The following is a 57,671-nucleotide window of genomic DNA, read 5'->3' as shown; positions in this document are numbered from 1 at the left end:
CAGGCACTGAAGTATCACCATATGACCGCTTTGCAGGCAGGTGAGTTTGCACGCCTGGCCAAAGCTGAGAAGCTGGTGCTGATCCATTTTGCCAAACGCTATGCCGGTAAGTACGACATGCTGGTTGATGAAGCGCGTGAACATTTTGCCAAGGTGACGGCTCAGATCCTTTGATCCAATCCGCAGCTTCTTGCGTATCGTAGGCATTCGAATTTTCCTGAAGGCAGGCTATGACCGAGTTGAATCCAGCATCTGATGACCTTGAACTCACGAATCACGCTCCGGAAGAGTTGCCAGAGGATTCTCCGTCGGGTCGCTTACCTCTCATGGAGGCAGCGACGGCATTAGCAATGCTCAAAGAGGGAAAACCACTCGCTGATGTGCGGATTGAAAAGCTGACGTTACAGGGCGAGTTTACGGCTCCGATCATCTTCAAAAATGTGGTTCTCGATCGACTGACAATCAAGAAGGCCATATTTCATGAGGTTGTGGAGTTTGCCAAGTGCACGATCTATCGCGCCCGCTGCGAGAAAAAATCGACGTTTGAGAAGTCGTTTTGCATGCACCTCTGCAAGCTGAAAGGCTGCATTTTCAGCGGGTTGACAATTCAAGGGTTGGCACGCTTTGATCTCAGCCAGTTTTTTGGCAAAGGCGATTTTAAGTACTGTGTGTTCCAGAAGGATGCGAAGTTCTGGGAAGTGACTTGTGATGGGTGGTTTGGATTTCAACATTGCGAGTTTCACGGATTAGCCGATCTGCGCAGTATGTCGATTGGGCAGGGGCTCACCTTTAATCATTGTCTCTTCCAGCAGGATGCGCTGTTTCGCGGGATCAGCATTGAGAAGAAGCTCGATTTTGACGTGTCGCACTTTGACGGGATGATTGACCTCTCGAAAGCCAAACTGCGCGACTTTGTATATCTCGAAACGATCTCGCAGGGTGTGCGGCAACAATTTGCTTTTGCCAATGCAGTGGTTGATCGGATGCTGATCAAGCCAAAGCAGATTGAGGGTCGCCTGGCATCGGAGAATAGTGGCAATCATGAACTGGCGATGCGTGAATATGGCTTGTTGAAAGCGATCTTTCAGACGTTGCATCGATTTGATGAGGAGGACTGGGCCTACTATCGATTCAAGGTCAATCAAAGGAAGAGTAAACCACGCTCATGGCTCAGGCCCTGGACGAAGCTGGCACAGATTTGTGATCTGGTATTTCTCGACTGGGGCTGCGGTTATGGGACCAATCCTGGCAGAGCCGTCGTTTCGGCACTGCTGGCGATGCTGTTCTTCGCAATTCTTTATGCGATTGGCTATCAGCACTTCGAGATTGACAGCCCACCCATTGCCGATCTCCCTGCCGATGGAATCATCAATCGCGTCGTCTACTCATTAATGACAACCGTGAGTGTATTTACTTCTGGCTTTGGCGGAGATCAGTTCAATACCGCACATGGCTGGGTGTTGATACCGCTCAATATAGAAGCATTGCTAGGGACTTTACTCTGGGGCTTATTTGTGGTGGCCTTCAGTCGTAAAGTGATTCGATAACCTGAATAGCGAGCCTTTCCGTCGAAGGCTCTCTATTTTTTTCGATCAGGCGGGGGTTGAGTCTTCGAACCCCCAGCAATTTTCGGCATGAACTGGGGGTTCGCGAAGACGCTCAATTCCAACCACCCCATACCAGGGAGTGGAGTTGAATTTTGGAAACCGAATTAGTTCTCTTGATCGGCCGATTCGAAGGTTCGCCCGGTCACTTTGAGGAAGACTTCTTCCAGTGTGGGGCGGACGAGACCGATAGCGCGGAGTTCCGGGCCTAAGGTTGAGGCAAGTTCTTCAACAAGACCAGGTGAGACAGTTCCTTCGAGCCGGAAAGAAGAGCCCATGCGGAGGGCGTTGCGGCCTGTTTTCTGAAGTAAGATTTCGGCAAACGTCTCAGGATTACGAGGAGTCATCGAAAGTGCATCCTGCCCGACAGATTGTGTGAGTTCATCGGGAGAGCCTTCGGCTACTTTCTGCCCCTGATCGAAGATCACAACGTGGTCGGCGAGTTCCGCTTCTTCCATCAGATGCGTGCTGACGAGGATGGAGATCCCGGATTGACGCAGCCGGGCGAGTTCCTGCCACAGTTCACGCCGGCTACCCGGATCGAGCCCGACACTGGGTTCATCGAGGAGGAGCAGGCGGGGATGGTGGAGCAGTGCTTTGGCCAGTTCGACACGACGTTTCCAGCCGCCGGAAAGTGTTTCGACCGTTTTGGGGAGCCAGTCTTTTAATCCCAGTGGGGTGCTGCATTCGAGAATGCGCTGTTGCAACTCGGTGGAGCTGAGGCCGTAAAGCTTGCCTTGATGCCAGAGGTTTTCTTCGACGGTCAATCGAGTATCGAGGCTGGGGGATTGGAAGGTGACGCCGAAGAGCCGCCTGGCTCTCTGTGGTGAGCGGGCGAGATCGACGCCGAAGATCTCGCCAGTTCCCTGTTGCCAGGGGAGGAGTGTGGCCAGCAGCCTGAAGAGTGTCGATTTGCCACTCCCATTGGGCCCGAGCAGTGCACAGATCTGGCCTTCGTCCACGCGAAAAGAAACGTCCTTCAGTGCCGGAGGAGTTTCTTTCCGCGAGGGGTAATGGAAGGAGACATGCTCGACACAGATGGCGGCTGGAAGGCTCGTTGGCGATGCACCCATAAATTCAGACTTTATCGAGGCGATGGCTTTGAGTTCATTTTTGGGAGAACTCATTCGGCGGGAAGTTCGAGAAGTTCGACAGTTTTGAACTCCACGGGATGGCTTTCGGATTGTAGTGAGATGGTGCCAGAAGAAAGGAGTTTTTCGCCGCCACGGGCTTTGATGAGTTCTTTGGCGTGGGCATCGCGCTCATCGAGCTGGGGTTCGGTGTATTCGAGGACCGTCTTGCCATTGACGACGTGGCGCATGAGCTTGCTGCCACGAACTTCGATTTCGGCAGTGACCCATTGATCGCCATCGTAGGTATCGGATGACGACGTGGTGCAGTGAGGTGTGAAGAGTTTGCCGTTCATCACCACGTTCGTGCCAGGAGTGCAGAGATTGGCGGTGGTGCGTTTGCCTTTACCCAATCCGCCGAGGAACTGAACTTCGATGGAAGCGGGGAAATCCTGATCTTTGCCGATCGTTTTGGGGTCTTCGCCATGGAGCATGGCACCGCTGTTGCGGGTCGCCCAGCCGGGACCACCTTTGCACTGATCTCCCACAAAGCGATAGACGATGCGCAGGCGGTAATTCGAGTAGGGCTTTTCGTAGAAGAGGTGGCCGAACTTCTCGCCGAACTCGGGGTATTTTGCGGGGTCGTAAACGACTTTGAGGAGTCCGTCTTCGACGCGGAAGGTGTTGCCGTAGTTCTCGCCGAGTTCGTGGTAGCGGATCTTGGGTGTCCAGCCGGTGAGATCTTTGCCGTTGAAGAGCTGGATCCACTTTTCTTCGCCCGGTGTGCTGCTGGCCGGCGGTGTGGATTCCTGTGCGAAGAGGCTCAATGAGCACGAGAGGCACAGTGCGATGGAAGTTGCCAATTTGATGATGGTAGACAGCATGGTGTGGCTTCTGCAGGAGGAGAAGGATGGTTTGTATGGGTTTGGGAGTGGATAGGTTCAGGCATGCTTGCCCAAAGCTGCAAGCATGGCACGAAGTACGCATTGCACTTAACGGATTACTGGGCGGTTTCTTTCAGCGTTTTGACACACGTCGTGATGAGGTCGCGTGGGGAGATGCCTTCGGCCTGGCCATCGTAGTTGAGGAGGACACGATGTTGCAGGACTTCCTGAGCGAATGAGCGGATATCGTCCAGGGCGACATAAGGTCTGCCATCGGCCAGAGCTTTCACTCGGGCGGCTCGAATCAGCCCTTGAGCAGCACGCGGGCTGGCACCCCATTGCACAAACTGTTTGACCTCGGCAGGGGCATCCTCAGTTTGTGGGTGAGTACTGAGAACCAGCCGGCACGCGTAATCGCGGATGATGTCAGTGACGACGACCTTATCGAGGAGTTGCCGCAACTCGAGAATGCGATCGCCAGTGAGCAATTGAGGAACTTCAACGGGCCGTTTAAGGATCGTGCGGCTGACAACTTCGTTCAGCTCGGCTCGATTCAGAAACGGAACGACGACTTTGAAGAGGAAGCGGTCAAGCTGTGCTTCGGGGAGTGGGTAAGTCCCTTCCTGTTCGACGGGGTTCTGCGTGGCCAATACGAAGAAGGGCTGCTGAAGTTTATGGATCACTCCGCCCGTGGTAACAGAGCCTTCCTGCATCGTTTCGAGGAGAGCCGACTGTGTTTTGGGTGAAGCGCGGTTGATTTCGTCAGCGAGGAGCAGTTGGGTGAAAATCGGCCCCTTACGGAATTCGAAGCGATAGCGGCCCGCTTCATCGGTGGACATGATGTTGGTGCCGATGATGTCTGCGGGCATGAGATCCGGGGTGAACTGAATGCGGCGGAACTCGAGGTGGAGCACGCGGGAAAGCGCTTTGACGAGTTCGGTCTTACCGAGACCTGGCACCCCTTCGAGCAGGACGTTGCCACCGGCGAAGATGGCGACCAGGACGGACTCGATGGCGATCTTCTGGCCGACGATCACTTCACTGATGGCAGTGCGGGCTTTTTGAAACTCTTCGGCAAATCGCGCGGCTTCATCGCGTAAGCCCTCGACCTGAGATTCCATACATTTTCCCCGAATTGGCTTTTCCCACATCCTATGAATCGCAACGTGAAATCATGCATCGAAGATGGCGTAAACTGGCTTGCCCAAAGCTGCAAGCTTGGCACACAGAGCACTTTTCCAAATTGGATTGCTGATCAGACCGTATTCAACGGCACATATGAGGTTGCCAGAGTTGGGCAAGGAAGTCGAGTCGGCACCTGCTGAAAAGATCTTTTCCGGAGCAAAACGATAGAGAGCATGGCAGGTCGAATCTGGCAGGGGTTAATGAAAACGTCTCGACCAACTGTGAATTGGTCGAGACGTGATGGATCGTCAATGGTTGGAGTCGCCGGATGAATTACAGCCCGCTGGTTGTGGCGGGAACACCTGCTGGTGCAGGAATCGAGGCAGCCGGATTTGTGGCTGGTGCGGCTGGAGCGGAAATGATTGTTCCCGTGGCCTTGAACTGAATCACATTGGGGCGACCTGGGAGCGAGATGGTAAAGGTTTCGTTGAGTGGGCCAGCCAGATCGGGCACCTTGAGAGTCATCGGAAGCACGTGGACTGGCGCTGTGGTCGTGGGGAGCTTGACCTGGAAGGCCCCATCAACAGTTTCGCATTCAATCTTTTCGATGGCGAAAGGCTTCTTGGAGCGAATGACCACCTGCAGGGCTTTGGTGGTTCCTGGAACCAGATTGCCCAGTGTGAGAAGAGATGGAGTGATGACAAACTCAGCTTCCACTCGACCATTGAAGGGGACTGGGACGGCGGGTGTGCCGACATCGTTGGTGGTGAGGGAAATGATACCACCAAAATCACCGACGGGAGCATCGGGTGAGACCTTGGCAATCAACTGATAGTTAACAGCACCACCGCTGCGGCTGGTTTCGACGACAGTGGCGGTGACAAGTGGATTGGAGGAGTTGATGCCGGTAATTGTCCAGTCGGGACGACCTGCATAAGCGACGTTGACAGTTGATTCCTTGCCGGCGCCGACATCGAAGCCGCCGAAGTTGATCGCACCGGGAGTGAGCACCACATCTGTGCGGATATAAACGCGAAGTGGGATTTGAACTTCGACCGTGCCGATGTTGGCAATTGAGAAGGTCACGAAGACGTTCGAGGTCTTTTCACGCATGAACTTATAGGTGTCCATGGCGATTTCGACGTAACCTTCCTCGCCACTTTTCAGCAGGTTGGTGCTGAGCTTGGCCTTGGAGCAGCCGCAACTGGTGCGGGTGCCGAGGAGTTGTACGTCTTCTTTGTAGATATTGCGGATTTTGAGACGATAGACGGTGTCTGCTCCGCGGGCCACAGTGCCGAAATCGATGTTCTGCCGCTCGAGCATTTTGTTGGCCCAGTTCAATTCCTGAGCCATCAGTTGGGTGGAGCAAACTGTCAGGAGGCCAATGGCCAGACAGGTGGCATGAAACAGGCGAGACACTTGACGAAACATGTTAGCGATCATCCCTTTGATCCTGGCAAAGCCCCTGGAACTGACCAATCGACTGATCATCGACCCGTCTGAACTTGGTCCTCGTCGGAAGAATTGCTCTCATGAGCAATCGGCTCCGGCATTGAACAAACAATTCAATGTGCCCGTTCCCTGGGCATTACCACCATCTATTCAACCAGATCGGACGAACCGAACAAGACTAATGCGCCTCTGGCAAGGCGGTTTTGTCCGATTCGATGTCGCCCTTTGCGTTGCTGGAAGAGTCTGCCGGGAGAGAAGTTGCCGTCGCTGACGGGCTTTCAGCTCTCGAAACGACACGTCCAGTGAATCGATGGATGCTCCGCAGTTGTCATCTGTGAGGCTCTCAAAACACCGGCTCACAGGCAACAACTTGCTCACTTGAATCGACTTAACGCGAGCGCGAAGTTAGTTGACAAGGTACAAAATGTCAACATGGCCGAAAGAGTGCCGTCACGCCAGAAACAGGCCAGAAAGACGCCTCAAATTACCATCGCTCCCTAAATTGCCCACAAGGATGCATTTGACCTGGGGAATGTGGTGATTCGTGACCGGGAGGCATCAAAGCCGGTCGATCCGTGCCATCTGCACAAGGCGATATTCTGGCTGTAACATCATTCATGACAATGAGTTAGTGATTCTCATCGGGGTTTTGCGATAATGAACACTCGGGTTTTTCCTTCGTCGTTCGGCCTGAGGGGCATTCTCGACCTAAACTGAAGCTGGAAGCCTGCAATTTGTGTCTTGTGCTCGATTCTGCGGTTCGTGTTCTGGCGAGAGGCTCGATCGGTTTCGACTCTCGTTCTGGAGCAGGGATCAGCGGAGAGCATGGATCAGAGTTCCAGGCGGACAATCCCGTTCAGGTCAAGGATTTTTGCGAGATGGCGGTTCAAAGTCTGAAATCCAATGTGCTCTTCACATGGCTGGCCCATCTGGCAGCATTGGTGACCGGCTTTTTCCTGATGCCGTACGTCATGCATGTGCTGGGTGATGCCTCGTATGGGCAGTGGGTGTTCATCAATTCGTTCGTGGCGTATGGCGGCCTGTTGTACATGGGAATGGGTGAGACCATTTGCCGGTATGTGGCCAAGTATCACAGTGAAGGAAACACCAAAGGCCTTAATGAAGTTGTCACGATTGTGGCCTCGGTTTATTCGCTGGGTGCAGCGTTTGCATTTCTGCTGTCAGTCGGGATTGCTCTCCTGTTGCCCTGGATGAGCCCGTGGAAGGGACAGGAGTTGCTGGAGATTCAGCTCGTTGTCGTGATTCTCGGGCTGAATCTGGCGATGTCTCTCCTGGGGAGCATTTTTGGCGGTGTGCTGATGGGTGTCCGCCGGTTTGATCTCGAACGCACGGTCGGGATTGTATTCGATCTGGTGCGCGTCGCGCTGATATTCGTGTTTCTGCATCGTGAATGGGGGCTGCTGACAATGGCCCTGATCTACATGATCATTACGATTCTCGAAAACAGTGCCTTCATGTATCTCTCGTGGAAAGCCCTCCCGGAGCTACAGATTCGATTATCGCACTGGAAATATTCGGTACTTAAAGAATGTACGTCGTTCAGTTCGATGGCACTACTTAACAATTTTGCCCAGAGCCTCATCTATGCGACGGATAGTATTGTCATTGGCTTCCTGATGGGGGCCGAGGCCATTGTGCCTTACTATATCGCTTTGCGACTGGTGCAGTTCATCCGTCAGCCAATTGAAAAGGTGGCCTTTATCTGTATGCCCACCGCAGGGGCCATGCAGAGTTCGGCAGATCGCGGAAAGCTCCACAAACTCTTTTTGCAGGCGATCGGGATTACGTTTCTGCTGGCCGCCGGGATCAATCTGGGGGCGTACTTCTTTGGTGGCGACCTGATTACGTTGTGGGTCGGTGCCGGCTATGAAGAATCTCATCGACTGCTGGTGATTCTGCTCGCAGCGACTGTGGTGACGTTGCCCTGCAATCTGTTGCGATCGTTCCTGCTGGCTCAGGGGACAATTCGATTCCCGGCAATGATCTATTTTGCCGAAGCGATTGCCAATCTGGTGATCAGTCTGGGGCTGGGTTTCATGCTGGGGCGTGTGGGTGTGGCCATTGGGACGCTGGTACCGGCTGTGATTCTCGAGGCGGGAGTTCTGTTGCCGTTTGGCTTGTCGATTCTCGGGATCAGCGGTTGGCGACTTATGAACGACGCCATTCGCCCTCAACTGGTACCACTGGCAGCACTGGCGGGATATTGCCTGCTGATCAGCCCGCAGCCATGGGCTCATGGCAGTTGGCTGGCGCTGGTGGGTGTGAGTGCCGGTGGTGGTGCGGTGCTGGGTGTGGCCTGGCTGCTGGTCCACAATCCACCGGGGAACTGGTGGCCCGGCTTGATGCGACGGCAGGAAGCATAAAGTTTCTACGCCAGGGTGACCCGACGAGCTTGTGGCCGGGTCGTTGTACAAAGTACGACGACAAGAAGCCGCGCCATGCGCGTCCCCTACCTTTCGCTGTGATCTCGCCTTTGGGTTGCACGACGCTGTTTGACTCGCCTTTGGGTGGTACGACCCTTGAGGCTCTGCGAAAGGGCGTGGCTCTTGCCAGCGTGGTTGAGGTCAGAGGTCTTCATCGGCTCCCGGCTCTTCAGCGCAGCCAGCATGCTGCACAGATCCTCCACTGGGCTTCTATCTCTGATACGCTTCATCCCAAAAGTGCTCAGTGGGCAAGATTTCATCATTTCCTTGCGACAGCCTGCGCTTTACAAATGGATGAGAACAACCAATCAAAGCTGCAAAGGGTGCACGCAGTCCTCGGCATGCACCAGAATTTCCTCCCTAATTCTACTTAAAAATCGAGTTGGTGCATTCGCATGCACCCTACCAAACACCCGTGAGGCCATCATGCTTTCCCGTCGCACGTTTCTCCAGAGTTCGATTGTCGCTGGTGGTTCACTGGTGGCGGGTGCTCCGCTGGTGCTCCCCGCACGGCTGTTTGGTGCTCAGCCACCGAGTGAGCGGGTGCGGGTCGGTTTCATTGGCACAGGCAATCAGGGAATGGGGCTGCTCAAGCGGTTTCTGGCCGCCGAACTGGGTGAAGTCGTCGCCGTCTGCGATGTCAACGAAGGGAGCTTCGGCTACAAGGAGCCGGACCACTTCTACGGCCGCCTCCCCGCGAAGCAACTGGTCGAGGCCGATTCCACGAAGCGCGTCAAGAGTGGCGTGGTGCCGACCTGCGAGGCTTATGCCGACTTCCGCAAGCTGCTCGACCGGCAGGATATCGACGCGGTGGTGATTGTGGTGCCAGATCATTGGCATCGGATCATCAGTGTGCTGGCCCTTGAAGCGGGGAAGGATGTTTATTGCGAGAAGCCGTTGACATTCTCGGTGGCAGACGGTCGGCCATTGATCGACGCTGTCCGCAAGCACAAAAAAGTCTTCCAGACCGGGAGCCATGAACGCTCGAACCCGGTCAGCCAGTTCGTCTGCGAAGCGGCCAGAAGCGGGAAAATCGGCACGCTGCAGAAGATCGTCACCAAGGTGGGCTACAACAACAAGGTGGGGCCAGGGCCCGGCTGGCAACCCATGCCCGTCCCGGCGACATTCGACTATCGCACGTGGCTCGGCCCCGCGCCGGAGGCCGCTTACCACGTCGACCGCTGCCTCTACCGCTTCCGCTTTCACTACGATTACTCGGGCGGGCAGATCACGAACTTCGGGGCCCATTGCAACGATATGGCTCATTGGGGGATGGGCCTGGATGTCGCCGGGCCGACAGAGATCGAGTGCCTCGATGCCAAGTTCCTCCCCGCAGGAAGCCTGTTCAATACCGCGACCGAGACCCGCTTCCGCTGCAAATACGCTAACGGTGTGGAACTCATCTGTGAAAGCGGCCCCGAAATGGTGCAGACTCGCTTCGAAGGAACCACCGGCTGGCTGCAGACCGGCTACAAGGGAACCACCGCCTCCGATCCCGCGCTTTTGAAAGATTGCCCGCCGGCCGCCAAAGGGACCAGCGACCCGCACTCGGCCCATCTGGCGAACTTCGTGGAGTGCGTGAAGACGAGGAAAGAGCCGCGGGCACCCGTCGAGGTGGGGAACTCGTCAGCCGTCCTCTGCCACATCGCCAACGCGATGATCCGCCTCTTCCCGGAAACCGGTTCCGTGGTGGCCAAGTGGGACGCCCAGAACGAAAAATTCATCGACAACGACGACGCGAACCGGATGCTGATCCGCGAGGAGCGGAATCCGTGGGGTTAACATACGGCATTTAGTTTTATGTAGGGTGCATGGAGTCTTCGAAATGCACCAAGTCAATCTATCAAGCCATGCCGGTACATGGGTAGCCACATCGCGTCGCTGAATTGTCTAGGGGAGAGGTCGTTCAATGGTTTTTGAGCTCTGGGAGTACGAGAACGGACACACCTTCCTGGAACGTCATCCAGATGCCGAGGTGCATCAGCGTCGACTCTCCGAGCTGGTCGAACGGAATGCACAGCATGTCTGGACAGTTGAGGCGGCTTCATACAATGAAGCGATGCAATTGTTATATGACCGGAAACAATGGGGACATTATAGAACGATTGAAGAGGAACTGGGTGAGACCAGGTAAGTCAAATTCCCAACGGCCCCGAAATCATCTCGATGGCAATTCAGCCTTGAGCAGGTACAGCGCATGGAGTCTTTGGAATCCACCAGCGATACAGTAGATAATCCAATTGGTGTATTGGCATGCACCCTACGTAAGATTTGACCTCCTCCAAGGTCTGTGGAGTTCGCATTATGCGGGAGGATTTTCCATGGCGGGTGGTGTGTCGATTCGCACTGATGCTCCCTGTGATCGGGCTGGCGGTGGTGCTTGCTTCGCCTCTTTACATCAGTACGAAATGGGTGGGACATGCTGATCTGAGAGTGCGGTTTGCCGTGGTCGATGCGGCGACGGCTCAGCCGATTCCTGGAGCCAAGGTTCATATCCAGGCGGAGCGGGGTGGGCTCTGCGCCGAGTGTGCGGCTCGTGAATTCACACTGACGACAGAAAGTAACGGCCACGCCGAGGAACTCGTTACACAGTGTCTCACGTTCGACTCTCGCAGCTTTTGGGAGAACACCTGGTTCATTCATCTGCCGTGGTGGCAGTTCCGCATCTCCGCCGACGGGTATGAGCCGGGGGCATCAACCAACCTCGACCAGCCCCAATATTTGCAACTGGCGGAACGCGGCTACCCCACCGCGCATCTCACGGTGCCGGTTAAATTGCAGCGAATCGAAGAGTGAAGTGATGAAGTTCCTGTGATCGGTGTCTCGTGGCAGCATTATGTAGGGTGCATGAGGTCCTCGGAATGTTCCAGCGATACAGTACATAATCCAATTGGTGCATTGGCATGCACTCTGCTTTGGAAATGATCTGGGTGGTTTGGTTTTGTTGCGTGATTGTAAAGGGGTCTTGATGGATCAATTTCAAGCCTTGTTGGAGTGTGAAGGGAACTGGACGGGATCGAATCGAATTCAAACAACTCCCACGGACACGATTCAGGAATCGATCTCCCGCTTGGCTGTGACGCCCATTTTGAACAGGACATTCCTGCGTATTGATCAAGAATGGAGTTGGGAAGGACAACCGCAGTCGGGATCGTTTCTCATTGGCTATTCACAGGAGTCAAAACAGGCCAGCGTGCATTGGATTGACAGTTGGCATAATGGCGTACGAGTCATGCCGCTGGTGGGTGGATTCGAGAATACGGGCGAAGGGAAGTGCATGTTGGTCGTGAATGGCACATTTCCTGTCGAACCAGGTGTGGATTGGGGATGGCGGATCACATTTCAGTTTTATGGCGAGCAACTCAAGATCGATATGGTCTGCCTGCCGCCCGAAGGATTTCCTGAAGTGGGCTGGGTATGGTCTGAGTTTAAACGCATTTGAATCGCTCACCAGATTTTTCTCCTGCGGCAGAGTCGCTCCAGTTGAAATTCAGATTTCTACTGGGGTGGCCCAAGGGGAGAGGGGCACTGGCAATATCCCAATTCTTGGAGAATCCCGGCGGACTTTCTCAGAAACCTGCATGACACTTCTTACACAGCCCCTGTGCCTTTGGCACTCATCTAACCCGCAGACGGCTAATCGCGGCACGCTTCCAATTGGTGCATTGGCATGCACCCTACGTTTGAACATATTGCAGGTGGTAGGCTAAAGATGGTCGGCAGAGTATTATATAGTTCACATTGAGTCCTCGGAATGCACCAGCTATACAGTAGACGGTCCAGTCGGTGCATTGGCATGCACCCTACTTTTCAAGAGGTTGCTGGTCGTAAGCGGAAGGTGGTCCGCAGAGAGGACCCAGCGGCTACGGCGACTACTACCACTCTGCTCATGAATTCTTGTCGGTTGTGCCCGGCTCAGTTTTGGGGATCACCTTGCAGGTGAGCTTGACCGGTTTACGGGCGTGGCCTTTGGCATCGAAATAGAACGTCATTTCATTCTCGGCCCGGTCGTCAATCGCTTTCCGCTCTCGCAACGAGTTCAGCGAAGGGGCACCAAACCACAGCGTCACCTTGAGCTCGCCATAGGGAGGGATCACAGCCGGCAGATCCTCCGCATGGAAGCAACCCAGGCCGCACGCCTCGTCGGCTCCCACGCAGCGGATGGGCTGTGACGTGGTGTTTCTGATCGTCAAGACAGGCTGCACCTCCGTCCCTTCGACAACTTCTCCCAGATCCAGCACCGACTGGATCACGACAGGTGGCGTCGTCGGCCAGAACAGACAGATCGCTACAGCCGTGTCAATCCCCGCCAGACACAACAGCAGAGTCCCGAACTTCATTTGAGAGAGCCAGAGCATCTTCATTCCTCGACGAGTAAAGGACAGAAACACCACTCACTCGATACCCACTTCACCACCCGCCCGGGTACTCCATGCCGTCAGCACACCGCGATCTGTCGAAACAGAAACTCCACGCACCGATCCATCGGCAAATGCCATATGGACCACTCCACCATGCCAGCTCCACCAGAACAATCGATCTGAGATCGTCTCCTGCCGCTCACGCAACCCACCGGGGTATAACTGATCGTCGATTGTTCCCGGCAGGACAGTATCGCCAAGACCAAACGGGCACCTTTGCTCGACACCGGCTCCACCCCATTTTCCCCATTGCTGCACAATACCCCGCTCGCCCAAAAGAAGAGTCTGGCTGGTGCCGTCGGTCACATCCCGCAAACGGCAATTGCTGTTCTCATAGAGCAATCCGCTTTGGATTGGTGCCTTCCCCGCCTCGCGATCATACTCGGCACATTGCCAGGCATAATTTTTCGAAGTCGCCATATTGGTGCCGGAAACTCCGAGGTAGTTATTGCTACCCCACGGCCCTTCATAATAAGGCCGATCCCAATAGACCGGCTGCCCGGCTGCGGGATCAGAAGCACACTGCAGGATCTTCAGTTGCTGGCTGGTGAGCGGGCGATGGTCGTGCTGGCAATCGAGATCAAAATTGAACTGCGCATACATCACCCCCTGATCGATATCGGGGAGGATCATCACGATCCACGGAAAGTGCTTCGTGAAGCGGAGGGCTCCGCGGCCGGGAATATCCCGCGGCGGCCTGACATCATCAATCTGTGTTCCCGGAGGCAGCACCTGGTGCCGCTCCTGATAGGTATGGAGAGCCAGTGCCAACTGCTTGAGATTTGACCGGCAGGATGTTCGCCGGGCCGCTTCCCGCGCCATCTGCACGGCAGGAAGCAAAAGTGCTATCAGTAACGCAATGACGAAGATCACGACCAGCAGTTCGATGAGTGTGAAACCGGCTCGCACCGAGTCGCCTCGCTGTTGGTCCCACGCCTTAAGAATTTTCATACGAGTCTCTCCCGCCGACGTTTAAACCACCACAACCACACCATGCCAATCAACACACCGGTAATGACACTGCCGTAGATCCCATAGACCCACCACGATGTCGGCGGTGGTAGAGGGTCGATCTCCAGTATTTCGGGGCGGATCCCGTAAGGTTCTGGCCTGAAGTCGGATTCCCGCACCTGGCCGAACTCGACCCGGTCGATAAAGTATTCGTAGCTATGGTGTGGTTCCCCATTAAGCTTATCACGCTCCTTGCTGCTCCAATTCTGGGTAACAACCTGGGTGGGGAACAAATCACGACCAAACCCCGCCCGGTACTCGTTGACGATCCTGATTCGATGCCAGGAAGGGGCCGCCTCTTTTCCGGGAACCTTTTGGCTACCCGTCACTATGTAATCTGATTCGACCACGCGATAGTTGTGGGCGGGGTCAAGGTTGGCCGTGGCCTCGACCACATCCGATACGTGCCGCTCCTTTCGCACATCTGTCAGTTCGCTATGTGTTGAAAAGGACATACGCACCAATCCCGAAGAAAGCTTCTCGAAGGTAACCGGGCCGACGGTGAACTTATCGACTGTCCAGCCGAAGGCATTGGTGTTCCTGGGAGGTTGAGCGAACAGACCGCTCGATTCGACGTGGCACATCGTCGTTGAAGACCAGACATGTTCGGACATTGTCCAGCTCATTCGCCGATGCCACATCTCCAGCTTCTCGCCATCGATCGACAGCGTGGTGCGACGCAAGCGATCCAGCACCCGCACTCCGTCGACTTCTTTGTAGAGCCGACGGAGTCCGAACTCAAATTGTGGTGTCACGATCCGCACTGAGAACGGATCCTTCATCAGTTTCACTTCGTCGACCACATCGGCTGTCGTCGTCAGTTCGGGCACCTCAAACGTGTGAAACTTGAAGCTCCCATCGAGGTGCCAGATCTTCGTGATCTCAGTGAACGGCGGCTTCCACCCCGGCCGTGCCTGCCTTAACCAGACCATGCTGTTAGCCCGCTGTCGGCGAATCCGTTCATGCCCTGCGACAACCCGCGCCTGCCAATTCACTCCTTCTTCCGCAAAGAGCGATGGCGACTCTTCCCTGGTGGTTATGAAGATCATAGCCACCAGAAAAAGCACGAGTCGTCGAGATCGACAGAGATTGTCGCGTCGACTTAAGAACATGAGGGCTTTTTCCTAATAGAGACCTTGTCGTTCCATTACGCGCCACGTAGCGACTCCTTACGCCATCGACTCCCGACGACGTTTGCCCCACCACACGAGCCCCAGGAGTGCATTGACCCCCAGGAGCCCACAGATCCAGGGCCACCACCAGGCGGCCGTTGGAGGTAAGGGATCCTGCTCAATAAGCGAAGCGGGCACTCCGTACGGCTCCCCGCGAAAGTCGGCCGGTGTGACAGTGCCAAACTCCACCTTGTCGATGAGGTATTCAGTTTCTTGTGGCTTCGACTTAAATAATGCATCTCTGGTAGGCGACTCAAACAAACGCGTGACGACTCGTTTTGGTACAACGTCACCACCAAATCCTTCGACATAGTCCAGTTCCTGTTCCCAAGCTGACCAATATCCACCGCTCTTCTGGACACCAGACACCCCAGAGCTGGTCATTTCGACTCGTGCTTTGAGGATTCGAAAGCGATTCGCCGTATCGAGATCTACGATGGCGTCGACCCACTTAAGGGTCGAATCACCTTTGGGCAGCGCCATATCAAACTCGGCATTAAAGGTCATGCGAAGCACATTCTCAGGCCTTTCCTCGAATTTGACGGAGTTCAAATCGATCCGTTTGATTTTGATTACAGAATGCCTTGAGTCTGGAGGATCAATTAAGATCGAACGCAAAGGGCAGTCCATAATCGCTGTGGCGGACCAGATTCCGAGGTTTAATTCCGAAAGCACCATCCGATGCCAATAGTCGAGATCCTTCTCTTGTAATGATGTACGTAAGACCTTCATCTGGTCGGCCTTGTTCTGGCCCTCGGTCAAACAAAATTCATACTCGGGAGTGACACACCAGACACTTCCTGGCCGAGTCTGAAGCGAGGACTCATCCACCTTGATCTCATGATCTGCCTTATCAGACAGCTTGATGCGGTGATACTTGAAGTTATCACGCATAAACCACCACGAGTACGCCTTCACCCGAGGCTCTTTTCCGTACGATTTCAGTTGCCGGGCCACTACGCGCATGTTGGAGCGAACTTTAGCAATTTGATCATGACCAGTTACGACCTTTGCCTTCCACTCATCCATGCTGGAACTGATTGTGGGGGTCGTCTCACCATAGACCTGTAAGGACGCAGGTATAGCCAGACAGGAGAGGATTCCTACCCACCCCATGCAGCAGAGAAAGACACGCTGCACCTTGCTCGAAATCGAACCGGCTCGACCTCTCATCATGCCTGCACTCCCCACTGCCGTTTGCCCCACCACACGAGCCCCAGGAGAGCATTGACACCCAGGAGCCCACAGAGCCAGGGCCACCACCAGGCGGCCGTTGGTGGTAAGGGATCCTGCTCAATGAGCGAAGCGGGCACTCCGTACGGCTCCCCGCGAAAGTCGGCCGGTGTGACAGTACCAAACTCCACCTTGTCGATGAGGTATTCTTCTGTGACATATGAACGACTTGACTCGTCTATTATGTCCTCAGGACTAGCGCCGTTACTCCACACTTTATGAAAGACGCGTCGTGGTATGACTCCGCGCCCAAAGGTTTCATCGTACTCATATGTGCTCGATAATCGTCCCCAAAGTGACTGAGTTGGTTTGTTGATCGGATACTTTTGCGTATGGCCAATACCGCCTGTCGTCACCACCCGATAATTTTTTTTCGTGTCAAATTCTGTCCAGCATTCAATTTGGTTTGTAGAAATCTTGACACCCCTGGGATCGGCCCGTTCCGCATAAGATGAATATTCCATTCTCAAAATTCCTGAAGGAAGTTCCCGAAAAGTAATCGGGCCCATTTCAAACAGCAGAGTTTTGTTGAAACCAGATAGAAGCTCGGCCTCTGGTGTCAAGAAGAAAGATCGAGATTCCTTCATGCCGATAGTCGTTGCCACCCAAGCCCGTTGTGACAACATCAAAAGCATGCGTTCTCGCCAATGAGTCAAACCATCTTGACCAATTGAATTCGTCGCCATTTTCAAAGGACCGAGTTGCGGTACTCCGTTGACAATGTGCGGTCTTTTTTGAAGAGAGAACTCATATTGATCTGTCACGACTCGAATCAAACTGGGATCACTCATGATTCGCGCGTCGGCAACATCGCTATCAATGAAGTTCTCGATCTCCTTGATCTCGTGAACCTTAAAATTGTCTCCCATGCACCAGATTTTCAGATGGTTTTTGCGAGTTTTCCGCGATGATGAAAAGACCTCACGAACCCAAATTGTACTATTCTCCCTTACGGAAGAGATCTTTGCATGCCCAGCAAGGATTCTTTCTATATGTTTAGCATTTTTGTGATCCGATGCGTGAGCGGACGGTGGAATAATCAGCATGTGCATCAATGCGAACACTACTGCAAGACTGCTGTGGTTACGAGGCAAAGTGTTTCTCAATTCCATTAGTAAGCCTTTCGAATGAAAACACAGCTCGTGTTTCTGTCTTAGTCATGTTTGAGAGTAAACATCTAAACCACATTAAGTCTTATATTTGTCTATTTTTGTCGAAAGATATGTGATCTGAGTTAAAAATAATTATCAGGGAAATCACCTCCGCTCTGGAAATGATTTCCCATTTGACGAAGTACAGTTATTCTCTTGTTTAAGTCAAATGTTTATTGATTTATGCATCCATATGTATCAAATTCACCTTGTCGTATGCAGAAGCACAATGCTTTGTTCATACAAAATGCTGGGCCGAACGAGTTGCAGGCATCACCCTGTTCGGTACCAGGTAAGCTGCAATCACAATCCCTTGTACATTCTGGAACAATCGTTGTATTACCATCATCCCCCCCCCCCCTTCATCTTCTGGCGGAAGTTCATCCGCATAGGCAGCCGGTAATGCCAGAATGGCGGCAAGCAGGATGGCTGCCAGATTAAGGCCCATCACTGTACTTGTCACAAAACGCAAACAAAGATTCATCGCGAACTCCTTCAACCAGGGAAACTATCGCGGAGTGGAGACACACCACTCCGACCTTGCATCGAGGATTGGGAAAGGTCTGTCTCACTCGCCCCGAAACTCGACCCGGCACGTCAGGCGCGGCGTGGCTGGGGCATCGGTGAAGAATGTCAGTGTCTGTGTTCCCCGCGCTGTTTCACTCAGCCGCAAAGGGATGTGCAACGTGCCGAAGGGCTCAATCGTTGCCGGTAGTGACGTGGCGGTCGCACAGGTGGTGACGATTGCCAACGACAGGATGAGGGCAGGTGGCAAGCCCCATACCTAAATGGATCCTGCTTAAAGGGGGCGGTTCCGGTGCTGGAGTCTGGAACAGAGGACGCAAGCATGAGAGTTTCCCGCTGCCGAAGAATACGTGCAGTCGAGAGCGCACTTACTAACTTGGCCGGAACTCCATCCTATGTCAACAAAAATCTTAGTGAACTGATTTACGCACAGTGACAAACCGAAGGATTTGGGCGACTCATCACTTCACGTCGCCCGCGCTGCGGGTGGCTTTTTTCTTGAGGCGGAGTTCGCAGGGTTTTTTTGTTGGATTTCTGACGTCGACTGATGTGGCTAAACCACTGGAGGGGACGGGCAAAGCAGCTTGTTTTCAGGCTGATCTCCAGGACTCTCGAATGCCTCGCATGGCAGATCTTCCAGTAATAAAACCTCCCCTGAGTGAGGCATACAGGCAACCCGGTTGATGGTCCGTCTGTAGGAACTTGCGCATGAATTCGGTGCGGGGAAATAGGTAGCGGAAATATGGAGGCTAGTGACTCAGAGAGATACATGCCTGCTGAGTGAGTGACCAAAGTTGTTTCATTTGTGGTCAGGTCCTCTCGTCGACGACTAGTCGTTTAATAATCCCATTCGCATACACAAGGCTTTCTGGCACTGGGAAGATCGTTATACATTTTTAGTTTTGAATCGCGGGAAAGCCAATGTTCGGCATCCATTTCGTTGTCAATGAGCCGCCCCTTGAGTTTGAGTTCCGAGCCGTCGATCCATTGCCACTTGCCCTCTTTGGCTTCATCCGACGCACCTAACCAGCATGCATTTCCGCCACATATCTGGTCAATGAATGCCAACTCCTCGTCAGAGTTAATGATGGCAAGATGACCTCCCCGCTCTTCACATAGGGATTTGGCGAAATGCCAGGTCAATGGTTCTTCGAATATCGCGTATCGATGCCCATTCAAAGCGAAGAATTCTCCATTGAAGGGCTTGGAAGGCTCGTTGATCGGTGAGGCGAGATCTTCCATCCTGCGCCGAATCACCACAGCTTGATCCAGGTTACCCGCTTGAGTCAGTTCCCTGGCGCGGCGATCGTAGGCGGCCTTTCGCTTACGGAAAGCGTCCCGCAGCTCACGATCTGCATTCTTTTCAGCCAACTCGACAGATTTTCTGTGGGCCTGAACCGCTCTTTGGATGAACGGGTCAAGTTCGACTGGTTCAAGAGTCGGCTGGATTCCCCAAGCGGTTACGCATGTTATCGCAACAAGCGGAGCGAAGCACCAACGCATAGCAATTCCTCGCCTCAGTTAAATCTGTATTCCACGGGAAATAAAGCCATCGAAAGGTGAGATGCTAGTCGTTCCATTCGCATAAAAAGTGAGATCTTCTCGATGTTGTGTCAACGAGACTCCCCTTTGCGTTCATCTTCAAATAGTGCTCGATGCCATAACTGTTATCGAATTCTTTACGAAAGTCGATCTGCACAAGGCTTCCGTCAACCCATCTCCATTCGCCTTCCCTGGCTTCATCAGTAGCCCCCAGAAGGAAGCCTTCAGACTTTGGTGGCAATTGCCGCGCAATGAACGTGAACTCCTCATTGTCGGAGATGATCGCCAGATAACCACCCATTCGTTCGCAGATTCTTTTAGCCTCGTGCCAATCCTTTTTCTCTTCAATGATAGCATAAGAGTGTTCACGAAATTTCCATTGATTCTCAGGCCGCGGTAGCGATCCCCAGTGTGGTTTTGATGCTAAAAGGTTGGTCAATCGATTCGCGGCATCCCGCATCGCTATGGCCTTTTCCGTATTACCGTCCTGCTTGTGTATCGCAAGCCGGGCCTCATACACCGACAGCAATTTCAAGTCTGCCTCCTCGATAGCGTCTCGCTTTCTTTCAAGTATTGAAAGGATCGCTGCACGGTAGGTGGCGTCTGCACTCTCGATCGAGACGTCTGTTCCGGCGGGCCCTGGCTTTAATTGAGCGGAACCATAGAGGAGTGAGATCAAGGCGATGGTTATAAGAAGATGTTTCGTGTTCATATCTTCGCTCCAGCGATCATGTCGCATATAGTTGTGCAGAAGTGAACAGTAAGCGTATTCCGCCTGTCTGTGGGGTTCAAGATCTGTAGAGCATTTCTCATGTCGCAGGGTTTTTTTGTTGGATTTCTGACGTCGACTGATGTGGCTAAACCACTGGAGGGGACGGGCAAAGCAGCTTGTTTTCAGGCTGATCTCCAGGACTCTCGAATGCCTCGCATGGCAGATCTTCCGGTAATAAAACCTCCCCTGAGTGAGGCATACAGGCAACCCGGTTGATGGTCTGTCTGTGCTGGTGGATTGTTCGCCAACAACGCTCGAGCTCACCCTCATCCCGGCCTTCTCCCGTCGGAACGGGAGAAGGAGGAAAACCCTCGCCCGCGTCTGCGTGGGAGAGGGTGGCACGAAGTGCCGGGTGAGGGTCTTTCCGTTCGATGTATATCAGTCACGAGGTTTCCGCAGGAGCACCAATTGACTGACTGTGGCCAGAGATGACAAGCATCGCGCGATGTAGCTAATAGTGCATTGTACGCCCAATGCGTTCGAGCTCGCCCTCATCCCGGCCTTCTCCCGTCAGAACGGGAGAAGGAGTCTTTCCTCATGACTGCGTGGCAGGGATCGGATGTCTGCATCCGCCCCCTGGTCAATTGTGTTCACGAGCATGAGTGCATCTGTTAGGTTCCTCCCCATGAACATCGGGATGAACGATCAGTGTTTAACGACCTGGGGGCAAACGAGGACGTTTGACCCCAGCCACCCGCCGCTGGTGAATCACACGCCCAATACGTTCGAGCTCGCTCTCATCCCAGCCTGCTCCCGTCAGAACGGGAGAAGGAGGAAAACCCTCGGCAGCGTCTGTGTGGGAGAGCTGCCACTCCCGACTCAATCCCTTCGCTGGAAATTCCTGACAAAAGCCCAACGAAAATTTGGCGACAACCTGCGCTATACCCGGTGAAAAATCATGGACGGCGTAGCATGGCACTCGTCAGCACAATGAGATACGGAAAAGACCACCCTCTCCCACGATGACGCGGGCGAGGGTTCCCGGCAGGCATTCGCATGGCGCAGCTTCTTGTCGTTGTGTCGAACACAACGACCCGGCCACGAGTTGGCCGGGCCACCCTTGGGTGGCAGTTGTGTGTCATAGAAAGCCCAGAACCGGCAAGCATGGCACAAAGAGCGTCTTGACTTCATAGAAGGCATGTGGCCTGCACGAAGTGGCGGGGCATCATTTCGTCAGTTCGCTCACTGCGAATGTCACAAACACAATGGACTCGGCATAGTTGGCTTCACCCGCTTCAAACAGGCAACCGACTCTGCCATCAGGAAGTAATGCCAGATCAGAATAGGCCGCTGGGCCCGGATACAACACTTTGCTGACAGGCCAGGTCTTGCCGTCATCCCGGCTGCCGCGAACTGTCAAGTTCGTGCGGCTGGTGGTGCTGGCAGGATTGCTGAAGAGAATCCAACCCGGCTCTTGGCCAGTTGGCCAGCTTGCCCGCAGGATGGCTGCCTGACAGACAGGCTCGATGAGTGCCGCGTCGGGCTTTAATTCACTCCAGGTGAGGCCGCCATCGTCACTCACACTCATTTGCCTCTGCCGGCTGGCACTGGCATTCCGCATATTCAGCAACAGTTTTCCCCCAGTCAGTTCGACGACTTCGCATTCATTCACCCCTGCGGTCGGTGTTCTGCCACCCAGTTTCCAGGTCTGCCCATGATCATCCGAGTAGATGATGTGCGAGTAGTACTTTTTCGTTATGGCTTCAATGTGATCGCAGGGAATGATGAGTCGACCCGCGTGGGAGCCCTGCTGGATTTGAATCCCGCCACCCGGCCCTGTCGCATACCATGTCCAGTCGGGTTGTTTCACATCTTTGGTGATCTCCGCCGGCTGGCTCCAAGTCAAGCCGTCATCTTTGGATCGCAGAATATAGATACGCCTGGTATCGCGGCTGGTTTGGGCAATGATCTCGCTTTCGTGGTCATCACCCCGGTTCCACGTGGCCAGCAGCAACAGCTCTCCCGTCGTTTGATCAACGGCCAGGCACGGATTGCCGCAAGTATTCTCGCCATCATCCCAGAGGACGACAGGCTGACTCCACGTCTTTCCTCCATCGGTCGATCGCTTCATGACGAGGTCGATATCGCCACTATCGCCCGTTGAGTTTTTTCGTCCTTCGCAAAGGGCCAATAACGTTCCCGAACGCATGGCTGTCAAAGAAGGGATGCGATATGTGTGATAACCCTCCGTTCCACCCGCAAAGCCACTTTGAAATAAGGGCGCAGGTGGTGCTGGCAATTCGTAAAGATTTCCTTTGATCGAGAAGTCAAACACCGCCAGCTCATTTCGCCACGGTCGCAACCCCACTCGACCGACAGAGCCTTTCCAGCCATTTAACGTGTAGACCGTCTGGCCATTGATCAGAAACCGGGTTTGTTCATCCTTTCGAACGATTTCGAGCAAGAAGGGAACATCGGGCTGCACCAGGTCGGCGATTTTGAGCGTTGCAGCCGGTTGATTGCGAAAGAGTGGCCCTTCGACAAAGAGCAGGCCGGCTTTACCATCCAGGCCGAAGCGACTGCTGCCGAAATCGAAAGCGGCGGCGGTCCCATCCAATTTGGCCAGTTGCAGCCGCACTCGAATCTGAAAATCACCCGCGCCGATACCCTTTTGAGAGAGCAGCCATCGATTCTGACCACTCGCGACCAGTGCGTTTGATAACCCCGGGCGATCTTTGATAGATGTCCATTCGGGACCAATCGACTTGAACTCAGCCGCCTTCCCGTCATCGACAACCACCGAAGTTGTGACCTCTGGCTCGGAGGCCATCAAACGAGGCAAGTTCATCGAGGTCATACCGACCAGTGTCATACCGACCAGTGTGATTGCCAGGCAGGTCATCGTCAGCAGCCATCGCATGGGCTTCCTCTCTGAAGGCAGGATTGGTGGTGGGAACTCAAGTTCAAGTCATGATTGGTGAAGAGCATCAGCTAGCGGCACCGGGCTGACGGTTTTTGAGCGAAAGTGTTTTGAGTGCCAGCCAGGCGCAAGCACTGAGTATCGTTTGTGCTCCAAAAATCGCCAGGAGCAGGACAAAGACAATATCCCGGGCTTTGTCATCCGAGTAAATCGCCGGATAGGGCGGCGTGATCCATCTTGCCAGGACCGACCAGATGAAGAGTGTCAGTACCGCTCCACTGATGGTGGAAGCCATGGCAGCCCAGAGCGACTTTCGCCCAATGAGGTATCCCAAAATGACCATCAGAAAGTGAAATACCCACAACGGTGCTGTATGGGGCATCAACTGGCCCAGCTCCACAGAGTGTGTGAACGCTAAACCAAATACGATTGAGATCGGAAAGATCGTGATCCAGGCGATAATCGCCAGGTTACTCATGATGATGAATGCGGCTGCATCGGCAATTCGCGCGGGATGCCGGGCGGCTCGCCAGAGTCGTGTCTGCCAGTTGGGCCCGGTGGCCAGCACTGATTCATGCGATAGAAATCGCGCCAGATCCTGTGCCAGTTCCTGAGGCGTGGCATAACGATCTTCCGGCAAAAAGCTGAGTGCTTTATCGCAAACTCTTACGAGATCCTGGGGAACATCCCGACGAAACTGGCTGACGTGGGAAACTTCGCCCTCACGGATCGAAGCCAGAATTTCAATGACAGTATCTCCCTGATGGGGAGGCTTTCCTGTGAGACATTCAAACAGAATTGTGCCCAGCCCGAACACATCTGTCGCCGGTGTACAACCGCGAAGCCCTTTCTCGAGTTGCTCCGGGGCCATGTAATGGGGCGTTCCCATAATGACGCTGGAACAGGTTTCAACCAGGGTTCCTTCGAGCACTTTGGCGAGACCAAAGTCGGTCAGTCGCGGAATGAAGGGAAACTCTTCTTCAGAATTTGCGAAAGCATCCGCGATTGGGAATAACAGCACGTTGGCCGACTTCAAATCGCGATGGAGCACACCCTGCTGATGGCTGTAAGCGACCGCTCGGCTCAATTGCATCACCAGTTCTGCAGCCACTCGCGGCGACAGTGGCCCATGACGGCTTAACCAGCGAAACAATGTGGGTCCATGGCAGAGAGCATAAGTGATATAGGGTAACTCACCGGCCGAGCCCGTTTCAAAAGTGGGCACAATATGGGGATGATCCAACCGGGCCGCGGCCTGGGCTTCGAGAAGAAATCGCTGCCTCGCATCGGGTGTCAGTTGCCGATAAGGCAAAGGCACCTTGATTGCGACTTCCCGGTTTAAATGCGGATCATGCGCTGCATAGACGACGGCAAATCCACCTCGTCCCAGAACCTTGGTCACTCGATACCGACCGATCGATGGTGGGAGATCGACCAGATGCGGCTCTGCTCCTGAAGAATCTGCGGCCAGCTTCGGCGAGAGATGATCAAGAATCTGCTGCATGCGCTGCAAAGTTTCGGGACTGATTTCAGTCGTCAGCACTCCAGGCTGCGTCATAAGCAGCGTTTTTTCGATGTCGCGACTCAAAGAAGCGATCTGCTCGATGGGAACCCGAATTCCCTGTGCTTCACCATTTCCCGAAAGCACCTCATGACCTGACTCAACATGTTCCGTGCGGAAATCTTCCGGCATTCAAGTTCCTGGTCAGTTGCAACCGCCGCCAACAAACTCACAACAGTGATCACTCGACGCTTTGAGGGACGACATCTTGATCAAACATCAAGCGGAAAACCCATATGTTCAAATGTAAACTGTGAATGATGGGCAATTCAACCACAATTGGATGAAAGCCAGGAGTTTGCAGTGCGCAGGCTCTTGCAGATGACAACTCGATAGCCGCAGACTGCGACGCCTGCCAATCGGCAGGAGGAAGATGTTCGGCTTCGCTCAAAAGTCATAGGTCGTGCGGGATTTGTCGAGAAAATAGAGCCCTAACATCATCGACACCAGGATATTGAAGAGCAGCCAGGCAGCAATCTCGGGTGCAGTTTCCAGAAATGCAAAGAATGACTGCTGACGAATCGATGGAAAGCAAACGAGCCAACCCAGGTGATTCATCAGTGAGATCAGTTGAACGGCCACTCCCCAATTCCGAAAGAAACGTCCTCGAACGGCATATAGAAACCAGTTTGCCCAGACAAAATAGCCGGTGATCGCCAATGGGGCGCCCATGATAGACAATACGACATCCCGAAGATCGTATTGGTACTTAGGGAAGAATATACCCAGAGGTGTAAAAATCAGCACCCAGGCGAAAGGCGCGAAAACAATCCCACCGAGAAACTGGAAACCCGCAAGCAGTCGCAGCGGCAACTCAAAGCCCTTTCCAGGCTGATCATCAGTGACAATCTCTCGATGTGGCATCAGGGCAGTTCCTGCGGTTCATCGGCCAGGAGGTCTTTGGGAACTATCGAAAGATCTCTCTCCCGTAGTGCCTGCTCTAGGTGTTTCAGTGCTTCATCAACCGGTAAACCCATGAGTTTCTGCTTGCGAAGAATCTGTATTTCCAGTGGAAGTATATGCAAGAAATAAGATTCTGCCTTTGGAATGCCAACTTTTTTCTCTGCGGTGAGTAGCCATTTCAGACCTTGAATCTGCATTTCGATATAGCAGAGATCAGAATTCTGCTTGAACCACTGGTCGATCCCACTCGCATGATCAAATAGATTGGCACAATCCCGGGGTTGGCGATAGATTTTGCCACCTCGTCCCAATCGAGAGTATCCATGCCATGAGTATTCTTCCGGGAGATCGACCAGTTGAGAATAGATATTCCAATAGCAGGCGTTTCCAACCGTCGACCTGCCGCCCATGGCACCGTAAGGGAAACTGAGTGAACTGCGGTTGTCTTTCAAATGTTGAACCAGCAAAGGGAGTGATTTGACCTGATAATCTTTCAGTTTCTGGTAAGCATTCTGCACCTTTTGATATGCGGCGTCAGATCCGTCATACGGATATTCTGCAATCAGTTCATCGAATGAATCTGATTCCTTCCCGTTCGAAACAAACTCAAGAAGGTCGATCAGTTTTGTGATCTCTTGTTGTTCTGCATGTGTGAGTCGGATTTCAAGGTATTGAACCTTCAGAGGATCACTGGCTTCGTCGGCAGATAGAGCAACCAGTATGAACGCTATGAACCCCAGAGTCAGCGGGATAAGGATTGATCGTAGTCGCCAGAAGTCGAAAAATGGTCTCGGGAACTGATGAGAAAACTTAGCAGCCCATATGACACAGCGAAACATAGGCTGAACTCCTCAGGACGATGGCGATAGTTTCTATTCGCAATCTGTATCATCCAGATTTGCAAATGATTGGACTGCTGCCGGGACAAAGCGGTCTTGCATCATCCGGATCCGTCAAGAATTTTAATTATCGGGAGAGCAGGGCACTTAATGTCAGCGAGAGGGCTACATTGATCCCCAGATAAATGCTGGCCGCGATGGCAGCACGTTGGACAGACATGCCGCACAAAGCCGATATCGCACAGCCTGCACAAAAAGCACCGACTGCTAAACCAACGAGGAACAATTCGGGTGGCAGGAAGGCATTCAAGATGGCGGCTGGGATAACTGCCGCAAGCACACAAACGATCATTTTTCCCCAGCCGGGAAACTCTCCTTCCTCCATGATCGAGATAATCAGGCCCAGAATGGCAGCACCAAGAAACAGACCCAGCATCAGTGATCCCCTGTAAAAAACAACAGTGTTCTCGAAAACTGACAATCGGGGAACAGACTAGTCGGTGAGTGTTTATCAGTCCAGTTTTTATTTTGTGGATTCATAAGAAATTTGATGACTGGATCAGCCAGCGTCAAACGCCGCGATGGGTGGGCAGGGTGCGCTCAAAGATCACGGCGCAGAGGCCAAAAGAAATGCTTGAAGTGAGGTGACTCGAAAAGGAAAAGCCCAAGACCACAAACGAGTGATCTCGGGCTCTTCAAGTGGCGGGGGCAGGATTTGAACCTACGACCTCGAGGTTATGAGCCTCGCGAGCTACCGGGCTGCTCCACCCCGCGTCAATGTTGATGAAACAGTTAGATTTCTTAACTGTCCACCGTGTTCGAAGTGTATCGGCATGTCAGAGAGCCGACAAGGAACTCACACACGATTCCCCGGAAAAGTTCGCCGAGAACGCCAATTCGAACCGGGTTCATCGGTGCGAAGCAGGTTTTGGACGTTCATAACCAAGGCTGCGATGCAGAAGAATGTCGTTGGGTGTTCGTTCTGTCAGGAGAATGGTGTATTCCGCTGTGCTCCAGGAGACCAGACGAGTGTTCAGTGAGTGACCATGGCTACAGCTAAGCGAGAGTCTCTTCCAATGAGACCTGGCGACTTGCCTGGGCACTTCGTGCGACGGCTTCGGTAAACTTCATATACTCAAGACCGGTCGCAAACGATGTGAGGCGAACAGGTTCTTCGCCCCGAATGGCACCAATGAACTCCGCTTCCACTCGCCATTTCCCGACTCGCTCCGCTGGAATTTCCACCTCGACCAGTTGCGGTTGACCGGGCCTGCCCACCAGCAGTTTCTCAGTGGCCCCAAACTCCACACGGATTGTTCCGGTGCTGCCATACAGGTGAATCTGCTTGACCGGGGCATGGAGAGCCATCCCTGAGAATTGATAAACACCGCGGGCGTGGCCTTCCAGCTCTGTCAGCACGTGCACCAGTTCGGGTGTCGTGACAGGGAGATTTTCGTCGGAATGGGGATCTGGCCGGGTGGGTTCAAAGATCTGTGTCTGTGCAAAAACTTTTTTCGTGGGAGGGATCCAGCGCATCGCCGTTTCATGCAGAATCCCCATGGTCAGAGCGTTCAAACCACTTTTTTCGATATCCTGACGCCAATGCAGGTTCTGTGAGTAATCATAAAATTGATCATCAAGACCAATCACGACCACCTGCCGTAAGTCTCCAATAAAATTCCGTTCGATCAGGTTTCGAACTTCGGCATCAACCCGCAAGCCAAAGGGACTGGGGACCAGCATTGCGACCTGTTGGGGTCGTTCCTGACTGGCAAGTAGCATCTGACGGGCTTCGGCCACATTGCGAGCCATGCGGGCTTCGCACAGCACATGCTTACCAGCTTTCAGTGCCGCACAGGTGATCTCGGCATGAGTGTCGGGCCATGTCCCGATGCAGACAGCGTCGATTTGAGGGTCTGCCAGCAACTCCTGCCAGGTGCCGTAAGTGGCGGGGATCGCATGCTGAGTGGCAATTTTCTGGGCCGAGGCCAACGTTCGATTGGCGACAGCCGCAATCGTTACGCCGGGAATTGCTCGAAAACCGGGAATGTGCCTGGCGACAGTATTTGCTCCAGCACCGATTAGACCAACGCGAACAGGCAAGGCAGTCATGGAAACATCATCCTTCACAAAGTGATGAGAATTTTAGCTTTGTCGAGCGGCTCTCGCCACGGTGAGTTCCGGGCGGAAGCACCACTCAACGTCATCTCCAAGGTGCTGCGATTGGCTGCTCACCTGGCTGGGGCGCACTTCGTGACGCAAATTATTTTATTGCAGAGAGTTATGCGCATAAACACCAGTGAAGAAATGAGATAGGCGACTCATCCGCTCCGGCTATCGTCGCATCAGGTTGGAAACTGCCAGCGAACGTTTTTGTTTTGGTCCCTATCCATGGCAGGGTTTCATCTGTTCATCTTTTCCCGGCCTGGAGACCAGTCACTGCTGCCAGTTCTGCCGATTCTCACCAGTTGGTGGCAATTCTTGCTGAAACCACGCCTGGCACGACTTTCACTTCCGCAAGGTTGGGTTCATTCGTGGCTCTCTGCCGACGGACAGGTCTGTGCAAGAAACCTGAACTCCGATAGAACAGGATGGCTCGAAAGTCCGTTTTTCCTGTCTTCATCCTCAACATCCTGTCCTCCCTGTCGGCTTCTATCGATCTTCAGCGATTTCAAAGCCACTGCGCGGCTTGGTCATTCCCGTCCGAACCTGTTCCACAATCCATTCCCTACAGATATGTCTTTGCATGGCAAGACCTATGGTGGTCGCTTCTATCGCCTGCGGCACATCTGCTTTTGACGATGAAACCAGCATAATGGCACACGACTGGTCACAGCGGTTTATTGCCGCCGCCTGTTGCAAGGTAAACCTGGCGGGGCAGATGCGTGCATTCGCAGGTTGCCTGGCCGTGATTCCTGCGCTCCTGCTTTTCAGCACCGCGTCGATGGCACTGGCCCAGGTGAACGGCCCGCCATTGCCTCGAAATCCGCAAGGGCGCAATTCCGCTCTCCCTGTGGATCCCCGCTTTCAACGGAGTTCAACTGGAGAAACAAGTCCGCGTTCAACAGCGATCCCATCGGTTGGCAGCAATGATCCGTTCTCTGGCGAGTATCAGACACTCCCCACCATGGAACTGAATCTGAATGAAGCCGGGCAACGAGAGATTTCGCCAGTTTCCTACCGGCAAATTCCCGGCAATTCAGAGAGTGGAATTCCTGCACCACCAGGCAGCTATGACGAGACGGCAGCAGGCGATTCCGGATCGATACTCAATCCGTTAAGTTCGCCGGCACCTGCTTCATCGATGAATGCCGGGCCATGGGCTCCGGCATCTCCGAATGCCTACCTGCCGGAAGCCGCTCAGCCGGTCTGGGATGCTGACGAACCCTGGTCATGGCATATCGTCCCTGAAGGTTTAATGTATAAATCGTATATCGCCGGTGAAAAAGAACCCCGGATGTCGACTTCGTGGCTGTTCCCCACCAATGGCGGCCAATCGTACTGGGACTCGGTGCTTGGCGGTCGATTTGGTCTCTTGCGCTATGGGACGGCACGCGGAATCGATCCCGAAGGCTGGCAATGGGATGTTGAAGGTGGTGCCTTCTTACGAATGCTCCCCGAAACTGAGCGGGATGTCATGGCGACTGACTACCGCATTGGTACACCAATTACCTATCGAGAAGGCCCCTTCCAGTGGAAGTTCGGCTACTACCATATCAGCAGCCATCTGGGTGATGAATTTATCCTCAAGAATCCGACTTTTGTTCGTAGAAACTACAGCCGGGATTGTCTGGTGACAGGCGTGGGTTACTTCCCTGTCCCTGAGTTAAGAACCTATTTTGAGGTTGGCTACGGCTTCTACCTGACTGATGGAGCGGGGCCCTGGGAAGTTCAGTTTGGAGCAGAGTATAACCCGCCTGGTCCGACGGGATTTCGGGGAGCACCTTTCGCAGCCTGTAACGTCCATCTCATGGAAGAGAACGACTGGGGCGGAAGTATTAATATTCTCATTGGCTGGCAGTGGCGCGGCGACACGAGTGACCACACCTTTAGAGCTGGCTTCCAGTTCTACAATGGTGCCGATAACCAGCTTTCCTTCCTGGGGAATACGACTCAATTGACGGGCCTGGGAATTCGTTACGACTACTGATTCTGGAAACTGCCCGAACTGACCTCGTGCATACCTGTCGCTCAAAACCATCTGTTGGATCATCGTATCTACCGTTGACTCAACAGAATGGCTGTAGCGATCTTTCTGGAATCGATCTGAATTAGAGCGAAACTATGGGCCTTACGATCACCATCTGCCTGTTGATCGCACTACTGTCAATCGAAATAGTCATTCGTATTGTTTATGTACGAATTGTCCTTTCGACTTTTGATATCAAACCACCATTCAACGTGGTACGGGTTCTTACCGATCCTACGGCAGAAAGAATCGATTTCAAAACGACTCTGGGCCTGACGTTGCGTGGTGCGATTCATCGGCCACAAGATGGTCTGCCTCGGGGAGTGATTTTGTTCTGCACCGAACTGGACGGCACCCACTGGCTGGCACGTCATTATTGCGATGGCCTGATCCAGGCTGGTTTTGCGGTGATATCGTTCGACTTTCGCAATCAGGGAGAAAGCGATTCGTTGACTGGCTATGAACCCAACCAGTGGATGACGCGCTATGAGATCGACGATACGATTTCAGCACTCGAATGGATCGAAAGTCATGCCGAATTCAGCAATCTGCCTCTCGGTGTGATGGGGGTCAGTCGAGGTTCGACAGCGGCACTCTGGGTCGCAGCTCGATATCCACATGTTCTCGTGGCCTGCTGCGATGGTGCCTATTCGCTCTCGATGCTGGCATTTCATTTTGTTTCCCGCTGGGCATCGATTTATATGCCTCAATGGGCCGAATCGTTGATTCCCGACTGGCACTACCGCTCCACGGTGGCCATTGTCCAGTTTTTGAGTGCCCGGCGGAGAAAGGTTCAATATGTCCACATTGAATCGTACTTAAAGCGACTCAAGTCGTGTCCGACTTTATTTATTGCTGGTGAGAAAGATAATTATGTTCCTTACTACTTGAGTCAGGAACTGATGCGTCGGATCCGATCGCCTCTGGCAAAAGTCTGGATTGTTCCCAGGGCCAAACATAACAAGGCCCGTCATTCAGACCCCGGCCGGTATGATCAGATTCTGGTCCAGCACTTTGAGCAGATGCTCCCTCAAGCGGCCGAAGCACGACTCTCGAACGATGAAACCATTCATCCGCTGAAGCCTCACTTTACGGATGCGTTGAGAAGTACAGAGACGAAACGTCGAGCAGTTTAGCGAACTGGTGGGACAGTGACTGGCGTGTCCGTTTCTGGTAGTTCCAGAGTGACATCTCCACGATCACCAGGTCGAAGTGACAAATCCGGGTTGGGCAGCTCGATCCAGATCCGCACCTGTTGACCGACAGGATCGACTTCCGGATTGATAAAAGTGATCTTCCCTTCCCGGGGCGTGACTTGGGAAGTTTGTTTCCCTGTTTCTTTCGACGGATCGATGGGAGACTTTTTACCGGCCACAGGGAGAAATTGAATTGTCTGCCCGATCCGCAACAGTCGGGCCTGGCTGGATGGCAGAAAGGTGTCAATCCGCAAAGGATTTAGTCGCACAACTCTCACGACAGGTGTCCCGGCATCAACCCATTCCCCACGCTGTTTTTTCCAGTTCACCACTGTGCCAGAGAGAGGCGATTTGATTTCACGACGGGCGACCATCAACTCGGCTCCTGCCAGTTCCTGTGCGCGAATCTCCTGTTGGAGTGCCAGTTGCCGCTGATCAAACTCAGCCTGCTCGACTTCGAGTTCGGCCTTCTGGGCAGCCAGTGCTAATTGGTCGAGTTCGGTCTGCGAAACACTCTTCGGGTAACGCGCGACCGATTCCAGCGACCTTGTCAGTTCGGCTTTCGAGACTTCGGCGTTCTTGCGGGCAAAACGCAGTTTTAAGTCACTCTCTGTCAGTGCTTTGGCCAAAGCGAGTTCGGCACGGGCTTTGGCAGCCGCCAGTCTGGCGACCTGGTCATCAATCTGGCCGATCTTCTGACCTTCTTCGATGACTTCGCCTTCACGGAAAAACCGCTCGACGAGTGTGCCTGATTCTAAAGCCGGAATTTCCAGTTGCTCTGCGACCGTGATTTGAGCTGACCGAATCGTGATGGCTTCTGCCAAAGCTGTTGAAGCATTCATCGCTAAAAACAGACTCAGGCCCAACGCGATCGCTATCGCAATCCGAGGGGGACGGTCGCTCTCAGAGTTCAATAGAAGTCGGTAACAATTTGGCATGATCGCAGCTCTCGCACCAGACAGTCTGACCCATCGCAATCATTATGAATTGTTTAAGTCTACCGACGGACTGACACGATCAGAGCGAGAATTAGAAATTTCGCCCAGAAAATGAACTCATGAAAGTGAAAGAGTCGGTTTGTGGAAGCTGGTAGAAGTTGGGAGACTTCTCGGGGCAAACTTAGCCGTGTCCGTGGCCAGGGGATATCGACGCCATGCTCAAGGCGTGTCGCTAGCGGGCGATGGATTTCGTTTGCAATCGGGCAGCGGTGAGTGTGTTTTTGAGAAGCATCGCAATGGTCATCGGCCCCACACCACCAGGAACAGGTGTGATCGCAGCCGCCTTTTCAGAGACTTCATGAAAAGCGACATCGCCCACCAGTTTACCATCGAGTCGATTGGTTCCCACGTCAATCACGACGGCTCCTTCACGAACCATATCGGCTTTAACAAACAGCGGCTGGCCAATGGCCGCCACCAGAATATCAGCCTGACGGGTGAAGCTGGCAATGTTGCGGGTTCTACTATGGCAAAGTGTCACTGTCGCATTACCACCGGGCCCTTTGAGAGCCAGCAGATTGGCGAGTGGTTTCCCCACGATGTCGCTGCGACCTAGAACAACGACATGGGCACCATCGGTCGATACGCCACTCGCTTCGAGCAGAACTTGAACACCATGAGGCGTGCAGGGAAGATACCGCGGGCGACCTTGGATCAGCAGCCCGACATTCTCGGCATGGAAGCAATCGACATCCTTCATAGGATGTGTCGCATCGAGAACAGCTTCGGGATCAATATGCGATGGCAGTGGCAATTGGACGAGGATGCCGTGGATCGACGGATCGTGATTGAGGCGATCCACGAGTTCCAGTAACTCAGCCTGAGTGGTCGTAGTGTGTAAACGAAACAGATCAGAGGCCATGCCAACACTGGCACAGGCTTTCTGCTTGCTGGAAACATAGACCTGACTGGCCGGATCATCGCCCACAAGAACTGCAGCCAATCGAGGGGTCACACCTGTTGCTGTGGTGAACTCAGCGACCTGAAGAGCCAATGCTTCGCGAGACTGCTGGGCAATCAGTTTTCCATCAATGATTCGGGCAGGCATGTCGATTCCACGGCTGGGGCAGAACTGTTGGCAGAATAAGAATCTGCCAGCATGTTCTTGCACCGGCCTGGCTCCGTCAATCGAGGTGCCATTTTCCTGAGGTTCGAAGCGGTGAAACGAGCACCTTGCCTTTTGGAAAATGGCACAAAGTTCTCACTACGCCACAGTGATTATGCGACTGTGACCGGGCCGTGATTATCGCAATGGCCAGCGTGCTGATGATGCAGGTGGCCATCGACGAGATAATCGACATGATCGCCGTGAGGAACGGCAGGGTGGCCACAGTTCTCTCCATGGATGTGATCAGCCGCATGACTGGTGCAGGCATGGCCTGATGTGCAAGTTGCGGGATTGGTCGCATTGACTTCAAACTGATGTTCAGTCACTTGCCCGGCCTGCTCCTGATGATGCAGATGGCCGTCGTGCAGGTAATCGATGTGTCCATTGTGCTGAACGGCTTTGTGGCCGCAGTTGGGGCCGTGAACATGATCGTGGCTGGTGCATGAATGAGCCATTTGTCGGAACTTTCTATAGGGGCGTGTTGTCAGGAATGTTCGTGGGGCTCCGTGACGTGCGCGAGCGCATTGGTCACGAGGTCTTTCACGTGATGATCCGAGAGGCGGTAGAAGATGTGCTTGCCTTCCCGGCGGGCACCCACGATGCGTTCGCTTTTGAGAAGCTTGAGCCTTTGCGAGACAGCCGAGAGGTTGTCTCCTAAAGCTTCGGCAATCTCAGAAACACACAGTTCATCGTGGATGAGCAACGAGAGCATCCGCAGACGACTGGGATCTCCCAGAGCGCGGAAGATATCAGCCGCCATCTGACAAGCTGCCACATCGGCGATGGGCAGCTTGCGTGGAGAATGTGTGTGCTCGTGAAGAACTGGTTCGGCGTCATCCATTCAGGCTACCTCACTCTGTCGTTTCATCAATTAAATAATATCTAAAGTGTTCATGCGAGTCAAGACTCGATTTTTCACTATCCGTTGCAATTGCATAGCTCATCGTTTTTTGGCTCTGGGTGCCAGACCGACATGGACTTTTCGTGGCAGACTGGCAATTCACAACTCGAGCGAGCAAGCTCAATTGCGAGGATCATCTTACTCTTCCAGAGAAAATTGGTACGTCGGGATGGAAATTTCTATGACGAATCGATCAACGCCATCAGGTCACCCGGCACTCGTCGTCCAGGATCTGTCGCGTGAATTCTCGAATGGCTCCGAGACGCTGCACATTCTTCAAGGTGTCGGGTTCACTGCCAACACGGGAGAGGCGATCGCGATTACCGGCCCCTCTGGATGTGGAAAAAGCACACTCCTGCAGATCCTGGGTGTGCTGGATCATCCGACGTCGGGAACAGTCCGTCTTGATGGTGAAGATCCCTTTGCGATGGATGTGACTCAACAGGCTCAATTTCGAAACGAAAAAATTGGCTTCATCTTCCAGGATCATCACCTGTTGCCTCAGCTCACAGTGCTGGAGAACGTCCTGTTGCCGGCTTTACCTCATCGTGGCATCTCGAATGAAGTCCGAGAGCGGGCATTGATGTTGCTGGATCAGGTCGGGCTGACAGCGCGGATGGATCATAAGCCGGCCCAGCTCTCCGGGGGGGAACGACAACGGACTGCCGTCTGCCGGGCGCTGATCAATCGCCCGCGGCTGCTGCTGGCCGATGAACCGACAGGGAATCTCGATCCTCGGGCGGCCGAGATTGTGGGGAAGTTACTGGTCGATCTGGCGCTGGAGTCACACAGTATTCTGCTCTGCGTCACTCATAGTGAAGCCATGGCCCAATCGTACCCCCGGCGGTGCTATTTGAAAGCCGGTCAACTCGTTGAGAATCCGTGAGGCACTCCATGTTAACAGAAAGCGTGCTGCGATAAAGCTGCTTGTGGATCGATCCCCAGGTACGTTTGAACTCGCTCTTGTATCTTGAATAAGTGTGCGTCATCGCCGCAAAAGGAGTCGGCCCTGACTTAGCCTGCTTCGCTATACTCAGCAGGCTCCGTCTGGGTGGCAGGGGTCGGATGTCTTCATCCGCCCCCTGGTCAATCGAGTTCACGAGCAGGAATGCAACTGCCAAATTCCTCCCCATGAAAAACGGGATCAACAACCAGCGGCAGACAACCTGGGGGCAAACGAAGACGTTTGACCCCAGCCACCCGGCCGCCAGAAATCAAGAGCGTCATGCGTTGAAGTCGCTCGTTGATTGCACGCCCCCAGGTACGTTTGAACTCTCCCTCATCCCGGCCTTCTCCCGTCGGAACGGGAGAAGGGGTCATGAAGTCTGGCTGGAGATCTTGAAGTCCATGTCTGCTTGCCAGTTGTGTTTCGTAGAAAAGCCGAGCACCCGAAGCCTCGCAGATGCGAAACTTCGGGTGCTGAGAATTTGCAACTTTGTCTGACAAGTTGATTACTGAGGAGTGGCGGGGCCTGCACAGCGGATGAGGTGATCATGGTCGATGTAGACCACTTCGATCGATTCATCCTTGTGAGAGAAGGGAACCGGCCAACCGGAGCGGATTGTCTTGTCGAAGTAGATGGTGGCTTTGTAGTGGCAATGCTTGAGACGAGCAGGGCCCACCATCGGGAAGAACCGGCAATCGTCGATTCGGTCGACGATCGGTTCCACCACGATGCGCACGTTGTTCATGCTGGTTTCCGCCAGGAAGACCCAGCCACCCGAGGTGATGTTCGGCATGGCCCGCATCACTTCGTCCTGTGAGGGAGGATCCTGACAGAAGATCGGAGCATGCTCGCCTTCGATGGGATCGAGGACGGGCACTTTCTCGTAACGCTCTTCGCGGATGTAAGCATCCTCGATGAGTTCACTGTAATAAGGGCTGACAGGGATCAGCGGGGTGGTATCCCAGAACCCAGCAAACTGGAAGGCAGTCCCCAGGAAGCCATCCCAGAGAAGGAGCTGGCAGCCACTGCTGGATAGCGTCGTCATGCCAACGACGACGACGAGCGCCAGGCGCTTGAGCCATCCGTACTTGGGCATCTTCTCACTCCGAAGGGGCAAACTTGACGATGAATGGTTAATTGAGCGATCTCAAAGCTGTTGGATCGCACCGATTGCACCTTCTGTATCGATCACTCAGCCTGTCAAACTGTGGGGTTTTTTCGGATTTAACGGCTGGGAGGTCGCAACTGCCCTTGACGCAGAGTTTCTTCGGCGGTCATTGCCGGGTGCTGTGGGAAGGATCGAAGCAAAGAAGCAAAGAAGCAAAGAAGCTGAGAAGAGAAGAAGCTAAGAAGGGGGAAAGGGAAGAAGTCGGATTTAAGAAGGCGATGTCAGGGCGGTGGTGGGAGATGGTGGTTGAGACCTTAGGCAATGCCGTCGAGATCCAGGAGGCTTTGCTTCCTGTTCAGGAGGAAATTCAGCAGGGAGGGAAATGCAGCGGACGGAGATATAAAAACGGGAGACATAGAAGAAGAGAAGAGGGAAGTGAACCTGGTGGCCAGCGACGGGGCTTCCCAGCTTGGGAGCTCATACACACACATCTTCATCTCGGCTGAGTTCATCTCCGGCTGAGACCAATTCCGGCTAAGACAAACTCCGGTAGAGTGCCGCTTTCGGCTGGCCGCCAGCATTTGCCAGACGAACTTCCGACTTCTCCTCTTCTGACTTCTCCCCTTCCGGCTTCTCTCCTTTCTGCCTTCTTTCCTTCATTCCTTCTTCCCTTTCCACCTTCTCGCCTTCTTTCCTGCTCGCCTACGCGACATTTCCCCATATCGCTCGTCGAATACTCCGGCACATGCTGCCGCTCACTGGCTTTGGGAGGTGGGGGATGGCTGAACATCGGCGAATCCCGCAGGCGTTACAATGGTTAGTGTCGAAAAAAACGGAATAGTCTGTGCCTGAGGAAGCATCCCACCCGATGTAACGTGACAGGTAGAGATTTTGCCCGCAGGGATTGTGAGGCAGGCTCTTCTGAAATCATGACAGAGGCGAACTCGATCGCCTTTCCGCCCGCAGCAGAATTCGACCGAAGGCCATTCTCGGTGTGTTCCGTCTGCACGGAGTTTTGAGATCGAGACATCCCGGCAGTCGGATCATAACCGGTAAGGAGACCAGTTCATGCGTAAGTACGGTCAGTGGGTGTTGACGCTGGGATTGCTGGCAAGCATCCCGAATGTCGGCACTGCCGCCCCCTGGTCGTCTAAGGACGAGCCAGCCGCAACCAAGTCGACAAGCAGCAATCAGAAAATGGCCGAAGATGTGGCCGCCGCTCTGAAGCAGGCTCGTCTGCAGGGTTTCGACATTGAAATTGCCTGTAAAGGTGGCGTGGCCACTTTGAAGGGTAAAGTGACAGATCCCAAGCAGCGTGACAAGGCCTCACAGGTCGTGGAGCGCGTGCCCGGCGTCAAGAGTGTGAACAATGAACTGGTGGTGGTCGATGCCAAGGCTGTCGCTGCCCGCAAGGGAGCACAGGCTGCCGGCCCGGCTGCTGCCCCTAAGCAGGCCGTGGCCCGCAATGAAATGCCACCCGAAGATTTCGGTCGTGGTGTGCAGCAGGCCGGTGGTGCCATGAATGCCCCACGTCAGAACATTCAGCAGGTGAACTTCGAAGCTGGTGTTTCGAATCAGCAGATGGCTGAGCAGATTGCACAGTCGCTGACTTCCGCCCAGCTCGATGGCTACGATATTGAAATCCGTTATCAGAGCGGTGTGGTGACACTCGATGGTTCTGTGCCAACCATGGCTCAGAAAGCAGCTGCCACCCGTGCCTGTCAGGCAACTTCGGGTGTGGCCCAGGTTCAGAACAATCTGGTCTGCACAGAAGAACGTGCTCCTGCCGGTGGTGCTCAGCCAGTGGGCTATCCACAGATGGCACCTCAAATGGCACCACAGATGGGTCGGCCAATGGCTGGTCCTGGAATGCCACCACAAGTTTACGGTGCTGCCTATCAAGGTGCTCCACAGGGCGGTCCTGGAATGGGTGCGATGCCCGGTCCAATGGGTGGCCCAGCCGGTATGCCGATGGCCATGGGCCCCGGGATGCCAGGTGGCGGTGCCCCCGGTGCAATGTACAACAACGCTTCTATGCCAGACCATGCCTGGCCAAGCTATGCCCAGTATCCCAACTATGCTGCCGTGACTTACCCACAGCAGTACAGTGCCAGTGCCTTCCCTTACATTGGACCGTTCTATCCTTATCCTCAAGTTCCACTGGGATGGCGTAAGGCCAGCCTGGAATGGGATGACGGATACTGGAATTTGAAGTTCCGCTCACGCACCGACAAGTGGTGGTGGTTCCTCAGCCCGAACAACTGGTAATGCATGATTGACTCTCCTCGTGAGGAGAGAAATCCGAGAATGGCCGGCCCGCAACAGTGATTCACTGCTGCGGGCTTTTCTCGTTTTCCAGCCTTTGCATCAGGAAATAGATGCAAATAACTGAAAATACAGCCTGTGGAGTTGGGCCTGTAGCAGTCGTGACAAGATGTTGCTTTTCTGCACAGCCCAAATCGAGCCCTTCGAGATAAAACTGAAGAAAACGAAAGCTTCCAAATGCATATTCATTGTCAATGTGATCGTCATGAAACTTGATGACTGGCGAAATGTCACCTGACAAGGAATGCAGCATGTCGATAGCGATTGATGCAGTTGCCGACAAACGGAAGAGTTCTTCGGAATGGTGGGATCGGGCTTACTTCGAGCAGGGCCCGACCTCGATGGACAAACTGATCTCGAAGGATGCATCGTGGAATGAGATCGTCGATTCGGCTGAACAAGACCTGGTCGATGCGTTCGCTGTCGGCGGGATGAATCTCGACAGCCAGGGAGACGTGCTGGAAATAGGTTGCGGCGTGGGCCGGTTGTCCCATGCTCTGGCTCGTCGCACCCGGCATGTGTTCGCTGTCGATATTGCCCCGAAGCTGTTGGAAGAGGCCCGCAAGAAACAGACACTGGCGAATATCGATTACTATCTGCTCGATGGTCAGCGCCTGGTGACGGATGAACTGAGAAGTGCCTTGGCTGTCTCTCAGCAGCAGGGGCATGCTCTGCAGACCGTTTTTTCGTACGAAGTGCTCTACTATGTCCCCGCTCCGCTATTGAAGACTTATTTTGCAGATGCCTTTGAAGTTCTGGCACCTGGCGGAGAGTTGGTTTTTCAATTGAACTGCGAGCCCATCAGTGCCAGAACCCGAGTGGGGTTCAAACTTCGTGACTGGCTCTATGCCTGCGGGATTACCCAGTGGCGTGGATGGCCGACGCATCCTGATTTTCGCCGACTGGTACACCCTGCTGCCGATGTTTGCCAGTGGCTCAAAGAGATTGGCTTCGAGCAGATCACGTCGTGTGGTTCATTGCGACAAAAATGGTTTCGCGGCGTGAAGCCTGCATAACGTGACGCCGGCGCGTGAAGTGGTGCCGGCCTATCGAGTGATGCTGGAAAAAAGAAAGCCCCCGACAAAACTCGGGGGCTTACTCATTCTGTTTCAAAGTGACTATTGGCCGACAAATTCAATCTCGACCTTGCTGCCAGCGAATTCTTCAATTGTTAAATGATCATGTTGATGCAACGGGAATAATGATGCACTCATCTGCATCCCCGATCTCGACACTTATGGAAAGTGTGAGATCGACCGGCCAAAAGTTCCGGGAGTTTGTGTCAAACTTCCCTGTGTTTAACTGACTCGGGTTCAACTTCCCGAGGTTCAAACTCAGTCAGTTCATTCTCGGAGAGACAATCGATCGCAGACCAGACTATACGAATTCTGGTGTCCGACTATGCGACTCCGATGACATGGCGCAGGGTTCTTCTGAGCCTGCAACTTCAGGAAGATCCAGAACGATCTCCTGACGACGAATACTGACTTCCGCTGGAGCGGTGATTCCCAGTCGCACGCGGTTGCCCTGAACAGCCACCACAGTGACCTGGATTCCTTCACCCAGAAGCCCCTGGCCGATCAACAGTGACTCGCCAGCTTTCCTTGATAACACGAGCATCTCAACCTCCTTGTCCTTTCGTTGAATCTCATCACCTTTCCGACTGACCACAGCGGCTGCCACAAAGATGATAAAACTGCACTCCTTTACATTGGCTGCATGTTCTTATGCGAGCCACTCAATTGCGATTAGTAAATTGCATTCACCAATCTCTAACCTCGCCGGATCCGAGGAACTCAGAGTTCTTCATCATCCAGTCGCAGAGCGAATCGGATTCCCTCGATTCCTACTGCATTAGTAAACGTACCCGTTCTGTTGTAAGGTTTACGAGATTTTCCAAGATTTTAGTAGAAAATCCGGAAAAAACTGCCGATTCACGAAAAATTTTTCCTGCGACATCAATCTGAGGCAAACAGGAGAGATGGGTATTTAAGAGACTCTGGAGAAGCTGCGTAAGCCGGGTTCTGTCGTGGGCAATCATTTCTCTAGGACGATTGTTGCCAACCGTCTCCAGCAACCGACCCGGACGGTGAGGCCAGATCGGAGAGATCTGGATCAGCGTGAAGCTGAATTCCGTCCTGCTTGGTCTTGCTCCCGGCGGGGTTTACCCTGCCAGTCTGGTCACCCAGACTGCGGTGCGCTCTTACCGCACCATTTCACCCTTACCCCCAGCGAACTGGTGGCGGTATCTTTTCTGTGGCACTTTCCCGATCCTCACGGATGGTGGACGTTATCCACCGCCGCCTCCTTTGGAGCCCGGACTTTCCTCTCCATCACGAACAAAACACAAAACTGTGTTCTGCCGCATGCAGCGATTGCCTGCCTCTTCTCCAGAGTCCAACCGATCGTAGCATATTCTGAAGCTCCATGTGCTCTGGAAGATAAAACCTGGAAAGATCGAGAACCTTCGACAGTATTGACTGCTGAGACAATAATACGGGAGCTCTTTGTCGAGATCAGAGAGGTTGACCTCTGCCGTATTCGATGGTCTGTCAGGTTCCTTTCGATCATCCGCCAGCATCATCGCCAGCACTGGATTTCTTTTCATGTCGTTCGCACTCGTGAATTTAGCACCCGTTGATGTCGAACAGATTGTCGAAGTGCAAGCTCTCGTTTATCCCGCGGAATTCTGTGAATCTGACGATGTCTTCCGCAAAAAACTGGCGTTGTCCGATGCTTACGGCCGCGCTCCAATTGCGTTTGGTCATCGAGATCAGGAGTTCGGGCTCTTGGTCAGCTATGCCATTGCTCATCCCTGGCATGATGCCGCCCCGCCTCCTTTGCATGCTGCTGACTGGGAATTGCCTGCGGTATGCAATGTGCTGCATGTGCATGATATTGCCGTGGCACCCACCTTCCGTGGACAGAAACTGGCTTCTGACCTGATGAATCGCCTCTCGGAAGAAGCTCAACAGGCAGGCTGGCAAAAGTTGACTCTGGTGGCTGTACGCGATTCGTGGCCTTTGTGGGAACGCTTTGGTTTCCGCACCATCAGTTCTCATCAGTATGCCAATGAGCCGGGCTTCTGGATGTCGCGCGAACTCAGCCCCGGCAGCCGCTGAAAGCCGACAGCATTCCGGTTTTTGTCTCGATGTCACAGCGAGAAGTTTTACGGATTGAGCCTGCAGCCATTTTGATTGTGGACACTTGTCCCCACCCACCCTTAAAGTCAAATTAAGGATTCAACGTGGTTTGGGGAAACTAATGATGTTCGCAGGAATTCAAAGCAACGTTACCAGGTTTGTTTCCTGGAACGGTTTTGCCTGTCTGTTATCGATGGTCTTCAGTGTGGTATTGCCTGGTTGCGGATCGAACGAGTTCCGGGCAACTCAGCCTGAAACTCGATTGACCGTCGCTCGGCCTTTGGATCTCTCAGCTTCAGGAGTCATGACCCCTCCGGGAGAAAATTCCCCCGCTGTGACAAAGCCCAGGCTCTGGCAGAACGTCGGCGATGCCCTCGTCATCGAGGCCGACATTCCTGAGGATGGCGATTACGCCCTGGTTCTTGATGGAACTGTGGGGGATGCCAAGCTTCAACTGAAATCGACTTTGGGAGAAACCACTCGAAAAACGCATCCTGAACCCTACAGCGCCTGCACCTATCTGGGCCGCTTTCCTGCCAAAGCGGGTGTGCAGCCTGTGCGCATCGTCCTGGGTTGGATTGATCCCAAGGCCACTTCATCCCCAACTCAGGCAGCTCAATCGTCCCATCCGAACCCAGAAGAAACCGCCTCACGGTTCACCGATTTACAGCAACTCCGCCTCGTCAAACTGGCTGGAAGTGAGGCCAGCGGGCCTCCCGCACCACTGGGATTCACCTGTCATATGGGTTATCCCGATCAGATGAAGCGCGCACCAAAATCTGTGGATCGTATTGCTGAGGTCGGGAGTCCTGCTGTTGAGTTTGCCATCGGGATTCAATGCGATCTCGAAGAGAACCAGCGGGTGCAGCGCTGGGGTCTGCGATTCCCTCAGCCTCCCGATTGGAAAAAAGACATCCTCAAGCCTCTCGATGGGCAGACAGCTGCCGACTTTCAAACGTGGCTGAAAGCAGCCTTTGCCCGCGCGGTCGAAAAGCAGCTTGAAATTGCGATTCTGCTCCACGCGAATACCAGCGGCCCGGTCTACGTCTGGCGGAACGATTTCGATTTCGATCCGCTCGTCCCTTGCGAAAATCAGGCTTATATCGAAGTGGGGCCACTGGCGGTGGTGCAGGCGCTGAACGAATCCGTGCCTCCCGACTGGCCCGTCCGATTTTCGATTACGGGTGAGATGGGGACGACGATTACCCGTTATCCCCAGGCGTGGATCACGGTGTTCGAACGTTTGCGAGCCGCCTCGAAACTGAACAACCTCCAATTGGGGATTGGCCTCAACCACACCTTTAATCGCGGGAAAGTTCCCTACAGCGAAGCTCAGGGTGCTGAACTCGCCCGGCTGTGGCAAACGTGCGATTTCCTGGGGGTCTCTCTTTATAAAGACCTCGAAATCCCCGCGACGCCCGAGGATTTTCTGGGCCATCTCATTTATCTCGATTCCGAAATGCAAGCTCTGGGGGCCCCTTTGCCTCGCAATAAACCGCTCGTTGTGACCGAGTTTGGTGTGGGTGGATCGGGCATGCTCGATGGGGGAAAAGTGGTGCACCCCGCCGAAAAAGTCGAACACATTGCCCGGACTCCGTGGGCCATGACGATGAAGATTTCTGAAAACCCGTGGACAAATTCGGAGTACACGGCGTACCGCCGGCAGGTACACGACGCATTTTTAAGGTTTCTTGCGGATCAAAAATCTCCCTGGAAAATCCCCGTCGCCTACCTGTGGGCCCTGGGTTCATGTGATCCGGTGGGGATTGAAAACCTGGGTTTTGAAGATCCGGAAATCGCCCGGATGATCCGGGCTCATAATCAGAAAATCGCTGAAAAACCGGCAAAAACGGCAGAATCAGAGAGTGCGGATCAGTAGCTTGCTACGCTCGCCGAGGCGCGTCATCACACCGTCGGATCGCGATACGCACCACGTCGCAGCTCGCATCAAGTGATCAGTGACCTTTGATCACCTGTTCGCAAATTCAGGTGCTCGTACACTTGATCCGCAAAGTTTTTGTGGTTTACCGTGTTTGACAGTCGCGTCAGGTCGTCTGACACGAATCGGACTCTCGGGCCTTAAAATTCTCATCAATGATCTGACTGAGGTCAGCAAGGTCTGACAGTCTTCTTCCACAGGGAGGGATATCGAATGAAGTACGGAATCGTTTGCGCGGCGCTGGTTTCAGTGGCATGCCTGTTCGGACACACCACAAACGGTGTGGCCAATGACTACAGCTATCTGACTCAGCACCCAACGATTCAGCGACTGGTGCAGCTCACCAACGCTCACCGCGGTCGTATGGGGCGGGCTCCGCTCGCTCTGAATCCTGTTATGTGCGCGCATGCCCAGCAGCATGCCAATTACATGGCGACAACTGGTGTGTTTGCTCACAGCGGTCTGCCATACATGGAAGTCATCTTCCAGGGTGTGACCTCGGCCGATGCCGCTGTTCAGGGGTGGATCTATTCACCTGCTCACCACTCAATTCTGTTGAGTGGTTCTGAATGTGGCTTTGGGTACATGGTCTCTGGCGGGCGTTACTGTTGGGTGGGCGTTGTTCGTTAATCGATTCCGTTCAGTCGGTTCTACGATCACGAAACAAATCCTTGAGAGTTTACCCCTGGGCTCGACTCTCAATTCCCGTTAAGTTCTGAAATGAAGTGATCTGACGAATTCCCGTTCGTCAGATCACTTTTTTTTTCAAATACATTTTCTGTGACGCAGTATCTGGCATCCCGGGGTGGCCCGGCCAACTCGTGCCCAACTCTCTTTACACGGGTTGTCGTGACTTTTCACGACAACAAGAAGCCGCGCCATGCGCATGTCCTGCCACCACTCGTGACTTTCTCTTGGGTGGCACACTTTTGGGTGGCACGACCCTGAAGGCCCTGCGAAAGGGCTTGGTCTCTAAGCTTTTCCACTTCGTGTTTTGGTGGCAGAAATCGGATCTCTTCCTACCCCCCTGTTCAATCGAATTCACCAGCACAATAGCATCTGTAACGTTCTTCAGAACTCCCCAACATCGCCATAAACAACCAGCATCAAACGACCTGGGGGCAAACGAAGACGTTTGACCCCAGCCACACATTCTTCCATTAAGATCGTCTCCAGCGGCATCTCAAATCAGAACACTTGCCATAATATCCGCCAGGCTTTCGTCCTCCCCTGTTGTTCAAACTGGGTCGATTTGCGAGACTTTACCGCCGATCCAAGAATCTGGTCTGTTGTTGAGAGCCCGCTGAGGAAACGAACATGGTGCGATCTGATGTCGTCATTATTGGAGCCGGTATTGTCGGCCTCGCGACGGCGTATCGCCTGCTCGAACGCTTTCCCAAAGCGGTGATTACCGTCCTCGATAAAGAGCGCGAAATCGCCCAGCATCAAACCGGGCACAACTCGGGCGTCCTGCATACCGGTATCTATTACAAACCGGGCACCATGCGGGCCATCAATGCCCGCGAAGGGAAGTTACTGCTCGAACAGTTCTGCGATCAGCACGATATTCCCTACGAGCGTTGCGGCAAGGTGATCGTCGCCACTCAAGAGGCCGAATTGCCACAACTCGACAAACTCTTTGAGCGCGCCATGGCCAATGGTGTCCGGGCGGAAAAGATCACAGCCGAACGACTTCGCGAGATTGAACCCTACGCCAGCGGTGTTGCTGCACTGCATGTTCCGGAAGCGGGTATCATCGATTACCGGCAAGTCTGCGACAAAATGGCCGAAGTGATCCGTGAGAAAGGAAATACGATTCTGACTTCCGCCCGTGTGTACGGCATGTACCGCGACGGGAATCACATGGTCGTCGAAACGACACGCGGCCCTGTCGAAGGCAAAACCGTGATCAATTGCGGGGGGCTCCAGAGTGATCGACTCACCTGGCTCTCCGGACAAATGCCACCCGCTCAGATTGTCCCGTTCCGGGGCGAGTACTTTGAGCTGAAACCTTCGGCACACAAACTCTGCCGGGGCTTGATCTACCCGGTTCCCGACCCGAATTTTCCCTTTCTGGGTGTGCATCTGACCCGCATGATTCATGGCGGAGTCGAGTGCGGGCCAAACGCTGTGCTGGCCTTTTCCCGCGAGGGGTATCACAAAACCAGCTTCAATCCGTACGATCTTTTCGAAACGCTCACCTACCGTGGCTTTTTGCTTCTGATGCTCCGTAACTGGGATGAAGGACTGCGGGAACTCTGGCGTTCACTCAGCAAGAAAGCCTTTGTCACAGCACTTCAAAAGCTGGTTCCGGATATCAAATCCGACGACCTGATCCCGGCACCAGCCGGCGTCAGGGCACAAGCCTTGCTGCCAACGGGCGAACTGGCGGATGATTTTCTGATTCAGGAGCGCGATCTGGTCGTCAACGTCTGTAATGCTCCGTCGCCGGCAGCGACGGCTTCTCTCAAAATTGGCGACTTTGTTGTCGATCAGATTGCCAATCGGCTGGCCTCCTGAAAAGTACCCGCCCTCCCGTCACCACTCCTATGACTCGATCAACCCGAGGTCAATTTGACGGTTGTTTCGCCTGAAGGGCTTATGCGGGCTTGGAAGCCACTTGAGTGACTTGAATAAAAATCGGCCGAACGGACTTCGCGTCAGGATCGAACAACTTTCTGGTGAGTTTTCGACTTCCTCATTTCCCATCTGGCGAGACGTGTTTTCCATGGGGTATCTTATCGATAAGAGAAACTGTAACGCCTCAGGGACGGGCACATCCACCGCATCCAAATCGCTGACTTTCAGGAGTCTGAGGCAGCCGTTGACAGCAAATGGCTCAAAATGATCGCCACTCCAGCCTGAACGGGCTGAATGACAGGCATCGTTCTGAGTGAAGTTGTTCAACCTGGACTCGCTCTGATCTCTCTGGAATCGCGCTGGCACCGAGTATTTTTTTGTGTAGCTGATTCAGCCCGCAAGCTGCTGGATCAGAGGATTGACCATGGAAAAAAAGTTCTTCACTGCCGACGAAATCATTTCCACGTTTGGACTTTCGCGAGATCAGATTGAATCTCTCGTGCAAGAGGGCCAGCTCAAAGCCCTGGCCGATCGAGGAACATTCAAATACCGGCGCGATGAAATCGAAGCATTGATTGCGGGAGGATTGACTCCGGCGAATCCTGTTTCGAATACGGGGAACTCCGATTCAGATGTCGTTTCATTCGATTTTGACGGAGATTTTTCGGCCGGTCCGGATGCCGTTTCCTTTCTGGAACTGGATGAAGACGCACTGGCGACCGCTCCCGTAAAAGGGAACGATTCTTCGAGCGATGTCTCCCTGGTCGATGGCGGAGACGATCTCATGGATTTTCTGTCTCAACTCGAAGATGCATCTGCCGCGGACGAACCCACAATTGCCGATGAACCGGCAGCCGAACCTCAGCCGCGATACAATTCCCTGACCGATCTGTTCAATGACGAGGATGTGGATGAGACCGCCGGCGGTACGGATCTCGATCTCGGTGATGCGGCTGCTCAAATCCAGCCCACCCCAGTCGCAGAAACCTCCAGTGGTTTTGTCCAGAATCTGATGACTGGCAGTGATGACACTTCCAGTGTGCATGGTGATGAACCTGCGCTTTTGGATGAATCGGGCATCGGGCTCGACTTTCCTTCCGAAGCGGCGGCCATGTCCGCCAACAATCTGGATTTTGAAGATTCCAACGAAAGCGAAGAGACTGGCATTCGTCTCGAACTTCCCGAGGAAGCGGGCACCATCATTGATGATGGTTCACTGGCCCTGGGGATGGAAGACAGCGGCCTCTCGCTTGATACGGGCGAACCGGCAGCCGACGAAAGCGGGTTCATTCTCGATGAATCGAGCGACAGCAGCTTGCGGATGAGCACAGCCGACAGCGGGCTTTCACTCGATACCGGCGATAGCGGATTGTCTCTCGATACCGGCGACAGCGGTCTCTCGCTGGATACTGGCGACAGTGGCTTATCGCTCGATGTGGGAGACTCCGGCCTCTCGCTCGATATGGGCGATTCGGGGCTCTCTCTGGACCTCGCTGCTGACGATGCGGCTCCCGCACCAGATACCACTGGCACACAGCGCATGGCGGTCAGTTCATCAGCCGATGATGATTTTGATCTCAGCGATGAACTTTCACTGCAGGATGAAGAATCGCTGGTGGAATCCAGTTCCACCCAGCGTCTGGCTAGAGAAGAGCAGTTCCAGGAAGAAGATCTGTTTGCCACCCAATTGCAGCAGGATTCTGCCGACGAAGTCTCGGAAGAAGACGTGACCCAGATGTTGATTCTGGGTGAAGACGACGATGTTGAGCCTGTGACAAAGGGGAGCGGCAAAGCGAAAGGCCGCAAGCAGGGCATCTCGGATCAGTTCACTCTGGGCGAAGAAGTCGAAGATCTCGAACTGACGGACGACCTCGAAGAAGCCGTCATTGACAGCTTCGACGATGACGACGAAATCGAATCTTTAGGCGGTGACGATCTCGTCATGGAAGACGATGATGAGGATGCGGTTCTGGCTGATGACGAAGACTTCTCGGAAGAGGCCATGCCGACGCGAGGTTCTGCACGAGCCGAGTCGGCAGCTTATGCACTCCCTTCGTTCGGTGTCCCCACGACCATTGCCTTGTGTCTGGGTGGATTATTCGTTGTCCTTAACGGCTGGCTGGTCTGGGAAGCGACTGCCACCATGTGGACAGGGGCCGAACCATCGGCTGCAGCCGCCTCGATCATTAACTCGCTGGCAGGTCTGATTGGTTAATGAACGCGAGTGCCCGGATGGTCAGCTGATGGGGGGCATTAGATTCCCCATTCACGATCGGGAAATGCACTCGTCAGACAATATCTGGCACAAACTGGCGATTTCGGGTACATCCACATCATTCAGCAGATTCCGTCCTGTTGACGACTGATTCTGCCGGCAGCGAGCAAGGAGGCTCGAACCATGTGTGGGATTTGTGGTTGCGTCGAAACCATTGGTCATGATCAAGCGGGAATCGCCAGCACGAAGGCCAAATCCCGTGTCGAATCGATGCTGCGCCAACTCGCTCATCGCGGCCCGGATGGTTCCGCGACTTTCTCGACGAACTTTGCCAGCCTGGGTCATGCACGTCTTTCGATCATCGATCTCGCGGGTGGTGCCCAGCCACTCTTTAACGAAGACCGCACACTCGCACTTGTTGCGAATGGAGAAATTTACAACCACCAGGAAATCCGCCAGGAACTCCTCTCGCGCGGTCATCACTTCCGCACGGGGAGCGATTGCGAAGTCATTGTCCACCTGTACGAAGAAGTGGGCACTGCCTGTCTCGATGAACTTCAGGGGATGTTCGCCTTCGCGATTCTCGATACCAGGCAGAAAACACTCTTTGCTGCCCGCGACCGCTTTGGTCAGAAACCGTTCTATTACTCGTGGCAAGCTGAACGATTCTCATTCGCCTCAGAAGCTTCAGCACTGCTCCCAGTCGGCGAGGCATTATCTCAAGAACCCGCTCCCATCGATCCTGTGGCGCTGGATCAATACCTTTACTACCAATTCGTCCCTGCTCCCCGAACGTTGTTTGAGAATGTCAAAGCACTCCCTGCCGGTCATGCCCTTAATCTCCAGTTCAGCGAACCGGCAGCCGATACAGCCACTTCGGAACTGAGAACCTGGGCGTGGTGGTCGCCTCCTGTCCCCAAGCGTTGTCACTCAAATTCATCCACCGAAGACTACTGGCTGAACGATCTTGAAGCGGTCATCGATGGGGCCGTTCGCTCGCATCTGCTGGCTGATGTCCCTGTGGGCCTCTACTTGAGTGGTGGCATTGATTCTTCACTTTTAGGAGCGTTGGCCTGCAAGCATATCCATGGCCGGATGCCGGCCTTCTGCATTTCGTTCCCTGGCTCATCGATGGATGAACAGGCCGCGGCTGTCTGTGCCGCCCGGCATCTGGGGTGCGATCTGGAAGTGGTTGAGTTTCACGATGAAGACTTTGTGGAACTCGTCGAAACCAGCGGGCAGCTACTTGATCTTCCCCTGGGAGATGCGGCGTTACTTCCTTTACTCAAATTGAGCCGCGTCGCCAGCCAGACAGTCAAGACAGTGCTGACAGGTGATGGTGGTGATGAACTGTTTGGCGGATATCGCAAGTACCGCGAGTCGGCCCAGGCTCCACTCTGGTGGCAGAAGCTGCATAACTTCTGGGGTGCTGCGCTCCCGGTGGAACAACTGCTCTCTGTCGACAACTCCTCCAGTGGATTCCGTCATCTCGTTCTCTGGAGTGCGCGGAACATTTTCTCCAGTCGGCGGGCCGATCTTCGCAAGCGAGGTTTTGATCCTCGGCAGCGTGCCAGCCTTTATCGATCCCACGTCAAGGCATTGCTCGGAAAGACGTTTGAGCTACCCGAGCGAAGTCGCAATGAGGGCTTGACGTGGCTCGATCGGGCATTGCTCGACGATCAAGGCACGAATCTGGCAGATCGACTCCTCTTCAAGGGAGATCGCGCGACGATGGGCTATGGTGTCGAAGCCCGGGCACCATTTCTGGATCATCACGTGGCCGAATTCGCTGCCACACTTCCGGCGAACTGGATGATTCGCGGCAAAGAAACCAAGTACGCTTTGCGAGCACTGGCCCGCCGCCACTTGCCTGTCGAGATTACCGAGCGACGGAAAAAAGGGTTTTCATTGCCGATCAAGACCTGGTTTGCGACATCGCTGGCCGACTGGCTGCATGAAAAACTGCTGGCTCCTCACTCACTTTGGGATGAACTCTTCGAACCCTCCGCTATTGAGCAGCTTTTGCTTGAGCATCGTTCAGGCCGCGATCACCACGCCGACAGACTCTACAGTCTGCTCGTCCTCAAAAACTGGATGTGCCAGAAAGCGACATGCCCAGCCCATGGTCAGCACTCGCCGAGCTTCATGCCCGTCGAAAAACAGGCCGCCTAGAGCCATCCGCTGGTCATCAAGGCGTCAATTTGCTCGCCTTTAGATTCACTTTGTCGCACAAGAAACGGGTTTTGGCTCGACAGTGACAGTCCAAACTTGCATCATCATAGATTGATGTGAGTCTGCAGACCGGGTGACTGGGGTCCAACGTCTTCGTTTGCCCCCAGGTCATGAGACTCTCAACATTGACGGCGAATTGAGTCCATTGCCATGAAATAAGGACGATCCGTGTGCCATGCTTGCAGCTCTGGGCAAGCATGTCTTCACAACCAGCCACGCGCAGTAAGTTTGTGTGAGAAATGTAGAACTGAGAGCGGATGACAACTGACCCAATCTACGATTAACGTTGCAAGATAAAAGGACGCGCAGGACGCGGCTTATTGCCATCGCATAAGATACGATGACCCGGCCAATAGTTGGCCGGGCCACCCGTCATGTAACAACATGCTTGCCCCAGGCTTACAGCATGGCACACAGAGCGGGATCGACCGCGTGAAAAACTGATTTTCATCTTTGAGATCACACTTTTGAGTTCACAGTTGTTGTAGGGCGAGGGTTATGGCCGAGCGTTGTTATCTGGCAATCGATCTGGGTGCCGAGAGTGGTCGTGTCATCGCTGGCCTGCTGAATGGACGTAAAATCCGTCTTGATGAACTCCACCGGTTTGCCAATGGCCCGGTTCATCTGGGCGATACGATGCGCTGGGATGTCGTGCGCCTGTGGTCAGAAATTCAGACGGGCCTGGCCAAAGCCGCCCAGAAGTATGGCGACTCGATTGTTTCTGTCGGCGTTGATACCTGGGGTGTCGATTATGTCCTGCTGTCAAAAAAGGACGAAATCCTCGGCCAGCCTTATCACTACCGCGATCCGCGGACGCGCGGCCTGATGGATGCCGCCATCAGCCAGCTCTCTCGCAAAGAGATTTTCGAGAATACAGGTCTCCAGTTCATGGAGATCAACTCGCTTTATCAGTTGCTGGCTTCCCGCCGATCCAGCCCGGAACTTTTTGACGTGGCTGATCGTTTCCTCATGATGCCCGATTTCTTCCATTGGCTGTTGTGTGGCAGCCGCGTGGTGGAATTCACCAATGCCACCACTTCGCAATGCTTTCACCCCACACAAAAGACGTGGGCGTTCGATATGCTGCGTAAGCTCGATATTCCCACGCACATCTTTCCGGAAGTGGTTGCCCCCGGGACATCGCTGGGCCAGCTTCGCGAAAGTGTTGCCCGTCGCTCAGGCTTACCCAGGCTGAATGTCGTCGCACCTGCAACACACGATACCGGTGCAGCCATTGCTGCTGTTCCCGCCGCACTCACGGGGAGTACAAAATGGGCTTACATCAGCTCGGGAACGTGGTCACTCATGGGGATCGAATCGGCTCATGCCATTCTCACACCCAGGGCTCTCGAACTGAACATCACCAACGAAGGGGGCATTGATAACACGTATCGAGTTCTGAAAAACATCATGGGGATGTGGCTCGTCCAGCAGTGCCGTAAATCATTCGAAAGGCATGGTGCCAGCTACGATTACGGTCTGCTGACACAGATTGCCCGCGATGCCAAATCGTTCCGGGCCTTTATCAATCCCGATTCTCCCCTGTTCGTTGCTCCCGAGGATATGCCCGCAGCGATTCGGACTTACTGTCAGAAGACCAATCAGGAAGTTCCTGATGACGAAGGAGCTGTCATTCGCTGTGCACTCGAGTCGCTGGCACTCAAATACCGGCAAGTCCTCGAAAGGCTGGAAGGACTCTCGGGCGAAACGACAGAAGTGATTCACATTGTGGGAGGTGGCTCGCAAAATGAACTGCTCAATCAGTTTGCGGCCGACGCCTGTCATCGCCCCGTGATTGCCGGCCCGATCGAAGCGACCGCCTTAGGGAATGTTCTCGTGCAGGCACGCACCTCGGGAGAGCTCTCGAATCTGGCCGACTTAAGAGCCGTCGTCCGCGAATCAGCCAGTGTCCGGCATTACGAACCCCAGAACTCAGCAGCCTGGGACGACGCCTATGCCCGGTTTATCAATCTCCCCGCATTGCCAGCCTGAAACAATGCGTTGCATCTCGTACAAAGATCAGCACTCCAGCCGAGTCCCTATCGAAAGAGAATCTATGAACACCCTCCGATACGCATTCATTCTCAGTCTGGGCTGGCTGGCTTTCTTCGCTCTTGACGTTTACATCTCACCTGCGATGGCAGCAGAAAAGTCGGCACCGCCCAACATTCTGTTCATCTTCAGCGATGACCTTGCTTATCAGGCCATCAGTGCTTATGGAGACGAACGGAAACTTCTCGAAACACCGCATATCGACCGTGTGGCGAAAGAAGGGATCCGCTTTGATCGCTGTGTCGTGACCAACTCGATCTGCGGGCCTTGCCGGGCGACGATTCTGACAGGCAAGTACTCGCATAAAAACGGATTCTACAACAACAGCAATTCACGCTTTGACAGCACACAAACCACGTTTCCCAAGCTGCTCAAATCGCAGGGGTACAGCACAGCTCTCATCGGCAAATGGCACCTCATCAGCGAACCCACAGGCTTTGATCACTGGGAGATCCTGCCCGGCCAAGGCATCTATTACAACCCGCCCATGATTGCCAATGGCCAGAAGGTGCAGCGTCAAGGTTATGTCACTGACATCATTACAGATCGATCGATTGACTGGCTGAAAAATCGCGACAAATCCAAACCCTTCCTGCTGATGGCGCAGCATAAGGCGCCCCATCGTGAATGGTCTCCCGCCTTAAGACATCTGGGCTTCAACAAAGACAAGCCCTTTGCCGAACCCGCGACACTCTTTGATCAGCACAAGGATCGCGCTCAGGCAGTCGTTGATCACGACATGGGGATCGACCGCACCTTCACCAGGCTCGATGCCAAACTCGTCCCACCTCCCGGCATCAACAGCACTCAACTCGAAGAGTGGAACAAGTACTACCTGCCGCGTAATAACGCCTTTGAAGCAGCCCATCTTCAAGGCCAGGATCTCGTGCGCTGGCGCTATCAGCGGTACATGCACGATTATCTGGCCTGTGTGAAGGCTGTCGACGAAAGTGTGGGCCGGTTACTCCAGACGCTCGATGAAGAAGGTCTTGCCGAAAACACACTCGTGGTGGTTTCATCCGATCAGGGTTTCTATCTGGGTGAACATGGATGGTTCGATAAACGCTGGATTTTTGAAGAATCTCTGCGGACACCTCTGCTCGCGCGCTGGCCAGCCGCTATTCCTGCAGGCCGCACGAATGGACAGATCGTCGCTCTGCTCGATATCGCTCAGACATTCCTCGATGTCGCCCAGATTGAAGCACCCGCCGATATGCAGGGGGCCAGCCTCCTGCCACTGCTGAAGGGGGATACGCTCGCTGACTGGCGCAAATCACTTTACTATCGCTACTACGAATATCCCTCGCCTCACCGCGTCAAGCCGCATTATGGCGTGGTGACTGATCGTTACAAACTCGTGCATTATGAAGGGACTGGCGAAGGCGAATGGGAACTGCTTGATCGACAGGTTGACCCTCAGGAAGTGAAAAGTTTCCATAACGACCCGGCTTATGCCCAGACGATGACGGAACTCAAGGACGAAATTCGACGTCTCCAGAAAGTGGTTGACGATCAGACACCACCTCCCGCCAAGGCCTATGGGAATGATCGTCTCGAATGGTCCCCCTTTGGCCCGCTCAAGTAACCTGCTCGTGTCACGACACTGCTGAGTGCCATGCTTGCAGCTTTGCGCTGTCTATGACACACAAGTCTTCTGGAGTGCCAATGAGATTTGTGGCTGAAGACTGTGTGGTTGGGGTCAAACGTCCTCGTTTGCCCCCAGGCCATTTGAGATTGATCGTCTGTTGCAAACTCCAAAAGGAAGTCGTAAAGAACATGATGGATGCAAATTTGCTTGCGAGCTTTGTTGACCAGGGGGCGGATGCAGACATCCGACCCCTGCCACCCAAGGCTGCGTGAAAGGTTGTGTCATGGACAGCAGCTCTGCGCAAGCACGTCTTGGCAATCTTCAACACGCGATTTCATTTTGTGATTCGTATATCTTGCCGGTTGATGAACCGTTTAATGACATTTAGTTCTCTCAGAGTCGGAAGCTTTTCTTTCCACCATGACTGATTATTCGCAAGAGCTTTCACTGGCACTGTCTGCGGTTCGCAATGCGGCGGAAATCTGCCAGCTTGTCCAGCGACGTATTGGCAGTTCAGCGATGGCCAAGTCTGACAAAAGCCCCGTCACGATGGCCGACTTTGCCAGCCAGGCAGTCATTCTCGAAGCCGTTGGCCGAGCTTTTCCCAATGATTGCCTCGTCGCGGAAGAGATTTCGACCGAACTGCAGCAGGAGCCGGAGCTGCTTGGTGAAGTGACGACTCTTGTTCAGCGATTTCATCCGCAGGCGACCAGCCAGCAGATCTGTGAGTGGATTGATCGCGGCCATGGCGCAGGAGGTTCTCGCCGCTATTGGACACTCGACCCGATTGATGGCACCAAAGGCTTTCTTCGCAAAGAGCAATATGCGATTGCACTCGCCCTGTACGATGGAGGAGAACTTGTTCTCGGCGTGCTGGGTTGCCCCAATCTCCCGGCTGATCCCACCCGGAAGCTTATCAATCCCGCAATCACTCCCATTGAACAGGCTCAGGGAGGATTATTTTATGCCGTCCGTGGAGCAGGGGCTTTCGTGACCTCGCTCGATGGCCATCACCTTCCCCGGCCCATTCATGTTTCCGCATCGCACAATCTGCACGAGTACCGCGTGTGTGAATCCGCCGAGGCCACCCACAGTCGGCACGATGCTTCCGCCACGATTGCCCAGTCTTTAGGAGTTGCTGGCGAACCCGTGCGAATGGACAGCCAGGCCAAGTATGCCTGCGTGGCCAGTGGCCGCGCAGAGATCTATCTTCGCCTGCCCACTCGCGCCGGTTACAGGGAATGCATCTGGGATCATGCGGCTGGTGTGATGGTCATTGAAGCCGCCGGTGGCAAAGTGACGGATACCACAGGAAAAGAACTCGACTTTTCACAGGGCCGGCATCTTTCCGCCAATATCGGAGTTGTTGCCACAAATGGAATTCACCATGAGAAAATCGTGGCCGCCATCGTGGCACAGCAGCAGAGTTTGGCAGCTCAGCAATAATCCGTAGTGAGCAGAACGGGCGGTCAATTTCGTATCTGTCGACTGAATGAGTGGGACCTATGTCAACATCGCGTGCTGAAATCCTCAAAGCGATTCGCCGACACTTGCCGGAATCTTCCCCTTTGCCACCTCTCGACGGGCCGTGGATTCAGTATCCCGATCCCAGGGATCAGTTCGGCAAAGTCCTGCAGATGATTGGCGGCCGAATGGTGCATGTCCCCCATCTGGAAGCTGTCGCGAACGATCTGCAAAGCCATGCTCCCTTCGTGCAGTCGAAAAAAGTGCTGTGCGAAGTGGAGGGTTTAACGTTTTCTCCCAGTGCAGCCATGAGCCTTGTGGATGTCGACTCTGTGGTGGCTGCCGGCACCATGGCCGATGTTGATTTTGCCATTCTTCCCGGCGAGTTCGCTGTGGCCGAGAATGCCGCTGTCTGGTGTGAAGGGAGCAAGGTCCGCCATCGGGCCGAATACTTTATCTGCGAACATCTGGCTCTTGTGGTGCCAGCGGAAAAAATCGTAAACAACATGTTCGAGGCCTATCAGCACCTGAGCTTTCTCACACGCGGGTTTGGTGCCTTTATTGCGGGGCCATCGAAGACTGCGGATATCGAGCAATCACTGGTCATCGGCGCCCATGGCCCGAGATCGCACACGGTCTACTTCGTCGATCAACTCTCAGAGAGATAATCGAGTTTCACGAGCCGTTGTGTGCCATGCTTGCAGCTCAAGATGGTTTATTGACACAACCTTGGGTGGCCCGGCCAACTCGTGGCCGGGTTGTCGTGACTCTTCACGACAACAAGAAGCCGCGCCATCCGCAGGCCCTGCCACCACTCTCGACTTTGTCTTGGGTGGCACGACCCTGGAGCCCCTTAAAAATTAAAACAGTGCGTAAGGGCGTGGTCTTCGCACTTCAACGTCACTTTAGATGTCAGGCAGGGTGGCAGGGGTCGGATGTCTGTATCCACTTCCTGGTCAATCGAGCTCACCAGCGTCAATGCATCCGAAATACAACGACATGACGTTCGAACATATTTGCCTGAATCCATCAGAGTCTCATGACCTGGGGGCAAACGAAGACGTTTGACCCATACGCATCAAGTTAAGGGCTGAAGGCGTAGTTGAGCAGTTCGGGAT

At 54.0% G+C, this 57,671-nt stretch carries 50 protein-coding genes, 1 tRNA gene and 1 other RNA gene (1 of these 52 running past the window's edge); 23 read left to right on the top strand and 29 right to left on the bottom strand.

Annotation, left to right across the window (positions count from 1 at the left end):
• Together A6X21_RS00285 and A6X21_RS00280 are read left to right on the top strand one after the other, a co-directional pair.
• Positions 1-174 carry the final stretch of an MBL fold metallo-hydrolase gene (locus A6X21_RS00285; RefSeq protein WP_068845130.1) on the top strand. It extends 834 nt beyond the left edge of the window, so the window shows 174 of its 1,008 coding nt (coding positions 835-1,008); the start codon falls outside the window, past its left edge; it ends in the stop codon at positions 172-174.
• A 56-nt stretch (positions 175-230) separates the two neighbouring features.
• Positions 231-1,547: a hypothetical protein gene (locus A6X21_RS00280; RefSeq protein ID WP_068845129.1), complete on the top strand. Its 1,317-nt coding sequence runs from the start codon at positions 231-233 to the stop codon at positions 1,545-1,547.
• A 164-nt stretch (positions 1,548-1,711) separates the two neighbouring features.
• Here the strand turns inward: A6X21_RS00280 and A6X21_RS00275 are convergent, their stop codons facing one another.
• From A6X21_RS00275 to A6X21_RS00260, 4 genes are all read right to left on the bottom strand, one after another.
• Positions 1,712-2,677 (bottom strand): ABC transporter ATP-binding protein, encoded by a 966-nt coding sequence (locus A6X21_RS00275; RefSeq protein WP_068845181.1) that lies wholly within the window; start codon positions 2,675-2,677, stop codon positions 1,712-1,714.
• A 50-nt stretch (positions 2,678-2,727) separates the two neighbouring features.
• Positions 2,728-3,558 carry a 3-keto-disaccharide hydrolase gene (locus tag A6X21_RS00270; protein ID WP_068845127.1) on the bottom strand — a complete coding sequence of 277 codons (831 nt, stop codon included), beginning with the start codon at positions 3,556-3,558 and terminating at the stop codon, positions 2,728-2,730.
• Between the two features lie 116 nt (positions 3,559-3,674).
• On the bottom strand, positions 3,675-4,679 hold the full coding sequence (locus A6X21_RS00265) for an AAA family ATPase (protein WP_068845126.1): 1,005 nt from the start codon (positions 4,677-4,679) through the stop codon (positions 3,675-3,677).
• A 337-nt stretch (positions 4,680-5,016) separates the two neighbouring features.
• Positions 5,017-6,114, bottom strand: a complete 1,098-nt coding sequence (locus A6X21_RS00260) for a DUF1573 domain-containing protein (RefSeq protein ID WP_068845124.1) — start codon at positions 6,112-6,114, stop codon at positions 5,017-5,019.
• Between the two features lie 899 nt (positions 6,115-7,013).
• Here A6X21_RS00260 and A6X21_RS00250 point away from each other — a divergent pair.
• The 5 genes from A6X21_RS00250 (at position 7,014) to A6X21_RS00225 (ending at position 12,021) form a co-directional block, all read left to right on the top strand.
• Positions 7,014-8,519 (top strand): oligosaccharide flippase family protein, encoded by a 1,506-nt coding sequence (locus A6X21_RS00250; protein WP_131818098.1) that lies wholly within the window; start codon positions 7,014-7,016, stop codon positions 8,517-8,519.
• Positions 8,520-9,005: 486 nt separating this feature from the next.
• Positions 9,006-10,361, top strand: coding sequence for a Gfo/Idh/MocA family protein (locus A6X21_RS00240; protein ID WP_068845118.1), 1,356 nt, complete (start codon positions 9,006-9,008; stop codon positions 10,359-10,361).
• Between the two features lie 127 nt (positions 10,362-10,488).
• Complete coding sequence (locus tag A6X21_RS00235; protein WP_068845116.1) at positions 10,489-10,713, top strand: hypothetical protein; 225 nt, start codon at positions 10,489-10,491, stop codon at positions 10,711-10,713.
• 170 nt (positions 10,714-10,883) lie between these two features.
• Positions 10,884-11,375, top strand: a complete 492-nt coding sequence (locus A6X21_RS00230) for a hypothetical protein (RefSeq protein WP_068845115.1) — start codon at positions 10,884-10,886, stop codon at positions 11,373-11,375.
• A gap of 172 nt (positions 11,376-11,547) precedes the next feature.
• Positions 11,548-12,021, top strand: coding sequence for a DUF1579 family protein (locus tag A6X21_RS00225; protein ID WP_131818097.1), 474 nt, complete (start codon positions 11,548-11,550; stop codon positions 12,019-12,021).
• Positions 12,022-12,466: 445 nt separating this feature from the next.
• Here the strand turns inward: A6X21_RS00225 and A6X21_RS00220 are convergent, their stop codons facing one another.
• The 9 genes from A6X21_RS00220 to A6X21_RS00185 all read right to left on the bottom strand — a co-directional run bounded on the left by A6X21_RS00220 (position 12,467) and on the right by A6X21_RS00185 (position 20,346).
• Positions 12,467-12,937 (bottom strand): hypothetical protein, encoded by a 471-nt coding sequence (locus tag A6X21_RS00220; RefSeq protein ID WP_131818096.1) that lies wholly within the window; start codon positions 12,935-12,937, stop codon positions 12,467-12,469.
• A gap of 36 nt (positions 12,938-12,973) precedes the next feature.
• Complete coding sequence (locus tag A6X21_RS00215) at positions 12,974-13,951, bottom strand: DUF1559 domain-containing protein (RefSeq protein WP_068845109.1); 978 nt, start codon at positions 13,949-13,951, stop codon at positions 12,974-12,976.
• Positions 13,948-15,123 carry a hypothetical protein gene (locus tag A6X21_RS00210; RefSeq protein ID WP_068845107.1) on the bottom strand — a complete coding sequence of 392 codons (1,176 nt, stop codon included), beginning with the start codon at positions 15,121-15,123 and terminating at the stop codon, positions 13,948-13,950. The genes A6X21_RS00215 and A6X21_RS00210 overlap by 4 nt, the downstream gene beginning before the upstream one ends.
• Before the next feature lie 57 nt (positions 15,124-15,180).
• Positions 15,181-16,359, bottom strand: a complete 1,179-nt coding sequence (locus A6X21_RS00205) for a hypothetical protein (protein ID WP_131818095.1) — start codon at positions 16,357-16,359, stop codon at positions 15,181-15,183.
• The gene (locus tag A6X21_RS00200; RefSeq protein WP_131818094.1) at positions 16,356-17,462 is read right to left on the bottom strand and encodes a hypothetical protein; all 1,107 of its coding nucleotides are present in this window, start codon (positions 17,460-17,462) and stop codon (positions 16,356-16,358) included. The genes A6X21_RS00205 and A6X21_RS00200 overlap by 4 nt, the downstream gene beginning before the upstream one ends.
• A 343-nt stretch (positions 17,463-17,805) precedes the next feature.
• Positions 17,806-18,051 (bottom strand): hypothetical protein, encoded by a 246-nt coding sequence (locus A6X21_RS00195; protein WP_068845101.1) that lies wholly within the window; start codon positions 18,049-18,051, stop codon positions 17,806-17,808.
• Positions 18,052-18,135: 84 nt separating this feature from the next.
• On the bottom strand, positions 18,136-18,342 hold the full coding sequence (locus tag A6X21_RS24185; protein ID WP_131818093.1) for a hypothetical protein: 207 nt from the start codon (positions 18,340-18,342) through the stop codon (positions 18,136-18,138).
• A gap of 587 nt (positions 18,343-18,929) precedes the next feature.
• Entirely contained in the window at positions 18,930-19,463 is a 534-nt protein-coding gene (locus A6X21_RS00190; RefSeq protein WP_165603632.1) for a C-type lectin domain-containing protein, read from the bottom strand.
• Positions 19,464-19,659: 196 nt separating this feature from the next.
• Positions 19,660-20,346 carry a C-type lectin domain-containing protein gene (locus tag A6X21_RS00185; RefSeq protein ID WP_165603631.1) on the bottom strand — a complete coding sequence of 229 codons (687 nt, stop codon included), beginning with the start codon at positions 20,344-20,346 and terminating at the stop codon, positions 19,660-19,662.
• Between the two features lie 697 nt (positions 20,347-21,043).
• Between A6X21_RS00185 and A6X21_RS24485 the strand changes: the two genes are divergently transcribed.
• Positions 21,044-21,298, top strand: a complete 255-nt coding sequence (locus A6X21_RS24485) for a hypothetical protein (protein ID WP_165603630.1) — start codon at positions 21,044-21,046, stop codon at positions 21,296-21,298.
• Positions 21,299-21,571: 273 nt separating this feature from the next.
• On the opposite strand, the gene A6X21_RS00175 is transcribed toward A6X21_RS24485, so the two are convergent.
• The 7 genes from A6X21_RS00175 to A6X21_RS00145 all read right to left on the bottom strand — a co-directional run bounded on the left by A6X21_RS00175 (position 21,572) and on the right by A6X21_RS00145 (position 28,681).
• Entirely contained in the window at positions 21,572-23,266 is a 1,695-nt protein-coding gene (locus tag A6X21_RS00175; protein WP_068845093.1) for a sialidase family protein, read from the bottom strand.
• 67 nt (positions 23,267-23,333) lie between these two features.
• The gene (locus A6X21_RS00170) at positions 23,334-24,959 is read right to left on the bottom strand and encodes a serine/threonine-protein kinase (protein WP_068845092.1); all 1,626 of its coding nucleotides are present in this window, start codon (positions 24,957-24,959) and stop codon (positions 23,334-23,336) included.
• 255 nt (positions 24,960-25,214) lie between these two features.
• Positions 25,215-25,691 (bottom strand): hypothetical protein, encoded by a 477-nt coding sequence (locus A6X21_RS00165; RefSeq protein ID WP_068845089.1) that lies wholly within the window; start codon positions 25,689-25,691, stop codon positions 25,215-25,217.
• Complete coding sequence (locus A6X21_RS00160; RefSeq protein WP_068845088.1) at positions 25,691-26,569, bottom strand: hypothetical protein; 879 nt, start codon at positions 26,567-26,569, stop codon at positions 25,691-25,693. The genes A6X21_RS00165 and A6X21_RS00160 overlap by 1 nt, the downstream gene beginning before the upstream one ends.
• A 127-nt stretch (positions 26,570-26,696) precedes the next feature.
• Positions 26,697-27,005, bottom strand: a complete 309-nt coding sequence (locus A6X21_RS00155; protein ID WP_013111687.1) for a hypothetical protein — start codon at positions 27,003-27,005, stop codon at positions 26,697-26,699.
• Between the two features lie 264 nt (positions 27,006-27,269).
• Positions 27,270-27,343, bottom strand: a tRNA-Met gene (locus A6X21_RS00150).
• Between the two features lie 282 nt (positions 27,344-27,625).
• On the bottom strand, positions 27,626-28,681 hold the full coding sequence (locus A6X21_RS00145; RefSeq protein WP_068845086.1) for a Gfo/Idh/MocA family protein: 1,056 nt from the start codon (positions 28,679-28,681) through the stop codon (positions 27,626-27,628).
• Between the two features lie 634 nt (positions 28,682-29,315).
• Between A6X21_RS00145 and A6X21_RS23930 the strand changes: the two genes are divergently transcribed.
• The gene (locus tag A6X21_RS23930; RefSeq protein WP_110766410.1) at positions 29,316-30,719 is read left to right on the top strand and encodes a DUF1207 domain-containing protein; all 1,404 of its coding nucleotides are present in this window, start codon (positions 29,316-29,318) and stop codon (positions 30,717-30,719) included.
• 134 nt (positions 30,720-30,853) lie between these two features.
• Complete coding sequence (locus tag A6X21_RS00130) at positions 30,854-31,894, top strand: alpha/beta hydrolase (protein ID WP_068845081.1); 1,041 nt, start codon at positions 30,854-30,856, stop codon at positions 31,892-31,894.
• Here A6X21_RS00130 and A6X21_RS00125 read toward each other — a convergent pair.
• From A6X21_RS00125 to A6X21_RS00110, 4 genes are all read right to left on the bottom strand, one after another.
• Positions 31,891-32,892 (bottom strand): efflux RND transporter periplasmic adaptor subunit, encoded by a 1,002-nt coding sequence (locus tag A6X21_RS00125; protein WP_083233276.1) that lies wholly within the window; start codon positions 32,890-32,892, stop codon positions 31,891-31,893. The genes A6X21_RS00130 and A6X21_RS00125 overlap by 4 nt on opposite strands.
• 232 nt (positions 32,893-33,124) lie before the next feature.
• Positions 33,125-34,000 carry a bifunctional 5,10-methylenetetrahydrofolate dehydrogenase/5,10-methenyltetrahydrofolate cyclohydrolase gene (locus A6X21_RS00120; protein ID WP_068845179.1) on the bottom strand — a complete coding sequence of 292 codons (876 nt, stop codon included), beginning with the start codon at positions 33,998-34,000 and terminating at the stop codon, positions 33,125-33,127.
• Positions 34,001-34,170: 170 nt separating this feature from the next.
• On the bottom strand, positions 34,171-34,515 hold the full coding sequence (locus tag A6X21_RS00115) for a hypothetical protein (RefSeq protein ID WP_068845077.1): 345 nt from the start codon (positions 34,513-34,515) through the stop codon (positions 34,171-34,173).
• Positions 34,516-34,544: 29 nt separating this feature from the next.
• On the bottom strand, positions 34,545-34,901 hold the full coding sequence (locus tag A6X21_RS00110) for an ArsR/SmtB family transcription factor (RefSeq protein WP_068845075.1): 357 nt from the start codon (positions 34,899-34,901) through the stop codon (positions 34,545-34,547).
• Between the two features lie 241 nt (positions 34,902-35,142).
• Between A6X21_RS00110 and A6X21_RS00105 the strand changes: the two genes are divergently transcribed.
• On the top strand, positions 35,143-35,847 hold the full coding sequence (locus tag A6X21_RS00105) for an ABC transporter ATP-binding protein (RefSeq protein WP_068845073.1): 705 nt from the start codon (positions 35,143-35,145) through the stop codon (positions 35,845-35,847).
• A 200-nt stretch (positions 35,848-36,047) separates the two neighbouring features.
• On the opposite strand, the gene A6X21_RS00100 is transcribed toward A6X21_RS00105, so the two are convergent.
• The 3 genes from A6X21_RS00100 to A6X21_RS25300 form a co-directional block, all read right to left on the bottom strand.
• Entirely contained in the window at positions 36,048-36,281 is a 234-nt protein-coding gene (locus A6X21_RS00100) for a hypothetical protein (RefSeq protein WP_131818092.1), read from the bottom strand.
• Between the two features lie 131 nt (positions 36,282-36,412).
• Entirely contained in the window at positions 36,413-37,003 is a 591-nt protein-coding gene (locus tag A6X21_RS00095) for a hypothetical protein (RefSeq protein ID WP_068845069.1), read from the bottom strand.
• A 546-nt stretch (positions 37,004-37,549) separates the two neighbouring features.
• A complete protein-coding gene (locus tag A6X21_RS25300; protein ID WP_261340635.1) occupies positions 37,550-37,675 on the bottom strand; it encodes a hypothetical protein in 126 nt (41 codons plus the stop codon).
• A 408-nt stretch (positions 37,676-38,083) separates the two neighbouring features.
• On the opposite strand from A6X21_RS25300, the gene A6X21_RS00085 reads away from it, so the two are divergent.
• Together A6X21_RS00085 and A6X21_RS00075 are read left to right on the top strand one after the other, a co-directional pair.
• Positions 38,084-39,283: a BON domain-containing protein gene (locus tag A6X21_RS00085; RefSeq protein WP_068845065.1), complete on the top strand. Its 1,200-nt coding sequence runs from the start codon at positions 38,084-38,086 to the stop codon at positions 39,281-39,283.
• A 308-nt stretch (positions 39,284-39,591) separates the two neighbouring features.
• On the top strand, positions 39,592-40,356 hold the full coding sequence (locus A6X21_RS00075; RefSeq protein WP_068845061.1) for a class I SAM-dependent methyltransferase: 765 nt from the start codon (positions 39,592-39,594) through the stop codon (positions 40,354-40,356).
• Between the two features lie 361 nt (positions 40,357-40,717).
• Here A6X21_RS00075 and A6X21_RS00070 read toward each other — a convergent pair whose 3' ends face one another.
• Positions 40,718-40,960 carry a carbon storage regulator gene (locus A6X21_RS00070; RefSeq protein WP_068845177.1) on the bottom strand — a complete coding sequence of 81 codons (243 nt, stop codon included), beginning with the start codon at positions 40,958-40,960 and terminating at the stop codon, positions 40,718-40,720.
• Positions 40,961-41,337: 377 nt separating this feature from the next.
• An RNA gene (gene rnpB, locus A6X21_RS00065) (RNase P RNA component class A) lies at positions 41,338-41,732 on the bottom strand.
• 214 nt (positions 41,733-41,946) lie between these two features.
• Between rnpB and A6X21_RS00060 the strand changes: the two genes are divergently transcribed.
• The 10 genes from A6X21_RS00060 to A6X21_RS00005 all read left to right on the top strand — a co-directional run bounded on the left by A6X21_RS00060 (position 41,947) and on the right by A6X21_RS00005 (position 57,221).
• Positions 41,947-42,462, top strand: coding sequence for a GNAT family N-acetyltransferase (locus tag A6X21_RS00060; protein WP_131818091.1), 516 nt, complete (start codon positions 41,947-41,949; stop codon positions 42,460-42,462).
• A 145-nt stretch (positions 42,463-42,607) separates the two neighbouring features.
• A complete protein-coding gene (locus A6X21_RS00055; protein ID WP_068845057.1) occupies positions 42,608-44,362 on the top strand; it encodes a hypothetical protein in 1,755 nt (584 codons plus the stop codon).
• Positions 44,363-44,635: 273 nt separating this feature from the next.
• A complete protein-coding gene (locus A6X21_RS00050) occupies positions 44,636-45,052 on the top strand; it encodes a CAP domain-containing protein (protein ID WP_013111668.1) in 417 nt (138 codons plus the stop codon).
• Between the two features lie 687 nt (positions 45,053-45,739).
• Positions 45,740-46,942 (top strand): L-2-hydroxyglutarate dehydrogenase, encoded by a 1,203-nt coding sequence (lhgD, locus tag A6X21_RS00045; RefSeq protein WP_068845055.1) that lies wholly within the window; start codon positions 45,740-45,742, stop codon positions 46,940-46,942.
• 484 nt (positions 46,943-47,426) lie between these two features.
• Complete coding sequence (locus tag A6X21_RS00035; RefSeq protein ID WP_068845051.1) at positions 47,427-49,217, top strand: RNA polymerase I-specific transcription initiation factor RRN3-like family protein; 1,791 nt, start codon at positions 47,427-47,429, stop codon at positions 49,215-49,217.
• Positions 49,218-49,400: 183 nt separating this feature from the next.
• Positions 49,401-51,389, top strand: a complete 1,989-nt coding sequence (gene asnB / locus A6X21_RS00030; RefSeq protein ID WP_068845049.1) for an asparagine synthase (glutamine-hydrolyzing) — start codon at positions 49,401-49,403, stop codon at positions 51,387-51,389.
• A gap of 558 nt (positions 51,390-51,947) precedes the next feature.
• Entirely contained in the window at positions 51,948-53,441 is a 1,494-nt protein-coding gene (locus tag A6X21_RS00025) for a rhamnulokinase (RefSeq protein ID WP_068845047.1), read from the top strand.
• Between the two features lie 64 nt (positions 53,442-53,505).
• A complete protein-coding gene (locus A6X21_RS00020; protein WP_068845045.1) occupies positions 53,506-55,086 on the top strand; it encodes a sulfatase family protein in 1,581 nt (526 codons plus the stop codon).
• A gap of 423 nt (positions 55,087-55,509) precedes the next feature.
• Complete coding sequence (locus A6X21_RS00010; protein WP_068845041.1) at positions 55,510-56,535, top strand: 3'(2'),5'-bisphosphate nucleotidase; 1,026 nt, start codon at positions 55,510-55,512, stop codon at positions 56,533-56,535.
• 59 nt (positions 56,536-56,594) lie between these two features.
• The gene (locus A6X21_RS00005; RefSeq protein ID WP_068845039.1) at positions 56,595-57,221 is read left to right on the top strand and encodes a LutC/YkgG family protein; all 627 of its coding nucleotides are present in this window, start codon (positions 56,595-56,597) and stop codon (positions 57,219-57,221) included.
• Positions 57,222-57,671 lie beyond the last annotated feature (450 nt).

This window comes from Planctopirus hydrillae, from assembly GCF_001707835.1.
Taxonomy (GTDB): domain Bacteria; phylum Planctomycetota; class Planctomycetia; order Planctomycetales; family Planctomycetaceae; genus Planctopirus; species Planctopirus hydrillae.
The sequence above is the reverse complement of the archived record's forward strand: the minus strand, read 5'-3'. Positions and strand labels throughout refer to the sequence as shown.

Bases quoted from the DNA above. Each gene is read 5' to 3' on its own strand.
- A6X21_RS00280 (WP_068845129.1), top strand. From the start codon at position 231: ATGACCGAGTTGAATCCAGCATCTGATGACCTTGAACTCACGAATCAC.
- A6X21_RS00275 (WP_068845181.1), bottom strand. From the start codon at position 2,677: ATGGGTGCATCGCCAACGAGCCTTCCAGCCGCCATCTGTGTCGAGCAT.
- A6X21_RS00270 (WP_068845127.1), bottom strand. From the start codon at position 3,558: ATGCTGTCTACCATCATCAAATTGGCAACTTCCATCGCACTGTGCCTC.
- A6X21_RS00265 (WP_068845126.1), bottom strand. From the start codon at position 4,679: ATGGAATCTCAGGTCGAGGGCTTACGCGATGAAGCCGCGCGATTTGCC.
- A6X21_RS00260 (WP_068845124.1), bottom strand. From the start codon at position 6,114: ATGTTTCGTCAAGTGTCTCGCCTGTTTCATGCCACCTGTCTGGCCATT.
- A6X21_RS00250 (WP_131818098.1), top strand. From the start codon at position 7,014: ATGGCGGTTCAAAGTCTGAAATCCAATGTGCTCTTCACATGGCTGGCC.
- A6X21_RS00240 (WP_068845118.1), top strand. From the start codon at position 9,006: ATGCTTTCCCGTCGCACGTTTCTCCAGAGTTCGATTGTCGCTGGTGGT.
- A6X21_RS00235 (WP_068845116.1), top strand. From the start codon at position 10,489: ATGGTTTTTGAGCTCTGGGAGTACGAGAACGGACACACCTTCCTGGAA.
- A6X21_RS00230 (WP_068845115.1), top strand. From the start codon at position 10,884: ATGCGGGAGGATTTTCCATGGCGGGTGGTGTGTCGATTCGCACTGATG.
- A6X21_RS00225 (WP_131818097.1), top strand. From the start codon at position 11,548: ATGGATCAATTTCAAGCCTTGTTGGAGTGTGAAGGGAACTGGACGGGA.
- A6X21_RS00220 (WP_131818096.1), bottom strand. From the start codon at position 12,937: ATGCTCTGGCTCTCTCAAATGAAGTTCGGGACTCTGCTGTTGTGTCTG.
- A6X21_RS00215 (WP_068845109.1), bottom strand. From the start codon at position 13,951: ATGAAAATTCTTAAGGCGTGGGACCAACAGCGAGGCGACTCGGTGCGA.
- A6X21_RS00210 (WP_068845107.1), bottom strand. From the start codon at position 15,123: ATGTTCTTAAGTCGACGCGACAATCTCTGTCGATCTCGACGACTCGTG.
- A6X21_RS00205 (WP_131818095.1), bottom strand. From the start codon at position 16,359: ATGATGAGAGGTCGAGCCGGTTCGATTTCGAGCAAGGTGCAGCGTGTC.
- A6X21_RS00200 (WP_131818094.1), bottom strand. From the start codon at position 17,462: ATGCTGATTATTCCACCGTCCGCTCACGCATCGGATCACAAAAATGCT.
- A6X21_RS00195 (WP_068845101.1), bottom strand. From the start codon at position 18,051: ATGAATCTTTGTTTGCGTTTTGTGACAAGTACAGTGATGGGCCTTAAT.
- A6X21_RS00185 (WP_165603631.1), bottom strand. From the start codon at position 20,346: ATGAACACGAAACATCTTCTTATAACCATCGCCTTGATCTCACTCCTC.
- A6X21_RS24485 (WP_165603630.1), top strand. From the start codon at position 21,044: ATGAACGATCAGTGTTTAACGACCTGGGGGCAAACGAGGACGTTTGAC.
- A6X21_RS00175 (WP_068845093.1), bottom strand. From the start codon at position 23,266: ATGCGATGGCTGCTGACGATGACCTGCCTGGCAATCACACTGGTCGGT.
- A6X21_RS00170 (WP_068845092.1), bottom strand. From the start codon at position 24,959: ATGCCGGAAGATTTCCGCACGGAACATGTTGAGTCAGGTCATGAGGTG.
- A6X21_RS00165 (WP_068845089.1), bottom strand. From the start codon at position 25,691: ATGCCACATCGAGAGATTGTCACTGATGATCAGCCTGGAAAGGGCTTT.
- A6X21_RS00160 (WP_068845088.1), bottom strand. From the start codon at position 26,569: ATGTTTCGCTGTGTCATATGGGCTGCTAAGTTTTCTCATCAGTTCCCG.
- A6X21_RS00155 (WP_013111687.1), bottom strand. From the start codon at position 27,005: ATGCTGGGTCTGTTTCTTGGTGCTGCCATTCTGGGCCTGATTATCTCG.
- A6X21_RS00145 (WP_068845086.1), bottom strand. From the start codon at position 28,681: ATGACTGCCTTGCCTGTTCGCGTTGGTCTAATCGGTGCTGGAGCAAAT.
- A6X21_RS23930 (WP_110766410.1), top strand. From the start codon at position 29,316: ATGGCAAGACCTATGGTGGTCGCTTCTATCGCCTGCGGCACATCTGCT.
- A6X21_RS00130 (WP_068845081.1), top strand. From the start codon at position 30,854: ATGGGCCTTACGATCACCATCTGCCTGTTGATCGCACTACTGTCAATC.
- A6X21_RS00125 (WP_083233276.1), bottom strand. From the start codon at position 32,892: ATGCCAAATTGTTACCGACTTCTATTGAACTCTGAGAGCGACCGTCCC.
- A6X21_RS00120 (WP_068845179.1), bottom strand. From the start codon at position 34,000: ATGCCTGCCCGAATCATTGATGGAAAACTGATTGCCCAGCAGTCTCGC.
- A6X21_RS00115 (WP_068845077.1), bottom strand. From the start codon at position 34,515: ATGGCTCATTCATGCACCAGCCACGATCATGTTCACGGCCCCAACTGC.
- A6X21_RS00110 (WP_068845075.1), bottom strand. From the start codon at position 34,901: ATGGATGACGCCGAACCAGTTCTTCACGAGCACACACATTCTCCACGC.
- A6X21_RS00105 (WP_068845073.1), top strand. From the start codon at position 35,143: ATGACGAATCGATCAACGCCATCAGGTCACCCGGCACTCGTCGTCCAG.
- A6X21_RS00100 (WP_131818092.1), bottom strand. From the start codon at position 36,281: ATGACCCCTTCTCCCGTTCCGACGGGAGAAGGCCGGGATGAGGGAGAG.
- A6X21_RS00095 (WP_068845069.1), bottom strand. From the start codon at position 37,003: ATGCCCAAGTACGGATGGCTCAAGCGCCTGGCGCTCGTCGTCGTCGTT.
- A6X21_RS25300 (WP_261340635.1), bottom strand. From the start codon at position 37,675: ATGAAGGAAAGAAGGCAGAAAGGAGAGAAGCCGGAAGGGGAGAAGTCA.
- A6X21_RS00085 (WP_068845065.1), top strand. From the start codon at position 38,084: ATGCGTAAGTACGGTCAGTGGGTGTTGACGCTGGGATTGCTGGCAAGC.
- A6X21_RS00075 (WP_068845061.1), top strand. From the start codon at position 39,592: ATGTCGATAGCGATTGATGCAGTTGCCGACAAACGGAAGAGTTCTTCG.
- A6X21_RS00070 (WP_068845177.1), bottom strand. From the start codon at position 40,960: ATGCTCGTGTTATCAAGGAAAGCTGGCGAGTCACTGTTGATCGGCCAG.
- A6X21_RS00060 (WP_131818091.1), top strand. From the start codon at position 41,947: ATGTCGTTCGCACTCGTGAATTTAGCACCCGTTGATGTCGAACAGATT.
- A6X21_RS00055 (WP_068845057.1), top strand. From the start codon at position 42,608: ATGTTCGCAGGAATTCAAAGCAACGTTACCAGGTTTGTTTCCTGGAAC.
- A6X21_RS00050 (WP_013111668.1), top strand. From the start codon at position 44,636: ATGAAGTACGGAATCGTTTGCGCGGCGCTGGTTTCAGTGGCATGCCTG.
- lhgD (WP_068845055.1), top strand. From the start codon at position 45,740: ATGGTGCGATCTGATGTCGTCATTATTGGAGCCGGTATTGTCGGCCTC.
- A6X21_RS00035 (WP_068845051.1), top strand. From the start codon at position 47,427: ATGGAAAAAAAGTTCTTCACTGCCGACGAAATCATTTCCACGTTTGGA.
- asnB (WP_068845049.1), top strand. From the start codon at position 49,401: ATGTGTGGGATTTGTGGTTGCGTCGAAACCATTGGTCATGATCAAGCG.
- A6X21_RS00025 (WP_068845047.1), top strand. From the start codon at position 51,948: ATGGCCGAGCGTTGTTATCTGGCAATCGATCTGGGTGCCGAGAGTGGT.
- A6X21_RS00020 (WP_068845045.1), top strand. From the start codon at position 53,506: ATGAACACCCTCCGATACGCATTCATTCTCAGTCTGGGCTGGCTGGCT.
- A6X21_RS00010 (WP_068845041.1), top strand. From the start codon at position 55,510: ATGACTGATTATTCGCAAGAGCTTTCACTGGCACTGTCTGCGGTTCGC.
- A6X21_RS00005 (WP_068845039.1), top strand. From the start codon at position 56,595: ATGTCAACATCGCGTGCTGAAATCCTCAAAGCGATTCGCCGACACTTG.